Consider the following 45,024-nt stretch of genomic DNA (forward strand, 5'->3'; position numbering starts at 1 on the left):
TTTCTCATCGACGCCGGCTTCCAGCTCGTCTACATGGTCGGGATGACCCTCCTCCTCACGCTGTGGCGCTGAGGGCCCTGCGGCTTCTGGCGTCGCGGGCGGCACGCCCGGGTCTCGCCCTGGCACTCTTCGCAACCGCCTGCGGGGCGCCGCCGGCGACCTGGATCGAACCTGCCACCGGGCTGGAGTTCCTCCTCCTGCCCGCCGGGGAGTTCGAGATGGGCAGCCCGGCGACGGAGCCTGGGCACGAGGTCTCCGAGAGTCGGCACCGGGTCCGGCTGACGCACCCGGTCTGGTTCGGTCGCCACGAGGTCACGCAGCGGCAGTGGCTGCAGGTCATGGGGGAGAATCCGAGCCGGTTTGCCGACTGCGGACTCGACTGTCCGGTGGAGAACGTCAACGCGCGCGAGGTCGAGGCGTTTCTCGTTCGGCTGGGCAGGCTCTCGGGTGCGACGTTCCGGTTGCCGACCGAGGCGGAGTGGGAGTACGCCTGCCGGGCCGGGACGACGACCCCGTTCAGCACCGGAGCGAACCTCACCAGCGCGCAGGCCAACTACGACGCCCGCTATCCCTACCCCGGCTTTCCGGCCGGAAGCTTCGTCGGCCGGCCGAGGCCCGTCGGGAGCTACGCCCCGAACGCCTGGGGGCTCTTCGACCTCCACGGCAACGTCTGGGAGTGGTGCCAGGACGAGCTCTGTCCCTATGCCGCGGGCACGGCGACCGATCCCGTCGGTTCCTGCGCCGCCGAGCTGCGGGTCATCCGCGGCGGGAGCTGGACCTTCAACGCCGACAGCGCGCGTTGCGCGGTGCGCTACAGCCATCGTCCGGAAGACCAGGGGCCCAGCCTCGGAGTCCGCCTGGTTCGCGCCCTTTGAGCTCGGCGTCTGTCGCCCGGCTGCCGTGTGGTCTACGATTGCCGCATGAGACTCCTTCCCACCGTTCTCCTAGGATCGTCCGTGCTGGTTGGCTGCGGTTTGGCCCTGGCGTCCGCCGTCCCGCCAGAACCTCCGCCAGCCGCAGCGGCAGCAGCCACGAAGGCGCCGCCGCCGTCCGCCGGTTCGCCGGAGTGGATCGTCGACCGGTTCTTCGTTCAGAAGGAGTTCCCGGAGCTCGCGAGCCACGCCACCGGCGAGTTCGCCGAGCTCTACAGGCGCTCGCCGACCTTAGGCTCGATCCTCCCGGCGGCTGTGACGGTGACCACCCGGGTGCTGGAGCGCGACTCGCTGCACGCTGTCTTCGGCGTCACCATGACCGACAGCAACGTGAGCAAGGAGTGGTACGCCTACCTGCGCACGGAGGGCGGCGCCTGGAAGCTCGAGGCGATCCGTACCCTGCAACTCGGCCCGAAGTTCTTCGAGACCCTGGTGGCAGCGGAGAAGGGCGCGCTCGCCGGAAGACTCAACGAGCTCGGGGTGCAGGAGCTCGACCGCTCGCATCTGACGATCGCGTCGGACGCCGAGCTGAAGGGCCATTTCGTCGCCCATCAGCCGCTCTTCGACGCGCTCGCGAAGGAGTTTGCCGCGCAGACGGCGCTCGACGTGGTGAACTTCGACGCCCGGATCGCTCCGACGGACGGTGCGACGCCGGAGAGAGCGAGCGGCCTGGCGCAGCAGCTGCGCTCGCTCAAGCTCGGCGCGGCGATCCGCAAGTACCGCGACTGCGAAGGCTGCGTGGTCCTTCTGGTCGGCGGCGACGGCGCGAACCAGGTCGGATACCTCCATGCCGGCCCCGGCGCGAGGGTGCCGAAGATGTCGCCACAGAGCTTCTTCTATGTCGAGCCGATCGCCCCGGGCTGGTATCTCTTCAAGACGGTCTGAGCGGACGGTGCCGCTCGGTCCCGCGGTCGGACTGACGCTGTTCGCTGTCTGGGCGGTCGGCCAGCTCGCCCGGGATCGCACCCTGGCGACCGCTTGGGCCTTCTACCTGCCTTCGGTCGTCGTCCTGGTGGCCCTGCTCCTGCTTGCGATCATCGAGGTGATGCGTCGCCGCTGGCGGCTGGCCGGACTCCTGTTGGCGGTCGCGCTCTTCCCCGCGGCCGGTGTCCTTGTGGTCGAGAATCGCTGGCTGCCAAGGGCCGTCCCGGTGTCCCCGGCCGGATCGGAGACCGGGAGGCGCGCCGATCTCCGGGTGATCGCCTGGAACGCAGCCGACTTCCCGCGCGGCGTCGAACGCGCGGCGGCGGTCCTGCGGCCGCTCGATGCCGACCTGGTGCTCCTCTCCGAGGCTCCCGGCAAGCCGCCGCGAGAGCTGGCCCGCCAACTCGCCGGCGACCTCCGTCTCACGGCGGTCGGATCGATGGCACTGTTCGCCCGTGGCGAGCTCTCCGATCTCGAGTGGCTGGCGCGCGAAGGTGAGGTGCAGGCGGCCTTCGTGCGCTGGGCCGTCGACGGCCGGACGCTCGGCGTCCTCGCCGTGAACGTGATCTCCTCGCCGCGGGTGCCTCGCGACCCGTTGCTCCAACGCATCGTCGCGATGATCGAGTCGCACGATCCCGATCTCGTTCTCGGCGACTTCAACTCCCCGCGCCGTTCGCGGGCGCTCGCCCTTCTGCCGGCGGGCTTCCGGCACGCCTACGACGCCAGCGGAACGGGGTGGTCATCGACCTGGCCCGCAAGGTTGCCGCTGCTCGCCATCGACCAGACCATCGTCGGACCCCGCCTCGCGGTCCGCGGCTATCGCCTGCAAACGACCCGGATCAGCGATCACCGGTTGCAGGTGACGGAGCTCGACTTCGCAGTGCCACCCGCCGGCGGATCCGGGTAGAGTGCGCGGGAATTTCGCAGCCTGGAGGAGCCGATGTCCTTTTGCAGATCGAGCCTGACCGCCTTGTGCCTCCTGGCCGCGGCCACCGGCTGCCGCACGCAGGTTCCGGTAGAGCCGCGGACGACGCCGGCAAGCGCGCCTGCGGCCGTTTCGGACCTGACGGTCGCCCCGAGCGACGACCGGCTGGGCGGCGTCCTCTGGACGCAGACCTCGGCCGAGTACCGCGCCCTGGCGCTCGCGGCTTTCGCGCGCGCCCGGATCGAGCTCGACCGCGCCCTCGCCGAACGGGGAGCGACAGCGGCGCTCGAGCAGCAGGGCGAGTTCGCCGATCTGCCACCGGCCGTCATCGCCGATGTGGATGAAACCCTGCTCGACAACTCCCCTTACGAGGCCGACCGCATCCGGGCCGGCGGTCGGTACGAAGCGGTCTCCTGGGGCGCCTGGGTGAACCGCGCCCGCGCGACGCCGGTGCCGGGAGCGCTCGAGTTCGCGCGCTATGCCGCCGAACGCGGCGTGACGATCTTCTACGTCACCAATCGGGCCGCCCCCCTCGAAGCGAAGACGCGCGCCAACCTCGAGGCGCTCGGCTTTCCACTGGCGGCCGATCGCGACACCGTACTGGTCCCGGGCGAGCGTCCCGACTGGAGCTCGGACAAGACGACGCGGCGCGCCGAAGTGGCCAGCGCCTTTCGCATCCTGCTGCTCGTCGGCGACGATCTCGGCGACTTCGTGAGCGGCGCGCGAGCGGCGCCGGAGGCGCGCCTGGCGCTCGCGGACCGCTTCGCCGACCGCTGGCAGAAGAGCTGGATCCTGCTGCCGAATCCGTACTACGGCTCGTGGGAGCGGGCGCTCCTGGGGAACGCGCGCGAGCTCTCCGCCGAGGAGGTCCGGCGCCTGAAGATGGAGCGCCTGCGCGGCAGTGGTGACGAGCCGGCGCCTCGGGAATCGGACAATCCAGGGAAGCTCCAGGACTGATGGCCTCAGCCGCCCGGAGCCGCTGGCTCCGCTTCTACGCTGTCGTCGGACAGGTCCCTGCGGGGAGCGTCGCGACCTACGGCCAGATTGCCCTCCTCGCGGGATTTCCGGGCAACGCCCGCCAGGTCGGCTACGCGCTCGCGGCCCTGCCCGAGGAGAGCGACCTGCCCTGGCAGCGCGTCATCAACGCCCGCGGGGAGGTGAGCCCGCGGCACGAGCCGGGCCGCGACGCTTTCCAACGCCACCTGCTCGAAGAGGAGGGCGTCTCCTTCGGGCTCTCGGGCCGGGTCGATCTGGCGCGGTTCGGCTGGCAACCGGGCGCGCCCCGATTGCCGCGCGGTCGCGGCAGGGGCCGCAACGCCGGGGCGCAGCGCCGATGAGGCGAGCCCTGCTCAAACTCTGGCGGGACATGGGTCCCGGCGGCCCCTCGTCGATCACGCTCGCGATGCTCTCGGCCGTCCTCGGGCTCGGTCTCCCGGTCGCGTGGCGGATCCCTGCGGTCCTTCGTCATGCGCGTCGCGACGAGCGCGCGCCCGCCGACCTGATCCTCGTCCTCGGACGCGAGCTGCGCGACAACCGCCCGACGCCGGTCTTTCGCGCGCGCCTCGAACACGGCGCCCGCCTGCTTCGTGAAGGCTGGGCGCCCCGGATCGTCGTCTCCGGCGGCGTGACGGGCGACAGTCGGGTGAGCGAGGCCGAGGCCGGGCGCGATCATCTGCTCGCTGCGGGGCTCCCCGGGTCGGCGGTGCTCGTCGAGGCCGGCAGCCGGCACACGCTCGAGAACCTGTTCAATGTGCGGGAGACGCTGCGCCGCGAACGTTGGCAGCGCCTGATCCTGGTCTCCGATCCGCTCCACCTGGCCCGCGCCGCCACCATGGCGCGCGGCCTCAGCCTCGAAGTGCTGCTCTCGCCGGCCGCCGACTGCCCGCCGGAGCGCGGCAGCGCGCGCTGGTTCCTGCGCGCTGCCCACGAGGCGTTCCTGCTCCACTGGTATCACGTGGGCCTGCTCTACAGCCGCGCCATCCGGTCGGAACGGCTCCTGGGCAGAGTGACCTGATCTCCGGCTAGAATCTGCCGCCTCGTCTCGAAAGGAGACCTCCCTGTGCGCCGAACCTTGCCAGCCGTTGCCGTCGTCACAGCCATTGCCGGAGGGTGCGCCTGGTTCGCCGTCGCGCCGGTCCTCGCCGCCGCGTCCGCGGCCGACCTCGCGGCGCTCGGCCGCATCCGCGACGAGGGCTTTAGGCGTTCGCAGGTGATGGAGATCGTCGGGCATCTCACCGACAGCATCGGACCGCGCCTGACCGGTTCGCCACAGATGAAGGCGGCGAACGACTGGACGCTCGGCAAGTTCAAGGAGTGGGGCCTCGCCAACCCCCGTCTCGAGCCCTGGGAGTTCGGCGAAGGCTGGAGCTTTTCGCGTGCCGAGGTGCGAATGGTCGCGCCGGTGCCGGCGGTGCTCGCGGCGCTCCCCAAGGCCTGGACACCGGGGACGACAGGGGTCGTGACCGGCCAGGCGATGCTGCTCGAGATCGAGAAGGTCGAGGATCTGGAGCCGCACAAGGGGCAGCTCGCCGGCAAGATCCTCTTCCTCTCCGAGGCGCCGGAGCACAAGGACCCGACGGCGCCGGTCTTCGAGCGCTACGACGCGGTGAAGCTCGACGACCTCGCGAGCTACGACATCCCGGGGGATCGCGACGCCGACTCGTGGCGCGAGAAGGCGAAGAAGCGCCGCGAGCTCTGGCTCAAGGTCGCCGACCTGCTGGTCGCCGAAGGGGTGGTCGCCACCGTCGAGGTCTCCTCCTTCGAGCATGGGGTCGTGCGGGTCATGGGGGGCGGCGGGCAGGGGCTCGCGAACCAGCCGCTGGGGGTGCCCGCCCTCGTCATGGCGGTCGAACCTTACGAACGCGTCCTGCGCCTTCTCGACCGGGAGCAGGAGGTCCTGCTCACGATCGATGTCGCGGCGCGGTTCCATCGTGAGTCCACGACTTCGTGGAACACCTTGGCCGAGATCCCGGGCACCGACAAGAGCGCCGAGGTCGTCATGGCCGGGGCGCACCTCGACTCGTGGCATGCCGGCACCGGCGCGACCGACAACGCCGCCGGTTCGGCGGTCGTGCTCGAAGCGATGCGGATCCTGAAGGCGCTCGAGGTGAAGCCGAAGCGGACGATCCGCGCCGCGCTGTGGAGCGGTGAGGAGCAGGGCCTGCTCGGTTCGCGGGCCTATGTGAAGGAGCACTTCGCCACGCGCCCCGAGCCGACCGACGAGGCCGAACTGGCGCTTCCGCCGCGCTGGCGCAAAGCGACCTGGCCGGTCGAGCCGAAGCCGGAACATGCCCGGCTCGCGGCCTATTTCAACATCGACAACGGTGGCGGCCGGGTGCACGGGATCTACGCCCAGGAGAACCTCGGGGCGAAGTTGCTCTTCGAGCAGTTCATCGAGCCGTTGAAGGATCTGGGTGTCACCACCGTGACGATGGAGAACACCGGCTCGACCGACCACGTTGCGTTCGACGGCGTCGGCCTCCCCGGTTTTCAGTTCATCCAGGACGCGCGCGACTACAGCACGCGCACGCACCATTCGCACATCGACACCTACGAGCACCTCGACCCGGCGGATCTCAAGCAGGCCGCAGTCGTCATGGCGAGCTTCCTCTACCAGGCCGCGATGCTCGACGGCCCGTTTCCGAGGAAGCCCATGCCGGTGGAGCCGCCGAAGAAAGCCGAGAAGAGGAAGCCGGCGGAGGCCCCGGCAGCGGCTCCCGCCGCGGCTCCGGCGGCTGCGACGGGGATGGCGAAACCGTAGAAGACGGACGCGAGGCTAGAATGCGTTCGGAAGCGCTCGGGGGCTGGTGCCTCTCGCGGTCTTCAAAACCGTAGTCCGGCGCCGGTTGCGGCGACGGGGGTGGGTTCGATTCCCATGCGCTTCCGCCACTCTCGCCTCTCTCGCCTCTCTCGCCGTTGCCGCCGCCCCGCCGCCCCGCCGATCGCAGTCGAAACCGAAGCGCCGGCCGGCTCGCCGGCGCTCTTTTCAGCGATCGAGATGCATCCACTCGCAGGGGGCGCCGGCCACCACCGCCGGGGCACTTGCCCGGATGCGCACCAGGGCCCCCGCCAGGCCGAAGGCGAGCAGGTCGTGCGAGCCCTTGGGTGAGATCGGCGTGAGGATCGGCCGGCCGCCCTCGTTTCGCAAGGATGCCGGCACGAAGCGGTCGCGCTTGCGGCCGGCGCCGAGGGGGCTGCCGAGGTTGCCGGGCAGTGCGGATTCCCAGCAGCCCGCCGGTCCTCCCAGCAGGCGCTCGAGCGCCGGGCGGACGAAGAGCCACCAGGCGACCATCACCGAGGCCGGATTTCCCGGCAGGCCGAAGACCAGCTGCGCGCCATCGGCGCCGGAGCGATGGGCGACGAGGAGCGGCTTCCCGGGCTGGATCGCCACACCATGGAAGAGCGTCTCGAAGCCGAGCCGGGCGAGAGCGGGCGCCAGGAAGTCGGCCTCGCCCATCGAGACGCCACCGCAGCAGAGCAGGACGTCCCGGCCCTCGAGGCCGGCTCGCAGGCTCGTCGTCAGGCCATCGAGGTCGTCGCGCGCGATCCCGAGCGGACGCACGGGCAGGTTCATCCGCTCGAGCTCCGCGACGAGAAAATCGCTGTGGGAGTCGCGCAGCTGGCCGGGTGCCGGAGTCGCCTCGGGCGGCACGATCTCGTTGCCGGTGAGCTGAAGTGCCAGGCGCGGCGCGCGGTGGACTTCGACCTCGCCGATGCCCTGGCTGGCGAGGAGCGCGAGCGCCGCCGGGGTGAGAAGCGCACCCGCGGACAGCAGCGGAGCGCCCTGACGGACAATCTCCCCTCGCCGCCGAATGGCGGCGCCAACAGCGACCTCGGCGGTCGGCCGCACCCGTTCGCCCGCGCACACCGTCTCCTCCACCGCAATGACGCGGTCCGCTCCGTTCGGCACGGCCGAGCCGGTCATGATGCGCAACGCCCAGCCCTGGGCGAGCGTGCCGGCGAATCCCGGCTCGTCGCGGTCGCCGGCGAATCGGGTGCCGGCGATCGGAAACCAGCCCTCGTCGGCGCTCGCGCCCGCGAGTGCGAAGCCGTCGAGGGCGGAGAGGTCGCACGGCGGCAGGTCGGTGGTGGCGACGGTTGCGGCGGCGAGCCGGCGCCCCGCCGCCCGCCGGCGGGAGAGGCGCTCGGCGGGGAGCGGGCCGAGGTGCGGCAGGAGCTTCGCCCAGGCGGCTTCGGGATCGATCATGAAGGGTGTCCTATCAGAGGGTCGGGTCGGCGGCAACTTCCGGCAGCGTCATCGGCCCCGGAGGGCGGTTACGGCGGGCAGCCGCAGCATCCGAAGGCGCGCACGGTATGATCCGGGATTCGATGGACCGACCCTTGGAACGCACCTCCCAGTACCGCGGCGACCTGCGACAGACGGCGCTGCCGGAGATGCTCGCGATCATCCACCAGACGCGGGTCGCCGGGGTGATCGAGGCCGTGCTCGGCGATGTCGCCAAACGGATCTTTCTCGAGAACGGCTACGTCGTGCACGCCGCGTCGTCCGATCTCGCCGACAGCCTCGGCGGCTACCTGCGACGCTCCGGCAAGCTCTCGGAGGGGGACTTCCATGTCGCGATGGCGAATCGCGGAGCGGGGAACAAGCGGCTCGGAGAGGTACTGATCGAACAGGGCACGCTCGCCCCGGCGCAGGTCTTTCAGGCGATCCGCGAGCACGTCGAAGCGATCGTCTGGAGCCTTTTCGCCTGGGAGGAGGGCACCGTCACCTTTCACCTCGGCGCCCTCGACACGCGCGAACTGGTGCGCATTCAGATCCCCCTCCGGCAGGTCGTGGTTCAGGGCGTCAAGCGGGCGGCGAACGCCAAGTCGCTGGTCACCAGGATGGGCGGCAAGGACACGCTCTTCGTGCCCTCCTACAAACTCGAAGACCTGATCGAAGTGGCGCTCGATGCCGAGGAGTACAAGCTCCTCGCCATGGTCGACGGCAAGCGGACGGTCTACGAGCTCGCCACCAAGGGCCCGCTCGCGCCGCCGGAGAACGCCAGGCTCCTCTACGCCTATAGTGTGCTTCAGCTGATTCGGAAGGTCGGGGTCGCCGAACCGGCGGCGGCGCCGGGAGTCATCAAGATCAAGCTGCGTCCCGAAGGCTGACCGGGCAAGAGGTCGAAAGATGCCGCTTTACGAATATCTCTGCGAGTCGTGCGGTGAGCGCACCGAGATCCTGCAGCGCTTCGGCGACCTGTCGGAGATCGTCTGCCCGAGCTGTGGCGCGCCGATGCGCAAGCTCCCGTCCGCGCCGTCGATTCAGTTCAAGGGCAGCGGTTTCTACCTGACCGACTACGCCAAGAAATCGGGCGGCACGGAGGGCACCTCGCCGCGGGGCGGGTCGGACAAGGCCGCCGACAAGGCGGGGGAGAAGAGCAGCGAGGCCGGCACCGCCAAGAGCGCAGGCGCGGGGTCGGACAGCGGCGGCGGCAGCTCGGCGCCGGACTCGGCCTCTTCGAGCACCCCATCGTCGGCCCCCGCCCCTCCCGCCGCCGGCAAGACCCCGGCGGGATCGGGAGGCGCGTGATCGGTTCCGGCAGGCGCCGCGAGCCGTTCTCCGCTCGCTCCCGGCGCGCGATCGGCCGCGGTGTCGTTGCGCTCCTGGCGGGTTTCGCTGCCGCGGCGCTTCCGGCCACCGGGCTCGACCTTCACCCGGTGCCGCTCTATGGCGCCGACATCCGCAGCCTGGTATTCGATCCGTCGAATCCCGAGCGCGCCTTCGCCGGAACCTCGGCCGGGCACGTCTACCTGTCGGAGGACGGCGGTGCGAGCTTCCGCAACGCCGGTGTCGAGATCCCGTTCCCGAGCTGGGTGGTCGGCACGCTGGTGTTCGACGCGAATCGGCCGGAGCGACTCTGGGCGGGACTCTGGGGCATCTGGGGCGGCGGCCGGGTGGCGTTCTCCGACGACCGCGGCGCGACCTGGACGGTGCGTCCCGGGAGCGCCAGTGGCGAGGCCCAGGTCTACGCCCTGGCGACGGTACCGGGTGTCCCGGACCGGCTCTTCGCCGGCACGCGCGCCGGGGTCGAGCTCTCCGACGACGCCGGTCTCGCTTTTCGTCCCGTCGGTCGCGATCTCCCCGGCCTGATCCATGTCTCGAGCCTGCACGTCGACCGGCAGCGGCCGCAGATCGTCGTTGCGGGTACCTGGCGCCAGGCCTACCGCAGCGAAGACGGCGGCCTGACCTGGCGCGGCGTCTTCGACGGCATGCTGCTCGATTCGGAGGTTTTCTCCCTCCATCCCGCCGTCGACCGGCCGGGAGAGCTTTGGGCCTCCACCTGCGGCTGGGTCTACCGTGGCGATGGCCTGGGCGACAAGTGGACACGCTTCCAGACCGGACTGACGGAGCGCCGGACGCCCAGCCTGGCCGTGCTGCCGGGAGAGCGCCTCCTCGCAGGAACGGTGGCCGGCGCCTTCCTCTCGACCGATCGTGGCGCCTCGTTCCGGCGGACGACCCCGGAGTCGCTGGCCGTGTTGGCGATCGCTTACCATCCGGCGCAGCCGGACCGGATCCTAATCGGTACCGAAGGCGCCGGGATCTGGAGCTCGACCGATGGCGGCGAGAGCTTCCGCGCCCGTCCGGTGGCGATGCGGAACCTGCGTGTGCCGGCGCTCGACCAGGACGGCGACCACCTCTTCGCGGCCGTCGCCCACGCCGGCCCGGCGTCCGGGGTGTACCGCTCACCGGACGGCGGCAGCTCCTTCGAGCCACTGCCCTCGGAGCTTCCGACGGTTCTCGCGATGGCTTCCACCGGCGAGCGTCTCTTCGTCGCCACCGAACGCGGACTCTTCGAGCGCGAGCGGTCGCGGGAAGGGGGCGCCGAAATGACTCTCCCGGTTCGTTTCCATCGCGTTGCCGAGATCGGGGAGCGTCGCGTCGAACAGCTCCTGGCGACTGCGGAGCGTGTCGTGGCGCGCACCCGGGACGCCCTTTTCGAGATCTCGACCGCGAGCCCCGAAGCTCGCTTCCGTCCGCTGGCGCTCGGACCGTCGGCGCCACCGACGAGCTCCGGTTTCCACGGGATCCGGTCTCTGCGCTCGGTGGCACTCGCGGCCGGTGATCTCTGGGTGCTCCACGACGAGGGACTCTCGCGGATGGTGGACGGGAATCTCCAGGCCGCGAGCCTGCCCTTCGCGGCGGCGCCGGGGAGCGAGATCTTCAGCGTGTCGGGCGACCTGCACTATTCCGGAAGGGGCGGGCTCTTCCGTCGCGACACCGGCACGGGCGCCTGGATGCCGCTGCGCCCGGGTCCGCTCCGGACGATCGCTACCGGCAGCGAGCGCTTTCCCTATCTGGTCGAAGCGCACGGCGCCCTGTCGCTGCTGGCTTTGCCCGAGAGGGCCGGTCCCGGCGGGGAAAAGGGCGAGGGCGCCTGGCTGGCGATCGATCTGCCGTACCCGGCACGCGAGACGCTGTCGGCGCTGGTGACCAGCGATCGCCTGCTGCTCGGCTCGTCGGGGTTCGGCGTCTGGCAGGCCATGCTGCCGGTTCTCCCGCCGTCGGCTCCGGTAGCTCAGACGCCCGGCGAAGGTCAGCGTTCGGCGGACAGCGACGCCAGAATCCGCAAATAGGTCTCGTAACGGCTGGTGTCCAGAGCGCCGGACGCCGCGGCTTCGCGCACGGCGCATTGGGGCTCGTGCGAGTGGCTGCAATCGTTGAACCGGCACTGCGGCGAGAGCTCCTCGAACTCCTCGAAGTAGCCGGAGAGCTCCTCGCGGGAAAGCTTCCAGAGACCGAACTCGCGAATGCCCGGGGTGTCGATGATCCGCGTCTCGTTCGGCAGTCGGTAGATCCGCGCCCGGGTCGTGGTGTGGCGGCCGCGCGCGTTCATCGCCGAAACCTCTCCCACCCGCACGTCGAGCTCGGGCGAGAGCGCGGAGAGGAGCGAGCTCTTGCCGACGCCGCTGTGGCCGACGAAGACCACCGTCTTCGCGGCGAGCAGGTCGCGCAGCTCTTCGATCCCCAGTCCGGTCTTCGCCGAACAGAAGAGGAACGGAATGCGCAATGCGCGATAGGGCGCGAGCCGCGCCAGCTCCGGATCGCCGGCGGTGTCGGAGGGTTGGGCGGGCGGTGCTTCCGCCAGATCGAACTTGTTGACCACGATCGCTGCGGGTACGCCGCCGTGGGCGAGCGCGACGAGAAAGCGGTCCAGCAGCCCGGTCGCCAGAGCCGGCTTGCGCAGGGCGGTGACGACTACCGCGAGGTCGATGTTGGCCGCCAGAACACGCTCGCGGTGGGCGAGCAGTGGATCCGGGCGCGAGAGCCGGCTCTGGCGCGGCAGGACCTGGGCAACCACCAGTTCGCCGTTGGGCCGCCGCGCCACGCGCAGGCGGTCGCCCACTGCGAGATCGCTCTTCTGCACCATGGCGAGAGCCTTCGGCAGGTGGCAGGGCACGATCTCGCCGTCCATCTCGACCTCGCACTGTCCGCGCGTGATCGCGACGACCAGCCCCTCGCCGGCGACGACCGGATCGACCGCGGCTTCGGACGAGGATGAAGAGACTGTCTGGGCGCAGGGCAAGGTCGGGTCGGCGGGACGCTGCACCGGCGCCGGAGCGCGCAGGCGCTCGGCCCGGCGATCGATACCCTCCGAGCGCCGTTGCCCGCGCTTCTGGCGCAGAGGGAGATCGTCGAACTCGTGCTCGTCCATGGTCAGCGGCCCGCCCCGGAGAGAGTCATCCCGGCGATCAGTCCTGAACGCCGGTGATGCCGGCCTTGCGCGCGTAGTAGCGGAACGAGCGGAAGCTCATCCGCAGAAGCTCGGCCGCCTGGGTCTGGACGCCGCCGCTGCGCTCGAGGGCCTGCCGCATGACGTCGGCGCGAATGCCCTCGAGCAGGCCTTCGAGATCGATGCCCTCGGGCGGCAGTGCAACCCCCTGTTCGTCGCGCGTTCCGGAGCCGGCGAGCGACGTGGGGAGGTCCGCGGCGGTGATGGCGCTGCCAGTCGAGAGGGCGATCGCGCGCTCGATCAGGTTCTCGAGCTCGCGTACGTTGCCGGGCCAGCTGTGTCCTTCGAGAAGGCGCATGGCCTCGGCCGAGATGCGTTTCGCCGGCACGCCCAGGGCGGCGCTGTACTTGTGCAGGAAGTGGTCGACCAGCAGAGGGATGTCCTCCCGCCGCGCGCGCAGCGGGGGAATCGAGATCGGAATGACGTTGATACGGTAGAACAGATCCTCGCGGAACTCTCCGCGGCCGATCTTCTCCACCAGATTCTGGTTGGTGGCCGCAATGATCCGGACGTCCACAGGGTCCTCGCTCGAGCCGCCGACCCGCCGGACGACCTTCTCCTGCAGCACGCGCAGAAGCTTGACCTGCATCGGCAGGCTCATCTCGCCGATCTCGTCGAGAAAGAGCGTGCCGTGGCTGGCCTCCTGAAAGAGACCCTTCTTGTCGCGCAGCGCGCCGGTGAAGGAGCCGCGCTCGTGGCCGAAGAGCTCGCTCTCGAGAAGGTTCTCGGGCATGGCGCCGCAGTTGATCGACAGGACGCGCTGGGTGGCCCGGGGGCTCGAGAAGTGGATGGCGCGGGCGATGAGCTCCTTGCCCGTGCCGCTCTCGCCGTGGATCAGGACGGTCGAGGCGGTGCGGGCGACGCGTTCGATGAGGCCGAAGATCGCCTGCATCCGCGGGCTGCGCCCGATGATGTTCTTGAATGCGTAGCGCTGCTCGAGCTCGCGCCGCAGGTAGGTGTTCTCTTCATAGAGCCGGTTCTTCTCGAGAGCGCGCTGCAGCACCGCCTTGAGCTCGTCGATGTCGAACGGCTTGGGCACGTAGTCGTAGGCGCCCAGTTTCATCGCGTCGATGGCGTTCTTCGTGGACGTGTAGGCGGTCATCATGATGACCGAGGTGCGCGACTCGCCAGCCTTGATCTCCTTCAGCAGTTCGAGGCCGTTGCCGTCCGGCATCATCATGTCGCACAGCACCAGGTCGGGGGTGCGCTCGGCGAGCTGCTCCCGGGCCTCGCGCACCGAGCGGGCGGTGGCCACCTGAAGCCCTTCGCTGGTGCAGAGGACGGACAGGAAATCGAGAAGGCTCGCCTCGTCGTCGACGATCAGAATGCTCCCGATCATCACTCAGGCCTCCGTAGCGACCGGCACGGCCGCCGGACTGAGGACGGGAAGGGAGACCACGATCCGGGTGCCTGCCGCGGGTTGGCTCTCCACCTGGATCGAGCCGCCGTGCTCCTGGACGATGCGGTAGACGATGGCCATCCCGATGCCGGTACCGGAGTCGAAGAAGCTCTGGAACGGATGGAAGAGCTTGGCGCGCTGCTCCTCGGACATACCGTGGCCGGTGTCGGAGAACTCGATGCTGTAGGACTCGCCCCGGAGCCGGCCGCGGATCCGCAGCTGCCCGCCGTCAGGCATGGCGCGCAGGGCGTTGCGCGCGAGATTCCAGAAGATCTGGCTGATCTGGTCGGGATCGCCGGTGAGCGGCGTCGATTGCGGATCGAGCTCGAGGATGAACTCGTGCCGCCCAGTGGCCTCCTCGGAGTTGCGCAGCAACGCCGTGTTCTCGGCCAGCAGGGCGGCGATGTCGAACCTCGCGGCGGCGCGCTCGCGCGGACGGGCGAAGCGCAGGAAGCCCTTGATCGTCCGGTCGAGGCGGAGACTCTCCTTGACGATGATGTCGAGGAGCCGGCGCTCCTGCGGCCCGGCGGCGAGTGATCCGGAGAGCAGCTGAACGGACCCGGAGATCGCGGCGAGCGGATTGCCGACCTCGTGCGCCAGACCGGCTGCGAGCTCGCCGACCGCGGCCATGCGGTCCTTGAGCCGCAGCTCCTCCTGTAACCGGCGCCATTGGGAGAGGTCCTGAAAGACGACGATCCAGCCGGCTGGAACCTCGTGAGCGTCGGTCAGGCGGGTGACGGTGAATCCGATCGGCAGACGCTCGTCGCCACGCTCCACCACGAGCTCCGACCTCGTTCGTCGGTCGGCACTCGTCGCCGACGCCGCGGCGCTCCACTCCTCTTGCGAGAACAGCCGGCTCTCGGGGAGCGGTCTGCCCAGGAGGGCGGCTTCGGTGGTGTTCAGGATCTCGAGCGCAGCGCGGTTCACGGAGGTCACCCGGGACTCGAGGTCGGTCGAGATCAGGCCACTGGAGATCGACTGGATCACATTGCGATGAAAGACCTCGAGGTCGGCGAGGCTGCCGGTCTTCTGTGCGAGCTCTTCTTCGGCCCGCGACGCGCTCTCGCCGAGGTAGGAGGTCAGCAAAGCCACCGCATAGAAGCCGAACAGGTGAACCGCCAGATTGTAGGAGATCCGGAAGGAGAGCTCGAGGTCGGTGGGCAGCACCGAGAGCGCCGGCAGCCAGTTCCGTGCCAGCGCGGCGAGGAGCGTGGCATAGAGGATGTAGGCGAGCCCGGCGATGGTGAGGGCGGCGCGCCGATTCAGAATGACCGCCGACACCATGATCACGACCAGATAGAGCATCGAGAACGGACTGGTGATGCCGCCGAAGAAGTAGACCAGCCCGCTCACCAGCAGGAGATCGCCCGCGAACTGGACGTAGGCGTGCCAGAGGGGGCGCGCCGCGAGCATCGTCAGCAGGCCGATGTGCACGATGCTCGCGATATAGGTCGCCGCGACGAGCACGAAGAGCAGGTTGAACTCCGGCAATTCGCCGCGCGAGGAGAGCTCGAAGACGAGATACGAGAGCAGGACGCTCGAGATCATCACCAGCCGGAAGGCGATCAGCCAGCGGAGGTGACGGTCGAGATTGGGCAGTGCGCGCGCGGCCGTGCTCATGGGCGAGAGAGATCAAAAAGGGAGGGGGTGATCCCCCTCCCTGGAGCGGCGGGTGGTGCCGGTCGGGTGAGCTTCGTCTGCGGCCGCCTATTCGATCTTCTGCAGAATGGAGTACATCGGCATGTACATGGCGGTGACGATGGTGCCGATGATGCCGCCGAGGATGACGATCATGACGGGCTCGAGGAGCTTCATGAGACCTGCGACGGCGGTGTCCACTTCATCCTCGTAGAAGTCGGCGATCTTCGCGAGCATCTGGTCGAGGGCGCCGGTCTGCTCGCCGACGTTGACCATCTGGACGACCATCGCCGGGAAGACCTTGGTCTCGGCGAGTGGTCCGGAGATCGTCTTGCCCTCTTCGACGCTCTTGCGGACGGCCATGATCGCATCTTCGACGATGGCGTTGCCCGAGGTCTTGGCGGTGATCTCGAGGCCGTCGAGGATCGGAACGCCGGAAGCGGTCAGCGTCGACAGCGTCCGGCAGAAGCGGGCGACCGCGATCTTCCGCACCAGCATGCCGACGACCGGCACCTTGAGCGTCAACCCGTCGATGACCCGCCGTCCGCTCGGCGTCTTGTGGTACCGCTTGACCGCCGTGATGAGGAGGGCGATGCCGATGGCGAGTGGAATGATGAACCGGCCGAGGAAGTTGCTCGCTCCGACGACGACCCGCGTCAGGAAGGGCAGCTCTCCTCCGAGGCCCGCGAACATCTGCGCGAACACCGGGATCACCTTCCAGAGGATGATCGCCACGACGCCCGCCGCGATCACGATGATCGAGACCGGATAGATCATCGCCGACTTCACCTGCGAGTTCAGCCGCACGACCTTCTCGATGTAGGTCGCAAGGCGCTGCAGGATGACGTCCAGGATACCGCCTGCTTCGCCGGCGGCGATCATCGATACGTAGAGATTGTCGAAGGCCTTCGGGTGCTTCCGCATCGCGTCGGCGAGGTTGGATCCGGACTCGACGTCGGAGCGCACCTGGTTGATGATCTCGCGGAAGGTGCGGTGCTCCTCCTGCTCGCCCAGGATCTCGAGACACTGCACGAGCGGCAGACCGGCGTCGAGCATGACCGAGAACTGGCGCGTGAAGATCGCTACCCGCTTGGCGTTGACCCCGGTCGGGAACTTCGGCATCAGCCGTAGCTCCCGGCCCTTCTCCTTGATCGAGGTCAGCTGCACGTTCTGCCGCCGGAGGATGGCGGTCGCGGCATCGCGCGTGTCGGCGATCAGGACACCTTCCTGAAATGCGCCGAAGCGGTTCTTTCCCTTCCAGACGAAGCTGGGCATGGCTTAGCTCCTTTGCGCAACCGGCGCGCCGGCGCCCTCGATCATGTTCGGGTTGAGGGATGTGGGGCCGCGCGAAATGATCTCCTGCAGCTCCTCCGGATAGGAGGAGCGGTTCAAGGCGGTCTGCAGGCTGATCATGCGCTTGAAGTAGAGGGCGGCCAGGGCCTGGTTGAAGGTCTGCATTCCGTACTTCGCCTGTCCGGTCTGCATCATGCCGTAGATCTGATGGACCTTGTCCTCGCGGATGAGATTGCGGATCGCGGCGTTCGGCACGAGGATCTCCATCGCCAGCGCCCGGCCCTTGCCGGTGGCCCGCGGCAGGAGCGACTGGCAGAGGATGCCTTCGAGCACGAAGGACAGCTGCACCCGGATCTGGCCCTGCTGATGGGCCGGGAAGATGTCCACGATGCGGTTGATCGTCTGCGCGGCAGAGTTGGTGTGCAGGGTCGCGAAGGTGAGATGGCCGGTCTCGGCGATCCGCAGCGCCGACTCGACCGTCTCGAAGTCGCGGACCTCGCCGATCAGGACGACGTCGGGATCCTGGCGCAGGCTCGAGCGCAGGGCATTGGCGAAGCTGTGGGTGTCGGCGTGCAACTCGCGCTGGTTGACGATGCACTTCTTGTGGCTGTGCAGATATTCGACCGGATCCTCGATCGTCACGATGTGCTCGGCGCGTTCGCGGTTCACCTTGTCGAGCATCGCGGCGAGCGTGGTCGACTTGCCGGAGCCGGTCGGGCCGGTGACCAGAACGAGTCCGCGGGGCTTCTCGCAGATCTTCTCCACGACCGCCGGCAGGCCGAGCTCGCGGAAACTGCGGATCTCGTAAGGAATCTGCCGGAAGGCCGCGGCGATCGCGCCGCGCTGATGGAAGACGTTCGCCCGGAAGCGCGCCAACCCCTTGATGCCGAAAGAGAAGTCGAGCTCGAGATCCTCCTCCAGGCGGTGCTTCTGATTGTCCGTCAGGATCGAGTAGGCGATCTGCTTGGTCTCTGTCGGCGTGAGCGGCGGGAGATTCAGCGGCTTCAGCACGCCGTCGATGCGGACCTGTGGCGGGGAGTTGGTCGTGATGTGGAGATCCGACCCTCCCTGCTCGACCATCGTCTTCAGCATCTGATTCAAGGTCGGCGGCATAGCCTCCTCCGAAAAACCTCTGCGACAAGAAATGTCACGGGCGAGTGTACACGAAGGTCGGGCCCGCCGCCACAGCGTGCGCCACACCGCAAGTCGCGGCAATTGTTGGAGTTCCGGGGGAGTTCCGGCAGCAAGGTGAGACCGGGAAAGAGGCCGGGCAGAAAGGAAAAGGCCCGCGGTGCGAACACCGCGGGCCTCGACCTGCCGGACCCTCGAGGCCCGGCGACTCGTCCTCAGTAGCTGACCTTCAGCTGATAAGTCGTCTTGGTTGCGGAGTAGCGATAGACCCGGACGTAGACGTTGATCGCCGAAGTACCGGTGTTCTTCCAGCTCGCCGTCTCGGCGGTCGAGCCGCCGGCCGTCGAGCTTGCCACCGCGCTGCCACCGGTCGAGTTGTAGATGTAGAGGTCATAGTCGACCGTCAGGCCGTTGAGCAGCGCCGTGACCGTCGCTCCCGCCGGCAGCGAGAGGCGGAAGTAGTCGTTCTGGTTCGACGAAGCGTCGTTGGTGAAGTTGCCCGAGATCTGGTTGCAAGCCCCGGAGATCGCCTGCGGCGCCGTGCGGCTGTTGTTCGCTTCGACCTCGGTGGTCGCCGTGCAACCGCCCCCGCCGGTGCTGTAGCTGCCGACCAGCGACAGACCCGAGTAAGCCGAGTACCCGTTCAGCATGACGTAGTAGGTGCCCGTGCCCGGCGCTGCGAAGGTGCAGGTCTCGGCGTTGCCGGAGGCGTACGGGCGGCAGTCATAGGTCGTGAGGGTCGGAGCCGAGCCGAAGCGAACGTACATGTCCGCGTCGCCGGTGCCGCCCGAGGTCTGGAAGACCAGGTTGGAGGCGCCCGCAGGCACGGCCATCGTCCAGCTCTGCTGGCTCGCCGCAGCACCGGAGATGCCGGTGACCGGCACGCCGTTCGTGAGCGTCGTCCCGCCCGGGGTACAGGCCGCGGTGGTCACGGATGCCTGCGTCGAGTTTCCCGAAGAGCAGCTGCCGTTCGAGGCCGAGACCACGTAGTAGTACGTCGTGTTGCAGGTGAGTCCGGTGTTCGAGAACGGGCTCGCCGCCGAGGAGCCGACCGCAGTGTACGGTCCGCCGCTGGTGGTCGAACGCGAGATCGAATACGAGGTCGCACCCGAAGAGGCCGTCCAGGAGACGCTCGCCGCGGTCTGGCTCGACGAGGTCGCCGCGACGCCGGTCGGCGCCGCCGGCGGCGTGCAGCTTCCGCCAGCCGGGGTCACGGAGCGGCAGGTCGACGGCGCCGAGGCCGCGGCCTCGTTGCCCGAAGGCTGCGCGACGACCTGGTAGTAATAGGTGACGCCGTTGGCGACCGCAGTGTCGTTGTAGCTCGAACCACTGACGTCGTTCGCCGCCTTGGTGAAGCCGGCGCTGCAGCCGGCTTCATTGCGATAGATGTCGTAGACGCCGGTCGAGCCGCTCCACGAGAGCGCCGCCGAGTTGTTGCCGGCGGTCACCGTGAGGGCCGGGACGGCGGGCGGCGTCACGCCGGCGAAGGTCGTGTTCCAGCCGGTGTCGGTGGTGCAGGCGATGCCGTGCCGGTTGAACGCCGCGCCGAGAGCGCCGCCGTGCGGCGTGCCGTCGGTCAGATTGCCGTTGTCGTCATCCACGGCGCGCATCGAGCGGAAGTAGGAACCGGTGAAGCAGCCGTTGGACGACCAGGTTCCCGTCGCGGTGCAGTTGAAGCCCTTGGTCGCCGTCGAGCGCGACAGGTACCAGAGGCGGTCGGCCGTCGCCCAGGCGGCGCCGGAGCCGGGGCTCGGCAGATCGCGATTGGCGAAGTCCCACAGCGCCTCCGAGGAGACGTACGACTCGCAGTGCCCCTCGCGACCGCAGGGTCCCTGATAGTTGGTGCTGGTGGGGCAGCGCAACTGGGTGAAGTTCGACACCGTCGAGGGGGTGTTGGCGGCGTGCTTGGCGTAGTCGATGTCCCGCACGCCCGAACAGCTGGTGCAGGCGTTGCCGTAGCCGCCGCAGTTCGAGGTGCCGAGGAAGCCGTTGCCGATGCAGGAGTTGTGGGTGAACAGCGCGGCCGAGAAGTCACCGTAGGTCTCGCCCGTCCCGTTCTCGGCGGAGGAGCCGTTGCCGTCGTTCGAGTCGAGGCCGTGGCCCCACTCGTGGAGCGAGACGCCCGGCAGCTCGCCGGTGTTGGCGCAGCCGCCGCCCGAGCGGAAGAAGCTGATCGTCGAGCCGTTCCAGTAGGCGTTGCAGGTCTGGTTCAGGTTGACCCGTACGGTCAGCGAGCCGTTGAGCCAGGTGTTCGACGGCAACCAGCCGCGGCCGATCTCCTTGGCGCGGTTCACCATGTAGAACTGGGTGCGGGTGGCGTGCGTGTTGCCGGCGCCGCCGCCGCCCGCGGGAATCGTGCAGTCGGTGCCGGTGCCGCTGCCGAGCGCGATCACGCCCGAGCCGTCAGCAGCCTTCGAGATCGTGCCGCAGCTGTCGGTCATCTTCACGTACTGGCCCTGCAGGGTGGTCGTTCCGGTCGAGCCGCTGAAGATGCCGGCCGAATTCGTGTAGACGCCGGTCGCGACGTTCGCCCACGGCAGCGGGAGGACCACTTCGGTCGCCGGTCGGTCGGAGCGATAGGCGCCGCCGGTCGCGGAGCCGTACTCGTTCATGTCGCGGAACTCGATGAGGCGGCCGCTCGTCGCGTCGACCCGGCCGCGCCAGGTGCCGACCGTGCCTTCGCGATGGAAGGAGAACTCCCAGACGCCGACGACGCTGCGGCCATTCCCCGGGGCGTAACCCTCGGCGAACTGGCGGCTCGCGACGGCCGTCGGAAGAAGCTTGTAGGTGCCGTTGTCGAGGATCGAGTCACCCGACTGGAAACCGTCGACGAAATCGAAGAACGTGGCGCGGGCCGCATCGACCGAAACCCGGATGGCGGGAGCGCGGGTGCCGGGCGCGGGAAGATTCTCGCTGCCGAAGGCGATCAGGTTGCCGTTGTTGACGTAGAAGACGACGCGCGCGCCCTCGACCTTGCGGCCGCCGACCAGGAGATCGAAGTCGACGAACCAGAGGTGAGCCGCAGGCTGGCCGGAGCGGCCGGCGTTGAGCACGAGATCGGCCGGGTTGACGCCCAGCATGCCGCCGACTTCATCGAGCTGCCGGCGGGCGAGCGTCTCGAGAGTCGCCAGGGTGACCTTGCTGCCGGCGGCGATGCCGAGCTCGGCGGCGGTCATCCGGTTGCCGGCGCCGGGAATCCAGGCGAGGTTGCCGCCTTCGGCGTAATCGATTCGGCCGGTACGCTTGTCGATGTAGGCGCTCCAGGGCGCACTCTTGCCGGCGGCGAAGGCCTGCCAGGCGAGGTCCGTGTCGGAGGACACGAAGCTCGACGCGTCGGTCAGGAGGGAGTTCTCCGAGCTCACCCGCAGCTCGGCTGCATTGAAGGCGCGCGCCGAGAGGGCGTCGTCGCCTTCGCGAATCGCCTGCGCGCCGGCGAACTGGGCGCTCAGGGCGATCACCAGGCCGGCGAGTGCTAGAGGCAGGATCCGCGTCGTCGTTCGCATCGTCTTGTCCATGGTTTCCAATCTCCTCGAGGGAAAATCGTCTGCGGTTCGTCCGCAGCCGTCGGCAAACCGACCTGGAACTTTTCGGACATGGCGATGCACGCACCCCGCGACTCATCGCCCGTCCCGGGAGCTATCGCGCTAGCGAAAGACCGGTTCTTGGAGTGCAGCGGTGCGGCTGACAACAACCTGTGAGGGTTGGGCGAACACTAAGAGCGTGAGAGTGCCTTGTCAAGTGTTATTTTCTGTGCCCTTGCGGAACTGGAGAACGATGACCCGACGAACGCGCCTCCGGCTCGCGGCACCGCCGGCACCTCTGGTACCCCAGGCACTCCTGGTGCTTCTGGTACTGCTGGTCTGTCCTCTCGCGGGGGCCGCGGTCGCGGTCGCCGATGCTCCCACGCCCACCGCGTCCCCGGCGCTCCCGCCGGGCCGTCCGAACATCGTCCTCGTCACCCTCGACACGACGCGCGCCGACCATCTCGGGAGCGCCGGATGGGCCCATGCGGCGACGCCGAACCTGGACGCGCTCGCCCGACGCGGACTGCGCTTCGAGCGCTGTGACAGCTCGGCCCCCGTCACCCTGCCGGCGCACGCCACCATCCTCTCCGGGCTCTTTCCACCCCGCCACGGTGTGCGCGACAACGGCACCTTCGTCCTCGCGCCCGGCGTGGCGACGCTGGCCGAGCTCCTGACGCAGGCCGGCTACGACACCGCGGCCGTGGTCTCGGCGGTGGTGCTGGCGCGCCGGCACGGGCTGGACCAGGGCTTCCGGATCTACGACGATGACCTCGGCGCAGGGAGCTCGGCGGGCACCCAGGTCGAGGAGCGGCAGGCCGAAGCGACGACCTCGGCAGCTCTGGCGCATCTCGCCGGGCTGCGGCCACCCTACTTCCTCTGGGTGCACTATTACGACCCGCACGAGGAGTACCGGCCGCCGACCCGTTTCGCCGACGCCGCGAGCGGACCGCATCGTCTCTACGACGGCGAGATCGCCTACATGGACAGCGAGATCGGGCGGCTTCTCCAGGCCCTCCCGCAGGCGACGGTCGTGGCCGCGGTCGGCGACCATGGCGAGATGCTCGGCGAGCACGGCGAGTTGACGCACGGCGTGCTGCCGTTTGCCGCGGCGCGCCGGGTGCCATTGATGCTCGCGGGTCCCGGAGTCCCTGCGGCTGCGGTTTCGGACTGCCTGGCACGCACCGCGGACCTCGTTCCGACGCTGCTCGCGCTCGCCGGGGTCGAAGTCCCTCCGGGCCTCGACGGCGAGTCGCTCCTCACCTCCGGGCCGGGGGCGGACTGCAGCCGCGTCGCCTACTCCGAGAGCTTCCTGCCCTACTACGCCTACAAGTGGTATCCGCTGCGCACCCTCTCCGACGGCCGCGCACTCTTCCTCCAGGCGCCGCGGCCAGGGCTCTTCCGGCTCGACAGGGATCCGGGCGAGACGAACGATCTCGCCGCCGCCGAACCGGAGCTCCTGCGGCTCTGGGGGACGCGGCTCGAACGCCTGCTGGCTGCGGCCGGGGAGAGACTCGAAGAGGCGCAGGCGCCGCAAGCGACGCTGGACGAGGAGCAACGGCGCCAGCTCGCCAGCCTCGGCTATCTCTCCGGCGCCGGAGCGGCGAGCGGAGGGGTCGGCGATCTTCCGGATCCGCGGCAGCGGGTGGGGATCGCGCAGGCACTCCACACCGCCGCGGCGCGAATCCAGCAGGGCGGCTGCGCCGAGGTGCTGCGGGAGCTCGAACGCATCGTGCGCGAGGATCCGCACAACTTCCCGGCGCTCGCGCTCTCGGGACAGTGCCTGCGCGACGCCGGCCGGCACGCCGATGCGCTGCGCCTCTACGAGCGGGCAGCGCAGGAGAACCCCGCTTCCGCCGTGCCGGTGGCGAACGTCGCCGGGAGTCTTCTGCAACTCGGGCGGCTCGCCGAGGCCGAGCGGGAGTTCCGGCATGCCCTGGCGCTCGACCCGAGCGAAGGCGACTCGGCCGCGAACCTGGCGCGCCTGCTGCGCGACAGCGGCCGCGGCGCGGAGGCGCTCGCGATTCTCGATCGCACGATCGCCGCTGGCGGCACCTCGACGCAACTCTTCCTCGAACGCGGCTCGATGCGGGCGACGGCCGGGCGGCTGGAGGAGGCTCTGGCGGACTTCCGCGAGGCGGTGCGCCGCGCGCCGACCGACCCGCTGGCGCTCGAGAACGCCGCCCGCGCGCTCTTTGCGCTCGGCCGGCTGCAGGAGGCCGCGCTCAGCTACGAGACCCTGGCGCGGCTCCAGCCCAACCGCGCCGACGTCTGGAAAACGCTCGTGGCGCTCTATCTCGAAACCGGCGCCGTCGCGGAGGTCGAGCGCTGTGCGCGCCAGGCGCTGCGGGTGGAGACCGTTCCGGAGGACCGGGCGCGGCTCGAGGAGCTCCTCTCGGGGCTGGCCACCGCCCCGTAGCCGCCCGTCAGGGTCTGGAGGTCAGCTCCGCTTCGAGGAGCTTCCCGGCGATGATCAGGAAGTCGTGCTCGGTGACGATACCGACCAGACGGCCGTCCTTGAGCACCGGCAGGCAGCCGATGCCGTGCTTGCGCATCAAGCTGATCGCCTCGAGCGTTGCGGTCTCGGGCGTCACCGAGACGATCTCGGTCGACATGACCTCCCGCACTGCGATCGGGCCCTTGCCGAGATCGCCGGTTCGTTCAGCCACCAGGCGAACGATTCCGCTCTGCGAGATGATGCCGATCAGCCGGTGCTCGTTGTCCTCGACCGGAATGTGCCGGATCTTCTTCCACTTCATCAGATTGGCGACCAGCTCGACGGCCTCGTCGGCGTGGGTCGTGATGATGTCGGTGGTCATGAACTGCTCGATCTGCCCGAAGTGCTTCTCCCAGCCTCCCGCGTGCTCGAGGCTGGCGAGCGGCCACTGATGCACCGGCAGGCCGGTCATCTGATTGGCGATGATCGCGCCGGTGATGGCGCCAAGGCGCTCGCCGCGATTGCCGCGTCCGCCCAGGGCATGAAGACTCTCGAGCTGCCATTGTGCTCCGGTCCTCTTGGTGCGAACGCGCTCCTCGACGATTCCGAGGTAGCGGTCGACGTCGCCGGCGTCGATACCCTTGAGCTTCAATCCATCGCGGGCTACCGGCAGCAGCTCTTCGAGGATGAGCTCGTCGGCGGGGATGTGCTGATGACCCGGCCACCCGAACTGGGCGCGCAGGCCGAGACGGGCGGCGGCGACGAAATTCTCGTTCGCGGTGTCGAACTCCATGACCTTGCGGATGTCGGGATAGACGCGCGACAGACCGGACAACAGCCCGAACCAGAAGGCGGCGTTCGCGACCTCGTCCACGATGCTCGGACCGGAGGGCAGGATCCGGTTCTCGATCCGCAGATGGGGGCGGCCCTCCGAAATGCCGTAGCAGGGGCGGGTCCAGCGATAGATGGTGCCGTTGTGGAGCCGCAGCGCCTTGAGATTGGGGACCTCGTTGCGCCGCAGCATGGCGAGGGAGTCCTCGTCGATGTCGGCCGAGAGCAGGACTTTGAAGCGCGCGATGTCCTCGCGGAAGATCTCGAGCACCGAATCATCGACCCATCGTCGGCCGAAAGAGACCCGGGAGGGCTGCTCCCGCAGATGGAGGCCCGCGGCGCGGTGGTCGACCGACTGCTGGAAGAGGGCGATGCGTGTCTCGCGCCAGAGCCGTCGGCCGAAGAGCAGCGGCGAGTTGCACGAGGCCGCGAGCACCGGCCCGGCGACCGCCTGGGTGAGGTTGTAGAGAGAGGCGAACTCCTCGGGGCCGACCTGGAAGTGAGCCTGGAAGCTCGTGTTGCAGGCCTCGACCATGACGTTCTCGTGCCGGATGATGAGCTCGTCGGCACCCTTGATGTAGAACTCGTAGGCGCTGCCACGCAGCCGGCGCATCGCCTCGTTGAGGGCGAAGTAGCGCGGCTTGGGCGTCATGTTCTCGAGCGACAGGTCCGAGATGTCGAGCGTTTGCAGGATGCCGGTCATGATGACGTCGGCATCGAGCTCGTGAGCCGCCTTGCGGCCTTTGGCCAGCAGATCCACCAGCTGCTTTTCCATCTGCTGCAGGCAGTCGCCGCCGAAGAGCAGGGGATCGGTGTTGAACTCGAGGTTGAAGCGGGCGAGCTCGGTCGTGTAGTGCTCGTCGGCGATCTTCTCGATCATCTCCATCGCGATCGGCGCCGGACTGAAGCCGCGGTCGACGAGGAAGAGCTCCTGCTCGGCGCCGATCCGCCGGACGCCACTCTCGATGGCGCCGTGCTGCAGCATCAGATCGAGCGCCTGCAGATCGCCCAGGAGCTTCCGGGTGAAGGAGCGCAGAGATTCCGAGTCCAGCTCTTTGACGTCGTGTTCGCCCATCGTCGAGGCCTTTCGCTGGGAATGCAGACTGACTCGCAGTCTAGCAGCGACGGCTCAAAGCGGGGGACTCAGAACCGCTCGCTGGTCGACACGAGGTACTGGATCTTCTCGATCGAGGGGTCGCCGTCGAGGGGAAAGGCGAGATCCAGACGGACGACGTTGGCGTGCGAGGTGCGCGTCGAGGCGACGCGCAGTCCGGCCCCGGCGTCGCGCAGCCAGCCGAGCCCGGCGGGCGGGTTCGCGTCGCCGTCGAACCAGGCCCTGCCGACATCGCAGAAGACCACCGCACCGAGCCGGAAGAGATGAAAGAACTCGCGCTCTCCGTACCAGCGTTGCTCGATCGTCAGGAGAACGCGGCGGTCGCCCTCCTGGTAGCGCAGCGGGTAGCCGCGAAGGCCGCTGTCGCCGCCGATAAGTAGTTGACGCTCGGCATCGAGATCCTCCGCCAGGTCGACGCCGGCGCCGATGTAGAGGGCCTGATGCTCGAAGTCGCGCCAGAGATAGCGCAGGCCGAGCGCCAGGAGGATCGGACCTTTGCCCCCCGGCTCGAGCCGGCCGCCGAGCGCCGCCGAGCCGGTCACGATCTGGCGCTCGGTCGGCCGAAAGGCGCGGTCCAGGGCGCTGTCGTAGACGAGCGCGTCGCGGTCGGAGCCGAAGCTCTCCGATGCGAACCCGATCCTCGCCGAACCTTGCCAGCCGACGGCCAGGTCCTCGGGACGGTGGATGCGGTCGAAGTCGTGCTCGATGACGAAGCGGTCCTGAATCCAGCTCCAGCCCAGCCATGGGTAGACGAGCTTGCGGTCCGGCGGAAGCGCGGTCGGGGTTGCCGCCGGCAGTGGGGTGAACTGCGCCTCGTCGTAGGTGACACCGAGGCGGAGCCGGTGGGTCTCGCTGTTCCTCAGGCCGCGGGAGAGTCCGACCCAGAGCTCGCCCCAACGGGTCGCCTCTTCGAAGCTGTCGCGCACCTCGCCCAGCTCATAGCGAGCGGTGACCAGGCGCTGGTCGGCAAGATCGATTCCTCCGGCGCGGCGGGTGGTGAGAGCGAAAAAGGGACGCTCGAACAGGAGTCGGAGGGCTTCGCCGTCGGTGCTGTCGGCATAGACCAGCTTGGCGCGAAAGCGGCTGCCGAAGATGTTGGGATCGTTGTAGGAGAGGAGGTTCGAGGTGCGATCGACGTTCACGACCCGCTCGACGGCGAGCTCCTTGCCGAGACCGAGGAAGTTCGCCTCTTCGATCTCGATCTTGTAGTCGTTGACGCCGCCGCCGCGGTTGAAGCTCAGTCCCGGCTTGAGCGACCAGGTGTCGCGGGTCCGGACTTCGACGATCACCCGGCCGTCGCGGTAGGCGACCGGCTCGACGCTGGCGGCGGCGAGAAAGCGCTGGGCGCGCAGCGCGCGCGCCGACTCGGCGAGGGCACTGGCCGAGTAGAGGTCGCCCTCGGCGAACAGGAGTTGGCGGCGCACGACGCGCGCGGGGGTTTCGATGTGCAGGGCGTTGGCCCAGCGGAAGATCAGCTGGCGCTCGCCGGGCAGGTTGGGATCGAAAACGTCGCCGGCTTCGACGGAGATCTCGCCGAAGCGGGCGCCCGCGGCCACGAGCTCTGCGGGCGTCGGAAGGGCCGCGGGGGAGCCGGCTGCAGTCGCCGCAGTCCCTGCCGTCACTGGCTCTGATGGTTCTGGCGGCGCTGATGGCGCTGGGCGCTCCGCGGTCGGCTCTGCTGCCGGCGCCGGAGGGGAGGCGGCGAGCCCCAGCACGAGCTGAAGCCCGAGCCCGGTGCAGATCACTCCGATGGCACGGCAGCTCGACAAGAGGTCCCTCGCCCCCGGCTTCGGCCGGGCGACACGAGAATTCTACCTGCGGCTTCGGGCGCCGGGCGGCCGGGAGCCTGGCAAGACTGCGGGACCCGCCAGCGGGCCCCCTCGATTCAGCTCGCGACCGATACTGCGGGGGCGCCGGCGGCGGTGAATGCCGGGTGGACCAGGGCGCCGTCGCGTGCCAGGAGCGTACCCATCACCTCCTGGTCGGTCTCGGGGATGCCGAGCTTCTTGTCCTTCCAGACCAGCAGCAGCAGGGTCAGGAGATTGCGGGCATAAACGAGGCTCGCGTCGGCGGGCACGGTCGCCGGCAGGTTGGAAGGACCGAGGATGAACACACCCTGGTGTTCGACCTCCTCGTCGACCCGGGTCAGCTCGCAGTTGCCGCCCTGGGCCGCAGCGATGTCGACCACGACGGCCCCCGGCTTCATTCCTTCGATCATGTCGCGGGAGAGCAGCACCGGAGCGCGCTTGCCCGGGACCTGGGCGGTCGTGATCACCACGTCGGCTGCGGCGAGCCGCGTCTTCAGGATCGCCCGCTGCTGCTCGAGAAACTCCTTGGTGACCTCTTTGGCGTAGCCGCCCGTGCCCTCCGCAGTCGGCATCTGCGGCAGGTCGATGAAGCGGCCGCCGAGCGACTCGACCTGTTCCTTCACCGCCGGCCGCACGTCGGAGACCTCGACCGTGGCGCCCAGCCGCTTGGCGGTGGCGAGCGCCATGAGGCCGGCGACCCCGGCGCCCAGGACGACGACTTTGGCCGGCTGGATCGTGCCCGCCGCCGTCATCAGCAGGGGGAAGATCTTGCCCAGCCTCTCGGCCCCGACGAGGACCGCCTTGTAGCCGGCGATCGAGGCCTGGGACGACAGCACGTCGAGCGCCTGACCGCGGGTCGTCCGCGGCACGAGCTCCATCGCGAAGACCGTCACCTTGCGCGCCACGAGAGTCTGCACCAGCTCGGTATTGCGATAGGGGTCGAGCAGGGAGAAGAGATAGGTGCCGGCGCGCAGTTGCTCGGCCTCGCCCTTCTCGGGGGGCGCCACCTTGAAGACGATGTCGGCGGCCTGGTAGCCGGCCGCGGAGGTCGTGACGAGGGTCGCGCCGGAGCTCGTGTAGGCGTCGTCGGAGAAGCCGGCCTGGCGTCCGGCGCCGCTCTCGATGGCGACCTCCAGTCCGGCCTTGATGAGCTTCTTGACACTTTCGGGCGAAGCAGCGACGCGCCGTTCTCCGGCGCGGATCTCTTTGGGAACGAAAACCGTGGTCATGGGAATCTCCGGGCGAAAGGGTGCCGCCGGGGCATCGTACCGTCCGGATCAGCGCTTTCGCAAACCCAAACGGGTAGGGTCGAGGTGCTCGGGGCGGGCGAGGTCGAGCACCGTCTTGACCGGCGCGAACGTCCAGGCGGGAACCTCCACGAAGAGGGTGTTCCAGCCGGCCATCGCGCCGTTCCAGAGCCCCGGGCGCTCGTAGATCCGGAGCCTGCGCCCGCCTTCGGACTTCGCCGCCACGAGCGCCCGTGCCGGGTCGACGAAGCGCTCGAGCTCCCACGGCCGGCCTTCCGGATCGCGCAGCGCCACCACCAGGTCGACCGGATTGAAGTGCGTTGAGCCCCGGAAGCGCCCGGCCTGCACGGCGTCGTCGGCCGCGATCTCGGCCGACTCGACGATCTGGAGGCTCGGTTCACCCTGCCCGTTCTCGACCCAGAACGGCCCGCCGCCGGGTTCTCCGCTGTTGGCGACCACTCCGCATACCCGCCACGGTCGCTCCCCCGCGTCGCGCCCGCCACGCTCCTCCGCCATCCCCAGTAGCTTGCCGGCGAGGAGGAGCTTCCAGTGGGCGACCTCCGCGTGACGCTCCTCGGGGAGGAGGTTGTCGATGTTCTTCACGAACACCAGGTCGCCGCCGGTCTCGGCGAGCACCGCGAGATTCGCGAGCAGGGCGCCGTGCCCCGCCGGACGCAGCAGCAGGCGGCCGTCGGCGGTGCGGGCCGGGCCGCCCGCCTCGTCGAGGGCGAGAGCGTGGGTGGCTGGCAGCTGCTCCGAGAAGGCGACCTCGAGGCGCTCGCCGCCCCGCTCCAGCTCGTGGCGCACAGCTTCGAGCGCGCTCGCGAACGGCGCCCTGAATTCGCCGGCGACCGTGAAGTGGAAGCGACTCGTGCCAGCGGCGTCCTTCAGATAGTGCCTGCCTTCGGCAAGCTGTTCCGCGAACGCCGTGCGTGGACGATCGGCAGCCCAGTGAAAGGGAAGAAGCCCTTTCGGGCAGGTGGCGAGTGGGGCAGCGTCGCCGGCCGCGCCGAAAAAAAGCTCGAACAATGGAGTGAGGTTCGGGGCGGCGGCGGCTTGGGCGAGACCGTCGAGGAATCCCGCCCGGCGCTGCTCGAGCTCCTGGCCGAGTGCCATCGCAGGGAGCGCACGAGCGAGCTCGAGGACCTCCTGCGCGTCGGCGTCACCCGAGTCCGCCGCTTGGCGGACAGCCTCGTGCTGGCCCGCGGGGAAGCGCCCGGCAATGGTGGCGAGACTGCGGAACATGCGCGAGGCGGCGCCCGAGGCTGGCACGAACTTGAGGAAGCGGCCCTGACGCTGGGCCTCCCGGGCGCGCGCCAGGAGGTCCGGGACCTCCTCTTCGCTGATCCGTTCGATGCCGTCGCCGAGGGTTGCGGGGCGGAGCAGGCGGGTGCCGCGCGGTCCGCTCGCGCCGGCCAGCAGCGCCAGCTGGCGTTCCGCCTCCGCGAGCGGGATGCCGCACTCGGCGAGCTGGGCCCGGTCGGCGGCGGTCAGGCTCTCGGGGGCGGGCATCGCGCCGGGATCAAATTGAGAAGCGCGGCAACCGGTCGGCGAGCTCTGCGAGCCGCTGTGCAGTCTGATCTTTGGGCGAGAGCAGGGGAGCGGCGACGGGCCATTCGATGCCGATCGCCGGGTCGTCCCAGGCGATCGAGAGATCGCCGGCCGGGTCGTAGAGGGCCGTGCACTTGTACTCGACCTGGGCGCGTTCCGACAGCACGCAGAAGCCGTGGGCGAAGTCGGGGGGCACCCAGAGCTGGCGGAAGTTCGCGGCCGAGAGCTCGACGCCGTACCACTGCGCGAAGGTCGGCGAACCGCGGCGGATGTCGACCGCGACGTCGAAGATCTCCCCCTCGGTGCAGCGCACGAGCTTGCCCTGGGAGAGGGGGAGCTGCACGTGCAGTCCGCGCAGCGTCCCCTTCTGTGACAGCGAGTGGTTGTCCTGCACGAAAGCGACGTCGAGCCCCTGGTTCGCGAACTTGCCGGCGTTCCAGACTTCGAGGAAGAAGCCGCGCTCGTCGCGGAAGACCTGCGGCTCGACGAGGAGGACCCCCGGGAGCGGCGTCGGCAGTAGCTTCAAGAATCGGTCTCCTGCTCGTGCACCACCCGCCGCAGGTAGTCGGCGTACTCGGTGCGGCCGAGGTCGTCGGCGAGGGTGAGCACCTGGGCGGGAGTGAGGTAGCCCATGCGCAGGCCGATCTCCTCGAGACAGGCGACCTTCAACCCCTGGCGCTGCTCGACGGCGCCGATGAACTCCGAGGCCTGGAGGAGCGACTCGTGGGTGCCGGTGTCGAGCCAGGCGATGCCGCGGCCGAGGATTTGCACCGAAAGCTCGCCCGCCGCCATGTAGGCGCGGTTGACATCGGTGATCTCGAGCTCGCCGCGTGGCGAGGGCTGAAGGGCGGCGGCGATCTCGAGCACCCGGTTGTCGTAGAAGTAGAGACCGGTGACCGCAAGCGACGAGCGAGGTTGGGCGGGCTTTTCCTCGATGGTGATCGCCCGGCCGTCCGCGCCGAGCTCGACCACGCCGTAGCGCTCTGGGTCGCGCACCCGGTAGGCGAAGACCGTGGCGCCGGTTTCTCGCGCCGCCGCCTTCTGGAGGTCGTCCGGGAAGCCGTGGCCGTAGAAGATGTTGTCGCCCAGGGCGAGCGCCACCCGGTCGCCGCCGACGAACTCGCGGCCGATGAGGAAGGCCTGCGCGAGGCCGCCCGGATGCGGCTGGACGGCGTAGGTGATCCGGATGCCGAACGCTGACCCATCCCCCAGCAGCCGCTCGAAGCTCGCGACGTCGTGCGGCGTCGTGATGAGCAGAACGTCGCGGATGCCGGCGAGCATGAGGCTCGACAGCGGGTAATAAACCATCGGTTTGTCGTACACCGGCAGCAGTTGCTTCGAAATGCCGCGCGTCACCGGGTAAAGCCGCGTGCCGGAGCCTCCGGCGAGAACAATGCCTTTCATTGCGGGGAGTATATCGGGCGCCTCCGCAGGGCATCGGGCGGCATGGGGTGGCATGGGGCGGCATGGGGCGGCATGGGCGGCATGGGCAGTCCGGGACGGGCCGGCGATCCTCGCAGCCCTCTCGACGAGTCCCGGTCGCCGGTAAGATTGCCGCATGACTCCCTGGCAGGCTGCGGTTCTGGCGGTGGTGCAGGCGGTGACCGAGTTTCTGCCGGTCTCTTCTTCCGGGCATCTGATTCTGTTGCCGCATCTGCTGGGGTGGACGGACCAGGGGCTCGAGTTCGACATTGCGACCAACAGCGGGACGCTGCTTGCGGTCATGGCCTACTTCCGCGCCGATATCGCGCGCATGGCGGGCTCTTTCTTCGCGAGCTTCCGGGCGGCGGAACGTGCCGTGAATCCAGACGCGCGGATGGTCTGGCTGCTCGCCTGGGCGACGATCCCGGCCGGGCTCGCTGGCCTCCTCGTCAAGGGCTGGATCTCGAGTTACGGTCGCGATCCGCGACTCATCGCGGCGACTGCGATCGGTTACGGCGCGCTGCTGCTCTACGCCGACCGGCGGTCGTCCCGGTTGGGCGCCGGCCGCGCGCTCGAAGAGTTCGGAATGCGCGCGGCGATGCTGGTCGGGTGTGCCCAGGCGCTCGCGCTGGTGCCGGGCACCTCGCGCTCAGGCATCACCATCACCGCGGCGCTCCTGCTGGGTTTCGCGCGCCCCGCGGCGGCGCGCTTCTCGTTCCTGCTTGCCATCCCGATCGGGCTGCTCCTGGCGGCGAAGCAGATCTTCGATGTCGCGCGCGGCCTGCCGATCGGCGTGCCGCCTGGCGCGCTCGTGATCGGCATTGCTGTTTCGGCTCTGGCCGGCTACGCGGTCATCGCCTTCCTGCTCGGATGGGTGCGCCAGCGGTCGCTGGCGCCGTTCGCCTGGTACCGTCTGGCGCTAGGCGTCGTGCTGCTGGTCGTCTTCTGGCGCTGAGCCGCCCGAGCCACCCGTAGGCAGCGAGACGGGGTGTTTCGGGGGGAAGAGCCACGACGCCGCGACGGCCCCGGTGAGCAGCGCCAGGATGACGCCTAAGGACATCGTGATCGGCATGTGCCAGAAGTCCGACAGCAGCATCTTCAGCCCGACGAACGCCAGCACCAGCCCGAGGCCGTATTTCAGATAGTGGAACTTGCCCATCAGGTCGGCGAGCAGGAAGTAGAGCGAGCGCAGGCCGAGGATGGCGAAGACGTTCGAGGTGAAGACCAGGAACGGATCGCGGGTTACGGCGAAGATGGCCGGAATCGAATCGACCGCGAAGATGACGTCGGTGAACTCGACCACGACCAGCACCAGGAAGAGCGGCGTCACGACGAGCTTTCCGGCGACGCGAGCGAAGAAGTGCGCGCCGTGGTACTCCGAGGTCACCGGCAGGAAGCGCTGGCAGAGCAGGAGGATCGGATTCCTCGCCGGGTCCACCGAGCCTTCTTTCGCGAGCAGCAGCTTCACCCCGGTGTAGATCAGGAAGGCGCCGAAGACGAAGATCATCCAGGCGAACTTGGCGAGCAGCGCCGCCCCGGCGATGATGAAGACGCCGCGCAGGATGACCGCCCCGAGGATGCCCCAGAAGAGCACCCGGTGCTGGTGCTCGGCGGGCACCGCGAAGTAGGTGAAGACGACCAGGAAGACGAACAGGTTGTCGACCGAGAGGGCATACTCGATGACGTAACCGGTGACGAACTCGAGCGCCGGAGCGCTGCCGAACCTCCAGGCCAGGAAGGCCGCAAAGAGGCCGCCCATCGAGACGAAGAAGAGGGTGTTGCGCAGCGCCGCCTTCGCCGAGATGACCTTGGCGCCGCGGTTGAGCACCGCGAGGTCGAGGATCAGGAGGGCCCCACAGATGATGAGGAAAGTCGTCCAGAGGAGCGGGGAGGCGATCGAGTGCATGCGTTCGCCAGTCTACCCGACCTTGGCATCGTGCTAATTTCTCCGCCGTGGCCTGCTTTCTCACCTTCGAAGGACTCGACGGCAGCGGCAAGTCGACCCACCTGCGGACCGCGGCCGCCTGGTTCGCGGCCCGCAACCTCCCGCACCTCGTGACCCACGAGCCCGGGGGAACGCCGCTCGCGCAGGCGATTCGCGAGCTCTTCCTCGACCCGAAATGGGGCGCGATCGACGGCACGGTCGAGCTGCTGCTGGTCTTCGCCAGCCGGCGCCAGCATCTGATCGAGAAGATCGAGCCCGCGCTGGCGAGTGGCACGCATGTGCTCTGTGACCGCTTCACCGACTCGACCCGCGCCTACCAGGGCTGCGGCCGCGGCGTGCCGCAGGCGACGATCGATCGGGTCGATGCGGTGGCGACCGGCGGGCGCCGCCCGGATGTGACGCTGCTCTTCGACCTGCCGGCGGCCGACGCCCGCCGTCGCGGCGCGTCGAAGGCGCGCCGGCGCTCGAACACTGCCGACCGGCTCGACGTCGAGAGCCTCGCTTTCTACGAGCGCGTGCGCGGCGGCTACCTCGAGCTCGCGGCGGCGGAGCCCGGGCGGTTCCGCATCATCGATTCCGGGGGCGATCTGCGCCGGACCGAGGAGCGGATGCTCGCGACGCTCGAGTCGATCGACGCTCTGAAGCCCCCGGGGACTCGCGGGGACCTCCCGGACCCCGCGCCGTGAAGCTCGCGCGCACGATCGCCCTCGCCGTCGAGGGGCGCCTCTATCCGTCGGTGATCCTGCACGGCGGCTCGGAGGCGACGCGCCTGGCCTCGGCCATCACCTTCGCCCGCGCCCTGCTCTGCGAGCGCCCGGCGGGAGAGCGCCCGTGCGGCGAATGCCGCCACTGCCGCCGCATCACCCTGCCGGAACTTTCTGGGGAGGCGGCCGAGACCTTCCACCCCGACTTCCTCTGGCTGGTGCGCGACCTCAAGACCTCGATCTCGGCGGAGGCGACGCGCGAGATGCTGCGCTCGGCGCAGCTCTCGCCCTACGAGGCCCGGGGGCAGGTCTTCGTCATCGCCGAGGCCGCGAGCCTCTCGTCCGAGGCCTCCGACGCGCTGCTCAAGGCGATCGAAGAGCCGGGATTGAAATCACCGCGGAACTTCTTCCTGCTCTGCCCCTCGCGGCTGGATCTGTCGCCGACGCTGCGCAGCCGCTCGCTCGCCATTTATCTAGGAGCCGCGGCCGCGATGCCCCAGGCGGCCCTCGAGGCGGTCGCCTCGGGCTTCCGCGCCAGCGTCGAGCGCTTCGTGGCGGGCGGCGGGGGGCTCTGGCTGCTCGACGCCGCCGCGCGCCTGGACCCGGTGGGGAAGCGCTCGAAAACAGAGCTCGAAGCGCTCCGGAAACGCCGCGCCGCAGCGGCAGCTCCGGATGGCGAGCAGGTGGACGAGCTCGACGGTTTCGAGGATCCGCGTGCCCAGCGCCCCTGGCTGTTCGCGGCCGCGGCCGTCCGCCTGGCCGCGGTCGGGTTCGGTGACGGGCCGCCGCCCGAGCCGGCGCTGCGACGCCGGATGCTGGCGCTCGCCGAGGAGCTCCTCAACTCCTCACCCCTGCGCCTGCGCGGCATCCCCGCCGACCGCATCCTGGAAGGCCTGGTTTGCCGTCACTTCACCGGGTGAAAGGCGACAGGGCAGGTTTTGAACTTCTCTGGTGTTTCCAGGCCGCCCTTAGCGCTGCGCAGGGGAGGCCTCCAGAGGAATGAGAAAAGGACCAGTAATGGAACTGGGATCCGGGGCGTCGTTGCGGGGGCGCAACTGGATTGCCCGACCATGATGAGGCGGGCTGCCGCACTTTTTTCATTGTTCGGTCCTTTCGTCTGGGTGACCGCTTGCCTGCCGGAGGGCGGGGCGGGTCTCAAAGCGCCGGCGGCCTCTTTTCAGGAAGAGGTCGCCGAGCGCGTCAACGCCGAGCGCGCCGCCTGTAGGGGAACCGACTGCCCGCTGCCGCCGCTGAAACTGGTGCCGGTCCTGTCGAAAGTCGCCGACCGCCACAGCCGCGCCATGGCGGGTGGCGACTTCTTCTCGCATTGCGATCTTCCGACTGGCCTGCATCTGCCGGACCGTTTGCGCCAGGCCGCCTACGGCTACAGCGCCGCGGCCGAGAACATCGCCGGCGGGGCCAACTCCCCGGAGGCGGCGATGGCGCAGTGGATGGGGAGCCTGGCACATCGCGCCAACCTCCTGAACGCCGACTATCGCGAGCTCGGCGTCGGTTACTTCCGCCAGGACGACGACCTCGGCAACGTCGATCGCGACACCAACGATGACTGCGACTGCCGGGACCGCGGCGAGACCTGCCGCGGGGAGGCGCTCACCCACTATTGGACGCAGGTCTTCGGCCGGCGCGACGATGTCTATCCCCTGGTGATCTCCGGAGAACGGCAGGCGACCGCGAACGCGGCGGTCGAGGTCTATCTCTACGGCCCGCCCGGGGCGGCCCGAATGCGCCTGCGCAACGACGGCGGGGCATGGTCGGCCTGGCAGCCGTACGCCCCCCGGGTTTCCTGGTCGCTCGCTGCGGGCGACGGCCAACGCACCGTCTTCTCGGAGGTCGTAGCCGCGGGGGCCGTCCACCGCGCCTGCGACCGCATCTGGCTCACCGGCGCCGGCCTTCCCGCGAAGTCCGACGAGCCTGTCGCCTGCGAGGGCGACGGGACCTATCGCGCCGGCGAGCCCTGAGCTGCCGCCTACTTCTTCGGCGGACGGGTCGGGCGGATCTCGATCAGGCTCGGCAGGGCGCGGGCCGGGAAGTCGAGCAGATCGGTCACCACTTTGGCGATGTCCTCGGGGGCGAGGCGCCAGTCGGCTCCGCCCGGCGATCGCGGCGATCTCATGATGCCGCCCCCGAAGTCGGTGTCGACGCTGCCGGGGCAGATCGCCGCGATGCGGATGCCGAAATGCCGCAGATCGAGCATCGCCGCCTCTGACATCCCGACCAGGCCGAACTTGCTGGCGTTGTAGGCGGCCCCGCCGGCGAACGGATTCTTCGCGGCGAGCGAGGCGATGTTGAAGATCCAGCCCTCGCCCTGGCGCTTCATGATCGGCGCCGCGGCGTGGATCGCATAGAACGGACCGAGGAGGTTGGTCTCGATCACTTCGCGAAAGTCGTCGCCCGAGAGCTCGTCCACCGGGCCGAAGTGACCCAGGCCGGCGTTGTTCACCAGCACGTCGAGCCGGCCGGCCTCCTCCTCGACCCAGGCGACCATCTCTTCGACGGCAGTCTGGTCGCGCACGTCGCAGAGGCGCGAGGCGACCTTGCCGGGGTAGCGGATGAAGAGCTGCTGCTGGGTGTTCTCGACGACGTCCGGGCTGCGGCCGCAGAAGAAGACCCGGAAGCCGCGTTCGAGCAACGCCTCGACCGTGGCGCGGCCGATGCCGCGGCCGCCGCCGGTGACCAGGGCGACGCGTGGGTGGGTGGGGGGTGTGTTCATGAACGCCAGAGTAGCAAACGGCGGCAGGTGTACAATTCCGGCGATGGCTGGACTGCGGCGAACCCTGTCCCTGGCGCTGTTGGCGCTGCTCCTCGTGCTCGTCGCCGGGCCGGTGGCGGCCGCCCAGTGCAGGATGCGCGGAGCGTGTCCGATGATGAATAAGGCGGCACGCACCGCCCCGTGTCACGGCGCCCGGGGCTCGGGCGGCATGTCGGCGCCGATGGACTGCTGCCAGCCGGTCGCGACTCCCGCGCCCTCCTCCGCCCTGCCAGGCCTCGAAACGCCTCTCGCTGCCCTCTCCCCGGCGCTGCCCGGCGGTGAGATCGCCGCAGCGCGCCTCTTGCCGGCCGCCTTCTCGCGCGCCGGCCAGTTGCACCCGCTCGGCCTCTTCACCCTCCACTCCGTCTGGCGAATCTGAGCCTCCCTCTCCGGGAGAAGTGTGCCCGGCGGGAGCCCTCTCTCGCCGTTTCCGGAACCGGATCGCAAGGAGTGTCCGATGTCGAAGTGGGGAATCAGCTGGTTCGTCTACCGTAAGTTCACGCAGCGCGCGCTCGGGATCCTCTGCGCGAGCGGCTACGCTTTCGCCTCGCCCCCACCCGGCCGGGCGGACGCGATCGAGATCGCGGCGCTCGAGAGCGCCGCCCGGAGCGGCTCGCCGGTCCTCGCGGCGGCGCGCGAGCGGGCGCAGGAGGCGCTGGTGCTCGCCGAAGTGGCGGGGCTCGCCGGCGATCCGGAGCTCGCGCTCTGGCTGCACAACGCCTTCCCGAGCCTCTCCGATACCGCCGATCGTCCGATCGGTCTCGAGGTCGAAGTCATCCAGCCGGTGCGCTGGCCGGGCAAACGCGACGTTCTCGAGGAGCTCGCCGCCGCCGAGACCCGGGCCGCCCTCTACGCCGTCGAGGTCGCGGAGCAGGAACTGGTGGGCGAGCTGCGACGAACCTTCGCGGAGCTCTACAGCACGGATCGCGAGCAGCGCACTCTGGCCGAATCGCACGAGCTCCTCGAGCTCCTGCACGCCACGGCGCGGGCCCGATTCGGCGATGCCCAGGAGGGTGCTCTCGCCGTCCTCGAAGCCGAGCTCGCCCAGGACGAACACGACCAGGATCTCGATCTGGTCTTCTCGCGCTTCCAGGCGGCGCGGGCGAAGCTCGCCGCGCTCGCGGGAGTCCTTCCCGAGTCGCTGCCGCTGCGCGTCGGCGAGCTGCCGGAGCCGATCTTCGCGGTGCGTGAGGGGCCGCTGCCGTTCGGCCCCCAGGCGCCTTCGCTCCGCGCCGCGGAGCTCCGGCTCGAGGCCGTGCTGCGTCGCCTCGAAGTCGCCCGCCTCGCAATGAAGCCGGACTTCGGTGTCGGCGGCGGCTTCCTCTGGCCGGAGGGCGAGAACCCCGAGCTGACCGTCCGGCTCGGCATGGAGCTGCCGTTTCTGCGCCGCCGGCGTCTCGGGCCGCAGGTGACGGCGTTGGAGAGCGCGGTCGCGGCGGCGCGCGCCGATCTCGCCGCCGCCGAGGTCGCCGGGCGCGCCGAAGCGGTGCGCCTCGGTGCCGAGCGCGACCGGCTGGAACGGAGCCTGGGGCGCCTCACCGGAGCGATCGTGCCGAGGACGAGCGTGGCGCTCGATCTCGCGCGCTCCAGCTTCCTGAACGGCGAGGTCACCTTCGCTCGCCTCCTCGAGCTCTGGTACGACTGGTTTCACGCCCGCACCGAGCTCGCGAACGCCGAAGCCGCCCGCTACGCCGTCTGGGCCGAAGCCCAGGCGCTCGCCGGCGCCCCCATCGCCGACCCCTTGCCGGAGTCCAGACCATGAAGCCTCAGGCGCCAGGCCTCTTCCGCCAGCGATTCTTCGTTCCGCTCCTCCTGCTCGCCTGCGCCTGCGCGGTGCTCGTCGCGGCCGGCTGCTCCCGGGCGCCTGGCCCCGCCGAAGCCGAGGCCTGGACCTGTCCGATGCATCCCACCTACGTCTCCGATCACGCCGGGACCTGTCCGATCTGCAACATGGACCTGGTGAAGGTGGAGAAGGCGGCGGAGCAGGAGAGTGCCGAAGCGGGGGCCGAGGCCGGCGCGGCGGCGACGACGGCCGCCGTGATCGACGACGATCCGGAGGCGCTGCGCCGCGCCGGCGTGGTGACCGAGGTCGCGACCGCCGGACGCCTCGAACGGACGTTGCGCGCCGCCGGCACGGTGGTGCCCGACGAGCGCCGCCTGGTCCGCGCCCAGTCGAAGATCTCCGGCTGGGTCGAGCGGCTCGACGTCAACGCGACCGGGCTCTACGTGAAGAAGGGGGCCCCGGCGATGGCGATCTACTCGCCGGCGCTGCTCAGCGCGCAAAGCGACTACCTGCTGGCGCGCGACGCCGCCAACCGCTTCGCCGGGTCGCAGCTGCCCGAGGTTCGCCGGGGCGGCCAGGAGCTGCTCATCGCGGCGCGACGGCGGCTCGAGCTCCTCGACGTGCCGGAGAACTTCATCATCGAGCTCGACCGTACCCGCACGCCGCAACGCACGGTCGACCTGCTCGTGCCGGCAAACGGCTTCGTCAGCGCCAAATCGGTGGTGCTGGGCCAGGAGGTCACCCCGGGAATGGAGCTCTACACGGTGACCGATCTCTCGAGCGTCTGGGTCGAGGCGGCGTTCTTCGAGTCGGAGGCGCGCTGGCTCGCGGTCGGGCAGGCGGCGACGATCCACCTGCCGTTCGACGCCGGGAGAAGCCTGGCGGCGAAGGTCTCCTATCTCTATCCGACCCTCGACGCGGCGGCGCGCACCCTCACCGCGCGCTTCGAGCTGCCCAATCCCGGCTTCGCGCTGCGCCCCGGGATGTTCGTCGACGTCGAGCTCGGCATCGATCTTGGTGAGGGCGTGCTCTTGCCCACCTCCGCTGTCCTCGACTCCGGACTGCGCAAGACCGTCTTCGTCGAGACCTCGCCGGGGCGGCTCGAGCCGCGCGACGTCGAGACCGGCGAGGCGAGCGGCGGCCGCATCCAGATCGTCCGCGGCGTCGCGGCAGGAGAGCGGGTCGCCGTGCGCGCCAACTTCCTGCTCGACGCCGAGTCGCGGCTGGGCATCGCTCCGGCGCCCGCGGCCTCGGACAACGTCCCGGCGACCGGCGCAGCCGATCCCCACCGAGAGCATCGATGATCCGTCGCGCCATCGCATTCTCGGCCACGAACCGGATCCTCGTCCTGCTCGTCGTCGCGGTCCTCTGTGTCGTGGCGGTGGCGGTGCTCGGGGTGATCCAGCTCGACGCGCTGCCCGATCTCTCGGACACCCAGGTCATCATCCTGTCGCGCTGGGACCGGGCGCCCGACCTGCTCGAGGACCAGGTCACCTATCCGATCGTGAGCGCCCTTCTGGGAGCGCCGAAGGTCAAAGCGGTGCGGGGCTTCTCGGACTTCGGCTATTCGTTCGTCTACGTCATCTTCGAAGACGGCACCGACCTCTACTGGGCGCGCTCGCGCGTGCTCGAGTACCTGTCGAAGATCCAGAGCAGCCTCCCCGAAGGGGTGCGCACCGAGTTGGGGCCCGACGCCACCGGCGTCGGCTGGGTCTACCAGTACGCGCTCGTCGACAAGGAGGGGCGCTCGGGGGGCGCGGCGCGGCACTCCCTCGACGAGCTGCGCGCGATTCAGGACTGGACGCTGCGCTACGCGCTGCAGAGCGTTCCCGGCGTCGCCGAGGTCGCCTCGTTCGGCGGCTACGTCCGGCAGGTGCAGATCGTCGTCGACCCGAACCGGCTTGCGGCCTACGGCGTGCCGATCGGCGAGGTCGTGGCGGCGGTGCAGGCATCGAACAACGAGAGCGGAGGGCGGCTCATCGAGTGGAGCGGTGCCGAGTACATGGTGCGCATCCGCGGCTACGCGAGGTCGGTCGAAGACTTCGGCGCGGTCGTCCTGCGGGCGAGCCCGACGGGGGTGCCGCTCCGGGTACGTGACGTCGCGACGGTCGAGCTCGGGCCGGAGTCGCGGCGCGGCACCGGCGACCTCGACGGCCAGGGGGACGCAGTCGGCGGCATCGTCGTCATGCGCCACGGCGAGAACGCGCTGAACGTCATCCGCCGGGTGCAGGCCAAACTCGACGATCTTGCAGCCAGTCTGCCGCCGGGCGTCGAGGTGGTCACGACCTACGACCGCTCCGACCTGATCCTGCGCGCTCTCGACACGCTCAAGCACGAGCTCGTGCTGGAGATGATCGTCGTGTCGCTGGTGATCCTCTTCTTCCTCTGGCATTTTCCGTCGGCGATCGTGCCGATCGTCACCATTCCGATCTCGGTGCTGCTCTCCTTCATCCCGCTCTACCTGCTCGGCATCTCGGTCAACATCATGACTCTCGCCGGGATTGCGATCTCGATCGGAGTGCTGGTCGACGGCGCGATCGTCGAGGTGGAGAACGCCTACAACAAGCTGCATCTCTGGGAGCTCGGCGGCCGGAAGGGGGACTTCCACGCCGTTCGGCTTCAGGCCCTCCAGGAGGTCGGGCCGTCGGTCTTCTTCTCGCTGCTGGTCATCGCCGTCGCCTTCCTGCCGATCTTCGCGCTGGTCGACCAGGAGGGCCGGCTCTTCGGACCACTCGCCTGGTCGAAGAACCTCGCGATGCTGCTCGCGGCGCTCCTCGCGATCACGCTCGACCCGGCTCTGCGCATGCTCTTCGCGCGCATGGATCCCTACACCTTCCGGCCGCGCTTTCTGGCGCGCTTCGCCACCGGCCTGCTCGTCGGGACCTATCACGCGGAGGAGCGCCATCCGGTGAGCCGCGCCATTCACCGCGTCTACGAGCCGGCCTGCCGTTTCGTCCTCAAGTGGCCGAAGGCGGTCATCGGCGTCGCCCTGGTGATTCTCGCCGCCTCGCTGCCGCTCTACTTCGAGCTCGGCTCCGAGTTCATGCCGCCGCTCGCCGAGGGCTCGATCCTCTACATGCCGACGACGCTCCCCGGAATCGCGATCGGCGAGGCGCAGCGGGTGCTCGAGCTCCAGGACGGGATCCTCGCCGGCTTCCCCGAGGTCGAGCGTGTCCATGGCAAGGCGGGGCGGGCGGAGAGCGCGACCGACCCGGCGCCGCTCTCGATGTTCGAGACCACGGTGGTGCTGAAACCCGAATCGGAGTGGCGGGCAAAGGCGACCTGGTACTCGGACTGGATGCCCGATCTCCTGAAGCCGATGCTGCGCCCGTTCTGGCCCGACCGGATCTCCTACGAGGAGTTGATTGCCGAGATGAACAGCGCGCTCACCATTCCCGGCTTCACCAACGCCTGGACGATGCCGATCAAGGCGCGTCTCGACATGCTCTCGACGGGAGTGCGAACGCCCGTCGGGATCAAGGTCCTGGGCCGCGACCTCGCCGAGATCGAGCGCGTCGGCCTGGCGGTCGAGGCGGTGACGCGCGACATACCCGGGGCGCGGAGCGCCTTCGCCGAGCGCGTCGCCGGCGGCTACTTCCTCGACATCGAGCCGCGCCCGGAACAGCTCGCGCGCTATGGCCTGCGGGTCGAGGAGTTGCAGGAGGTGCTCGCCGCGGCGATCGGCGGCGAGAACGTCACCACGACGATCGAGGGCCGGCAGCGCTTCCCGGTGAGCGTGCGCTATCCGCGGGAGCTGCGCGACGACCCCGACAGGCTGGCGCGGATCCTCGTGCCGGTGGCTTCGGGAGCGCAGGTCCCCCTCGGGCAGCTCGCCGACTTCCGTGTCGCGCACGGCCCGGCGATGATCCGCAACGAGAACGGCTTCCTCGCCGGCTACGTCTTCGTCGATGTCGCCGGGCGCGACGTCGGCTCGTTCGTCGAGGAGGCGAAGGCTGCCGTGCGCCGCGAGGTCGCGCTGCCGCCGGGCACGACCCTCCTGTGGAGCGGCCAGTACGAGAACATGATTCGGGTGCGCGAGCGCCTGCAGTGGATCGTGCCGGCGACCATCGTCCTGATCTTCCTGCTGCTCTACGCCAACACCAAGTCGACCTTCAAGGCCGGCCTGGTGCTGGCGACCGTTCCGTTCTCGATGGTCGGAGCGATCTGGCTCTTCCACATCCTGGGTTACAACGTCTCGATCGCCGCCTGGGTCGGCATGATCGCCCTTCTCGGACTCGACGCCGAGACGGCGGTCTTCATGCTGCTCTTCCTCGATCTGTCGTGGGACGACGCCAAGAAGCGCGGCCTCTTGCGCAACGAGCTCGAGATCGACGAGGCGATCATTCACGGAGCGGTCAAGCGGGCGCGGCCGAAGATGATGACGGTGGCGGCGGCGTTCATGGGCCTGCTGCCGATTCTCTTCTCGACCTCGGCCGGCGCCGACGTCATGAAGCGGATCGCGGCGCCGATGATCGGCGGTCTCGCGACCTCGTTCCTGATGGAGCTGCTGATCTACCCGGCGGTCTACAAGCTGTGGAAGGGGCGCGCCGCCCTGCGCGAGGCGCGCGAATTGCAGGTGCAGGTTGAGTAGTGCCGGTTGAGTCGTGCAGGTCGAGTGATGCGTTTCGGCAACGAACGACGGCCGTCGAACGGCCTTTCTGACCAAGGAGAAGCGACAATGCGAATGCGAACGAAGGCGATGGGCACGACGATGGCGTTTCTGGGAACGCTGGCGCTCTTATCGGCGGCAGGTGCCGCGGAGATGCCGGCGGGCACGCTCGAGAAGCTCGTGGGACTCTACGTCCCGATGCAGGAGGCGCTGGCGGGAGATTCGGTCGCGACGGTGAAAGAGCAGGCGGCGAAGGTCGCCACCGAGGCCGAGGCGATCCTCAAGACCAAGGGCGAGAAGCCGTCGATCGATGCGATCGAGGGGCTCGAGGCGGTCGTCGCGGCCGCCAAGGCGATGAACGCGGCGGAGATCAAGGCGCTGCGCGAACAGTTCAAGCCGCTCTCTAGCGCGGTCGCCAGGCTGGTCGAGAAGCAGGCGGTCGCCGGCCACGGCATCTACTTCTGCCCGATGGCGGACGCCTACTGGATCCAGAAGAGCGGCGCGGTGAAGAACCCCTACTATGGCGCCAAGATGCTCGGCTGCGGCGAGGTGGTGAAGAAGGTCGAGGCCTGATGGAACCCCCGGCGGATGGTTCGGGCGGTCCGGAGGGTCTCGCAGCGCGGCCATCCCGGCGGTCGCTGCGGGTGCTCGCCGATGATCCTCCGAAGCCTCCGCCCGCCGGGGTGCTCGACCTGGTCTGCGGTATGACGGTCGATCCGGCGACCGCGAAGCACCGCGCGGAGCACGCCGGTCAGAGCTACTTCTTCTGCTCCGGCTCGTGCAGGCAGAAGTTCGAAGCGCATCCGGAGAAGTTCCTGGGCGGCCACCGTGAGGCCATGGGCAGCGCCGCGGCCCCGGCCGGGGAGATCCCGGCCGGCACGAAGTGGATCTGTCCGATGGACCCCGAGGTGGAGAGCGACGGGCCGGCCGCCTGCCCCAAGTGCGGCATGGCGCTCGAGCCGGCGATGCCCTCGGTCGCGGCGACGCGGACGGAGTGGACCTGCCCGATGCATCCGGAGATCGTGCGCGACGCGCCGGGGAGCTGTCCGAGCTGCGGCATGGCGCTCGAACCGCGCACGGTGACCGTGGAGGATGCGCCCAATCCCGAGTACGTCGACATGAAGCGGCGCTTCTGGGTCGCGGTGCCGCTCGCCGCGGCGACGCTCGTCCTCGCGATGGGCGAGATGATCCCGGGCGACCCGCTCGGAGAGTTCCTGTCGCCGCAGGTGCGGCTCTGGCTGCAGCTTCTCTTCGCGACACCGGTCGCCGTCTGGGCGGCCTGGCCGTTCTACGAGCGCGCCGT

At 69.4% G+C, this 45,024-nt stretch carries 36 protein-coding genes and 1 tRNA gene; 22 read left to right on the plus strand and 15 right to left on the minus strand.

Going from position 1 to position 45,024, the window contains the following annotated elements; translation table 11 throughout:
• The first annotated feature begins 62 nt into the window (after positions 1-62).
• From KBI44_12425 to KBI44_12460, 8 genes are all read left to right on the plus strand, one after another.
• Positions 63-875 carry a formylglycine-generating enzyme family protein gene (locus tag KBI44_12425; GenBank protein ID MBP9145283.1) on the plus strand — a complete coding sequence of 271 codons (813 nt, stop codon included), beginning with the start codon at positions 63-65 and terminating at the stop codon, positions 873-875.
• A gap of 45 nt (positions 876-920) precedes the next feature.
• Positions 921-1,817 (plus strand): hypothetical protein, encoded by an 897-nt coding sequence (locus KBI44_12430; protein MBP9145284.1) that lies wholly within the window; start codon positions 921-923, stop codon positions 1,815-1,817.
• Between the two features lie 7 nt (positions 1,818-1,824).
• Positions 1,825-2,763: a hypothetical protein gene (locus tag KBI44_12435; protein MBP9145285.1), complete on the plus strand. Its 939-nt coding sequence runs from the start codon at positions 1,825-1,827 to the stop codon at positions 2,761-2,763.
• Between the two features lie 33 nt (positions 2,764-2,796).
• Positions 2,797-3,738, plus strand: coding sequence for a 5-nucleotide phosphatase (locus KBI44_12440; GenBank protein MBP9145286.1), 942 nt, complete (start codon positions 2,797-2,799; stop codon positions 3,736-3,738).
• Positions 3,738-4,118: an MGMT family protein gene (locus KBI44_12445; GenBank protein ID MBP9145287.1), complete on the plus strand. Its 381-nt coding sequence runs from the start codon at positions 3,738-3,740 to the stop codon at positions 4,116-4,118. Before KBI44_12440 ends, KBI44_12445 begins: the two co-directional genes overlap by 1 nt.
• Complete coding sequence (locus KBI44_12450) at positions 4,115-4,795, plus strand: YdcF family protein (GenBank protein ID MBP9145288.1); 681 nt, start codon at positions 4,115-4,117, stop codon at positions 4,793-4,795. Before KBI44_12445 ends, KBI44_12450 begins: the two co-directional genes overlap by 4 nt.
• 198 nt (positions 4,796-4,993) lie before the next feature.
• On the plus strand, positions 4,994-6,541 hold the full coding sequence (locus KBI44_12455; GenBank protein ID MBP9145289.1) for a M20/M25/M40 family metallo-hydrolase: 1,548 nt from the start codon (positions 4,994-4,996) through the stop codon (positions 6,539-6,541).
• 28 nt (positions 6,542-6,569) lie between these two features.
• Positions 6,570-6,669 (plus strand) — tRNA-Sec (locus KBI44_12460).
• Between the two features lie 97 nt (positions 6,670-6,766).
• On the opposite strand, the gene KBI44_12465 is transcribed toward KBI44_12460, so the two are convergent.
• Positions 6,767-7,987 carry a molybdopterin molybdotransferase MoeA gene (locus KBI44_12465; protein MBP9145290.1) on the minus strand — a complete coding sequence of 407 codons (1,221 nt, stop codon included), beginning with the start codon at positions 7,985-7,987 and terminating at the stop codon, positions 6,767-6,769.
• 122 nt (positions 7,988-8,109) lie between these two features.
• Between KBI44_12465 and KBI44_12470 the strand changes: the two genes are divergently transcribed.
• The 3 genes from KBI44_12470 to KBI44_12480 are packed head-to-tail and all read left to right on the plus strand — an operon-like array spanning position 8,110 to position 11,361.
• Positions 8,110-8,895, plus strand: coding sequence for a DUF4388 domain-containing protein (locus KBI44_12470; GenBank protein MBP9145291.1), 786 nt, complete (start codon positions 8,110-8,112; stop codon positions 8,893-8,895).
• A 19-nt stretch (positions 8,896-8,914) separates the two neighbouring features.
• Positions 8,915-9,316, plus strand: coding sequence for an FmdB family transcriptional regulator (locus KBI44_12475; GenBank protein MBP9145292.1), 402 nt, complete (start codon positions 8,915-8,917; stop codon positions 9,314-9,316).
• Positions 9,313-11,361, plus strand: a complete 2,049-nt coding sequence (locus KBI44_12480; protein MBP9145293.1) for a hypothetical protein — start codon at positions 9,313-9,315, stop codon at positions 11,359-11,361. Before KBI44_12475 ends, KBI44_12480 begins: the two co-directional genes overlap by 4 nt.
• Here the strand turns inward: KBI44_12480 and rsgA are convergent.
• The 6 genes from rsgA to KBI44_12510 form a co-directional block, all read right to left on the minus strand.
• Positions 11,322-12,440, minus strand: a complete 1,119-nt coding sequence (rsgA, locus tag KBI44_12485; GenBank protein MBP9145294.1) for a ribosome small subunit-dependent GTPase A — start codon at positions 12,438-12,440, stop codon at positions 11,322-11,324. The genes KBI44_12480 and rsgA overlap by 40 nt on opposite strands.
• A gap of 37 nt (positions 12,441-12,477) precedes the next feature.
• Entirely contained in the window at positions 12,478-13,857 is a 1,380-nt protein-coding gene (locus tag KBI44_12490) for a sigma-54-dependent Fis family transcriptional regulator (GenBank protein MBP9145295.1), read from the minus strand.
• Positions 13,858-13,860: 3 nt separating this feature from the next.
• Positions 13,861-15,537, minus strand: a complete 1,677-nt coding sequence (locus tag KBI44_12495) for a PAS domain S-box protein (GenBank protein MBP9145296.1) — start codon at positions 15,535-15,537, stop codon at positions 13,861-13,863.
• Positions 15,538-15,624: 87 nt separating this feature from the next.
• Positions 15,625-16,830: a type II secretion system F family protein gene (locus tag KBI44_12500; protein MBP9145297.1), complete on the minus strand. Its 1,206-nt coding sequence runs from the start codon at positions 16,828-16,830 to the stop codon at positions 15,625-15,627.
• A gap of 3 nt (positions 16,831-16,833) precedes the next feature.
• Positions 16,834-17,961 carry a type IV pilus twitching motility protein PilT gene (locus KBI44_12505; GenBank protein ID MBP9145298.1) on the minus strand — a complete coding sequence of 376 codons (1,128 nt, stop codon included), beginning with the start codon at positions 17,959-17,961 and terminating at the stop codon, positions 16,834-16,836.
• Between the two features lie 233 nt (positions 17,962-18,194).
• A complete protein-coding gene (locus KBI44_12510; GenBank protein ID MBP9145299.1) occupies positions 18,195-19,589 on the minus strand; it encodes a pre-peptidase C-terminal domain-containing protein in 1,395 nt (464 codons plus the stop codon).
• Between the two features lie 2,164 nt (positions 19,590-21,753).
• On the opposite strand from KBI44_12510, the gene KBI44_12515 reads away from it, so the two are divergent.
• Entirely contained in the window at positions 21,754-23,919 is a 2,166-nt protein-coding gene (locus KBI44_12515; protein MBP9145300.1) for a sulfatase-like hydrolase/transferase, read from the plus strand.
• A gap of 7 nt (positions 23,920-23,926) precedes the next feature.
• Here the strand turns inward: KBI44_12515 and KBI44_12520 are convergent, their stop codons facing one another.
• The 6 genes from KBI44_12520 to rfbA form a co-directional block, all read right to left on the minus strand.
• Positions 23,927-25,843, minus strand: a complete 1,917-nt coding sequence (locus tag KBI44_12520) for a CBS domain-containing protein (GenBank protein ID MBP9145301.1) — start codon at positions 25,841-25,843, stop codon at positions 23,927-23,929.
• Positions 25,844-25,911: 68 nt separating this feature from the next.
• Positions 25,912-27,438, minus strand: coding sequence for a hypothetical protein (locus KBI44_12525; protein MBP9145302.1), 1,527 nt, complete (start codon positions 27,436-27,438; stop codon positions 25,912-25,914).
• A gap of 329 nt (positions 27,439-27,767) precedes the next feature.
• On the minus strand, positions 27,768-28,919 hold the full coding sequence (locus KBI44_12530; GenBank protein ID MBP9145303.1) for a Re/Si-specific NAD(P)(+) transhydrogenase subunit alpha: 1,152 nt from the start codon (positions 28,917-28,919) through the stop codon (positions 27,768-27,770).
• 48 nt (positions 28,920-28,967) lie between these two features.
• A complete protein-coding gene (locus KBI44_12535; GenBank protein MBP9145304.1) occupies positions 28,968-30,449 on the minus strand; it encodes a DUF4301 family protein in 1,482 nt (493 codons plus the stop codon).
• Positions 30,450-30,459: 10 nt separating this feature from the next.
• Entirely contained in the window at positions 30,460-31,014 is a 555-nt protein-coding gene (rfbC, locus tag KBI44_12540; GenBank protein MBP9145305.1) for a dTDP-4-dehydrorhamnose 3,5-epimerase, read from the minus strand.
• On the minus strand, positions 31,011-31,892 hold the full coding sequence (gene rfbA, locus KBI44_12545; GenBank protein MBP9145306.1) for a glucose-1-phosphate thymidylyltransferase RfbA: 882 nt from the start codon (positions 31,890-31,892) through the stop codon (positions 31,011-31,013). The genes rfbC and rfbA overlap by 4 nt, the downstream gene beginning before the upstream one ends.
• 154 nt (positions 31,893-32,046) lie before the next feature.
• On the opposite strand from rfbA, the gene KBI44_12550 reads away from it, so the two are divergent.
• On the plus strand, positions 32,047-32,865 hold the full coding sequence (locus KBI44_12550) for an undecaprenyl-diphosphate phosphatase (protein MBP9145307.1): 819 nt from the start codon (positions 32,047-32,049) through the stop codon (positions 32,863-32,865).
• On the opposite strand, the gene KBI44_12555 is transcribed toward KBI44_12550, so the two are convergent.
• On the minus strand, positions 32,830-33,816 hold the full coding sequence (locus KBI44_12555) for a TerC family protein (GenBank protein ID MBP9145308.1): 987 nt from the start codon (positions 33,814-33,816) through the stop codon (positions 32,830-32,832). The two genes, KBI44_12550 and KBI44_12555, sit on opposite strands and share 36 nt — an antisense overlap.
• A 47-nt stretch (positions 33,817-33,863) precedes the next feature.
• On the opposite strand from KBI44_12555, the gene tmk reads away from it, so the two are divergent.
• From tmk to KBI44_12570, 3 genes are all read left to right on the plus strand, one after another.
• The gene (gene tmk, locus KBI44_12560; GenBank protein ID MBP9145309.1) at positions 33,864-34,541 is read left to right on the plus strand and encodes a dTMP kinase; all 678 of its coding nucleotides are present in this window, start codon (positions 33,864-33,866) and stop codon (positions 34,539-34,541) included.
• Positions 34,538-35,479 carry a hypothetical protein gene (locus KBI44_12565; protein ID MBP9145310.1) on the plus strand — a complete coding sequence of 314 codons (942 nt, stop codon included), beginning with the start codon at positions 34,538-34,540 and terminating at the stop codon, positions 35,477-35,479. The genes tmk and KBI44_12565 overlap by 4 nt, the downstream gene beginning before the upstream one ends.
• Before the next feature lie 150 nt (positions 35,480-35,629).
• On the plus strand, positions 35,630-36,538 hold the full coding sequence (locus tag KBI44_12570; protein ID MBP9145311.1) for a hypothetical protein: 909 nt from the start codon (positions 35,630-35,632) through the stop codon (positions 36,536-36,538).
• Between the two features lie 8 nt (positions 36,539-36,546).
• On the opposite strand, the gene KBI44_12575 is transcribed toward KBI44_12570, so the two are convergent.
• Positions 36,547-37,290, minus strand: coding sequence for an SDR family oxidoreductase (locus KBI44_12575; protein MBP9145312.1), 744 nt, complete (start codon positions 37,288-37,290; stop codon positions 36,547-36,549).
• 43 nt (positions 37,291-37,333) lie between these two features.
• Here KBI44_12575 and KBI44_12580 point away from each other — a divergent pair, with 43 nt between their 5' ends.
• From KBI44_12580 to KBI44_12605, 6 genes are all read left to right on the plus strand, one after another.
• Positions 37,334-37,708: a hypothetical protein gene (locus KBI44_12580; protein MBP9145313.1), complete on the plus strand. Its 375-nt coding sequence runs from the start codon at positions 37,334-37,336 to the stop codon at positions 37,706-37,708.
• Positions 37,709-37,786: 78 nt separating this feature from the next.
• Positions 37,787-39,091, plus strand: coding sequence for a TolC family protein (locus KBI44_12585; GenBank protein ID MBP9145314.1), 1,305 nt, complete (start codon positions 37,787-37,789; stop codon positions 39,089-39,091).
• Positions 39,088-40,416 (plus strand): efflux RND transporter periplasmic adaptor subunit, encoded by a 1,329-nt coding sequence (locus KBI44_12590; GenBank protein ID MBP9145315.1) that lies wholly within the window; start codon positions 39,088-39,090, stop codon positions 40,414-40,416. The genes KBI44_12585 and KBI44_12590 overlap by 4 nt, the downstream gene beginning before the upstream one ends.
• Entirely contained in the window at positions 40,413-43,703 is a 3,291-nt protein-coding gene (locus KBI44_12595; GenBank protein ID MBP9145316.1) for an efflux RND transporter permease subunit, read from the plus strand. Before KBI44_12590 ends, KBI44_12595 begins: the two co-directional genes overlap by 4 nt.
• An 87-nt stretch (positions 43,704-43,790) precedes the next feature.
• Positions 43,791-44,294, plus strand: coding sequence for a DUF3347 domain-containing protein (locus KBI44_12600; protein MBP9145317.1), 504 nt, complete (start codon positions 43,791-43,793; stop codon positions 44,292-44,294).
• Positions 44,294-45,024 (plus strand): YHS domain-containing protein (locus KBI44_12605; GenBank protein ID MBP9145318.1); only part of this gene is annotated, 731 nt, incomplete at its 3' end. The genes KBI44_12600 and KBI44_12605, both read left to right, overlap by 1 nt.

The sequence above is a fragment of the Thermoanaerobaculia bacterium genome (assembly GCA_018057705.1).
Lineage (GTDB): Bacteria > Acidobacteriota > Thermoanaerobaculia > Multivoradales > JAGPDF01 > JAGPDF01.

Excerpts from the sequence above, each read along its gene's own strand:
- KBI44_12430 (MBP9145284.1), top strand. The coding sequence starts at position 921 with ATGAGACTCCTTCCCACCGTTCTCCTAGGATCGTCCGTGCTGGTTGGC.
- KBI44_12440 (MBP9145286.1), top strand. The coding sequence starts at position 2,797 with ATGTCCTTTTGCAGATCGAGCCTGACCGCCTTGTGCCTCCTGGCCGCG.
- KBI44_12445 (MBP9145287.1), top strand. The coding sequence starts at position 3,738 with ATGGCCTCAGCCGCCCGGAGCCGCTGGCTCCGCTTCTACGCTGTCGTC.
- KBI44_12450 (MBP9145288.1), top strand. The coding sequence starts at position 4,115 with ATGAGGCGAGCCCTGCTCAAACTCTGGCGGGACATGGGTCCCGGCGGC.
- KBI44_12455 (MBP9145289.1), top strand. The coding sequence starts at position 4,994 with ATGGAGATCGTCGGGCATCTCACCGACAGCATCGGACCGCGCCTGACC.
- KBI44_12465 (MBP9145290.1), bottom strand. The coding sequence starts at position 7,987 with ATGATCGATCCCGAAGCCGCCTGGGCGAAGCTCCTGCCGCACCTCGGC.
- KBI44_12470 (MBP9145291.1), top strand. The coding sequence starts at position 8,110 with ATGGACCGACCCTTGGAACGCACCTCCCAGTACCGCGGCGACCTGCGA.
- KBI44_12475 (MBP9145292.1), top strand. The coding sequence starts at position 8,915 with ATGCCGCTTTACGAATATCTCTGCGAGTCGTGCGGTGAGCGCACCGAG.
- rsgA (MBP9145294.1), bottom strand. The coding sequence starts at position 12,440 with ATGGACGAGCACGAGTTCGACGATCTCCCTCTGCGCCAGAAGCGCGGG.
- KBI44_12490 (MBP9145295.1), bottom strand. The coding sequence starts at position 13,857 with ATGATCGGGAGCATTCTGATCGTCGACGACGAGGCGAGCCTTCTCGAT.
- KBI44_12495 (MBP9145296.1), bottom strand. The coding sequence starts at position 15,537 with ATGAGCACGGCCGCGCGCGCACTGCCCAATCTCGACCGTCACCTCCGC.
- KBI44_12500 (MBP9145297.1), bottom strand. The coding sequence starts at position 16,830 with ATGCCCAGCTTCGTCTGGAAGGGAAAGAACCGCTTCGGCGCATTTCAG.
- KBI44_12505 (MBP9145298.1), bottom strand. The coding sequence starts at position 17,961 with ATGCCGCCGACCTTGAATCAGATGCTGAAGACGATGGTCGAGCAGGGA.
- KBI44_12510 (MBP9145299.1), bottom strand. The coding sequence starts at position 19,589 with ATGCGCGCCGTGGATGACGACAACGGCAATCTGACCGACGGCACGCCG.
- KBI44_12515 (MBP9145300.1), top strand. The coding sequence starts at position 21,754 with ATGACCCGACGAACGCGCCTCCGGCTCGCGGCACCGCCGGCACCTCTG.
- KBI44_12520 (MBP9145301.1), bottom strand. The coding sequence starts at position 25,843 with ATGGGCGAACACGACGTCAAAGAGCTGGACTCGGAATCTCTGCGCTCC.
- KBI44_12530 (MBP9145303.1), bottom strand. The coding sequence starts at position 28,919 with ATGACCACGGTTTTCGTTCCCAAAGAGATCCGCGCCGGAGAACGGCGC.
- KBI44_12535 (MBP9145304.1), bottom strand. The coding sequence starts at position 30,449 with ATGCCCGCCCCCGAGAGCCTGACCGCCGCCGACCGGGCCCAGCTCGCC.
- rfbA (MBP9145306.1), bottom strand. The coding sequence starts at position 31,892 with ATGAAAGGCATTGTTCTCGCCGGAGGCTCCGGCACGCGGCTTTACCCG.
- KBI44_12550 (MBP9145307.1), top strand. The coding sequence starts at position 32,047 with ATGACTCCCTGGCAGGCTGCGGTTCTGGCGGTGGTGCAGGCGGTGACC.
- KBI44_12555 (MBP9145308.1), bottom strand. The coding sequence starts at position 33,816 with ATGCACTCGATCGCCTCCCCGCTCCTCTGGACGACTTTCCTCATCATC.
- KBI44_12570 (MBP9145311.1), top strand. The coding sequence starts at position 35,630 with ATGATGAGGCGGGCTGCCGCACTTTTTTCATTGTTCGGTCCTTTCGTC.
- KBI44_12575 (MBP9145312.1), bottom strand. The coding sequence starts at position 37,290 with ATGAACACACCCCCCACCCACCCACGCGTCGCCCTGGTCACCGGCGGC.
- KBI44_12580 (MBP9145313.1), top strand. The coding sequence starts at position 37,334 with ATGGCTGGACTGCGGCGAACCCTGTCCCTGGCGCTGTTGGCGCTGCTC.
- KBI44_12585 (MBP9145314.1), top strand. The coding sequence starts at position 37,787 with ATGTCGAAGTGGGGAATCAGCTGGTTCGTCTACCGTAAGTTCACGCAG.
- KBI44_12590 (MBP9145315.1), top strand. The coding sequence starts at position 39,088 with ATGAAGCCTCAGGCGCCAGGCCTCTTCCGCCAGCGATTCTTCGTTCCG.
- KBI44_12595 (MBP9145316.1), top strand. The coding sequence starts at position 40,413 with ATGATCCGTCGCGCCATCGCATTCTCGGCCACGAACCGGATCCTCGTC.
- KBI44_12600 (MBP9145317.1), top strand. The coding sequence starts at position 43,791 with ATGCGAATGCGAACGAAGGCGATGGGCACGACGATGGCGTTTCTGGGA.